This is a genomic window from Furfurilactobacillus siliginis, assembly GCF_001437435.1.
Classification (GTDB): Bacteria; Bacillota; Bacilli; order Lactobacillales; family Lactobacillaceae; genus Furfurilactobacillus; species Furfurilactobacillus siliginis.
Window position 1 is genome coordinate 97,807 of sequence record NZ_JQCB01000001.1, and the last position, 50,960, is coordinate 148,766.

Here is a 50,960-nt window from a genome sequence, read left to right on the forward strand (position 1 = left end):
TCACTCTCTTCGTTTTTTCAAGTTCAAAACGCTAAATTATCGGCGATGCTTCATGTTCTTTTTGAAATTCTTTTGCCCGCCGACATCTTTCAATAGCCGTGTTAGTTTTGTTTGTTCAACTTGACGCCCTGATAGACCTGCATACTGCATTTCTCGTTGCAGCTTCTGATAACTCGCCAACCGTTCAGGCGTTAGTCTGCCGTCTTTCACGGCACGTTTTACTGCACAGCCCGGTTCCGTCTCATGTTGACAATCTGTAAAGCGACATTGTTTTGCTAGCTCCGTAATGTCACTAAAACTTTGTGCTGCTGCCGTCTCACTAGCATCCGCGACGCCAACTTCACGCATTCCAGGGGTGTCAATAATCCGTGCGCCGCCCTGAAGAACGTGCAGCACCCGACTAGTTGTCGTATGCCGCCCTTTATCATCGCTGTCACGGACACGTTCAGTGCGTTCAACGTTTTCTTGCATCAATACGTTCACTAACGTTGATTTGCCGACACCTGATGAGCCAACAAAGGCGATCACTTTGCCATGACTTAAATATGGTGTAAAGACCGTCTGAATTAGTGCCGGATCTGTTTGTTTTGTAGTGATTACGTCAATTCCAAACATGTTATCACGGACTTGTTGAACCCCTTCTGCTAACTGAATGTCACTAGCTAAGTCGGCTTTCGTAAGCACGACCACTGGTGTCGCACCACTATCCCAAACCAGCGTCGCATAACGATCTAAACGCGGCAAACTAAAATTCTGATTTACTGACATGGTGATAAATACGTAATCCAAATTAGCCGCAATCAACTGTGCTTGACCATCTACGCCACCACTTCGTTTCAAAACGCCTTGTCGTGGTAGCAACGTCTTGATCAGAACAAAATCTGCCTGCGCATCACCCATGACATAGTCGCCAACAATCGGCCGCTGCTGTTCATTAAACAATCGCCCAGCTAACTTAGCTGAAAATTCGTGATTGTCTTCGTCAATAACTTTATAGTTATCCTGTGCTTGTAAACTTACCTGATATTTCTTTTCCATTGTGTCCTCCCAGACTTTTTAAATCCTGGAGGCGTCCCACTAGCCTCCTTGGCTAGCGCACAATGTCCTCGCGTTTACACATAAAAATTTCTCCTACCATTTCAAATTGCACTAAAGTGCTTGAACAGTACTCTACCAACATTAGTGTGCAAATTCAACTAGTTTTTTTCACTTTAGCAACACCCTTAAGGACGCTCAAACCCTTATCAATGCGCGATTTAAACAACAAAAAGCAAATAGAGACATATTGTTTGTAAGCGGTACCAATTCGTGCTACTATACTGGTGAGGAAAGGAACTCCCTCCCTCGATCGACGCCTTCTCAATGCAGCCAACTAGGCTGGTTCTGTGAACCATAGTGTGGTTGCCAAAGCTACCCCAGCGGAGTCACGCTGGTAGTCCGCAGGTCACGTAACGTTTTGATGTTGAGAAACATCCCCCGCGCATTGATGACGCAATTAGCCATCCGCGCTAAAGTCGGTGACACAGTAGGTTACGGTAGCAGCTCAGCTTCAGGAATCAAGATTTAAGTATCTAAGTTTCAAGAACCATGTTTCAAAAGCTCCACGAATTTGTACCATTGTTCCCCAAGTATCACTTGATGAGCATGTCGCGATGAAGAACGAATCAAAGCAGGCGATTCCAATGACCAAGTTAGTTTAAGGGACTCCCAGTGAATCAAGGAGTTTCAGCGTTTCCCGTACCAAAACACAATAAGGTTTCACTCTGGGAGGTGTATGACTGATAGCTAGTCATATGTGTGCCACGCGTGATACCTATACCGCCGCTAGCCTGTCGATCAAACGGTGATGAGCGACCAGTGGTAATGTTGATTGCCGCTTCGCCCACATTAGCAGACATTTACAAGTGGACAGGTAGGTCAGGACAAGGGATTACGTAAATTGAATATTGAGGTGTTAGACCATTTCTAATTGTAAAATGATTGTTACGCCGGTTGAGGATCTTTCCTTGATGTAATGGGTTCCGAGTAGAGAAGGCTCGGAGCCTTTTTTGTTTGCCTGCTGTTACATTGATTGGTGCAGATCGTCCGTAAACAGGATAAACACGAACTCGCTACGCTCGTCGGCGAACAACTGTGGCCCTTGCCGTTTCGCCCTGCGGAATTCTTCCGCGGTCTCTACTCCCAGGGCGGCAGTTGTTCGCCATCGTGTTTACCCTGTTTACGGACGAGTGTTGTTTACCTTTGGCAAACAACACAAGCCCACACGCCTCTTTATCCAAGCCTTTCAAACAAGTCTTCACTATACTTAATGCAGCAAAGTCGGCGTATCGATTTCTGACTTCAAAACTCGTTCAGCAGTTACAAGTTCAGCTAGTTTTCCTTGGATTTTAGCTAGTTCTAAAGTCAGCAGGTCTTGACGCCGCGCTAAAATATCGGGCGCTGCGTAATTCAATTTCGCTAAGCGCCTCAAAGTTTCAATGGATACGCCAACATTTCGCAATACTGTGATATTTTTCAACCAGGTTACATCAACATCACTAAACTCTCGCCGACCTCCGCTAGTACGAGGAATTTTACATAAGATTCCTTCATCGTCGTAATACCTAATTGTAGAAATTGGTACATTAGTCAGTTGAGCGACTTTCGATATTTTCAAGTTGTACACCTACCTCAGTAATCGGAATAACACCATTGTAAAGATCAAAACGCTGATTTAGAAGCTCTTTATCTAATACTGCTTGTACCATTACTGCAGCAACATCTGCACGGCTCACTCGATTATCGCCTTGAATAAGGCCAACATGATTAGTACCTGTTTCATTTGTCAAAATAGCAGGTCGTACAACAGTGTAATTCAAACCACTATGAATTAAAGCCTCTTCCGCATAATACTTTGCCAAATAATAAATTGGAATATCAAACACAGACCAGGTGTCCCTCGACTCTGCTCCAGCCGCAGATTCCATAATAAAATGTTTGATTCCTTTTGCCTTAGCAGCAGTCATTAGTTTAACCGCTCCATCTAAATCCAACCATACTGCATCCTGTGGCCGATTTTGTGCCGCACCTGCTGTGAAAATTATTGCTTCAATATTCTCTGGTAGCTTCGCCTTGATATCCTCAACACGATCATTAATTAAGTCAATTACTACAGAAGCTATTCCTCGATCGGAGAATTCTTTTGCAGTCTCCTCACGACGTACACCGGCGATAGGAACTAGCTGTTTCTTCTGCAATTCATCGATGACCATTCTCCCATTTTGACCATTAGCACCCATTACAAAAATCATTTTTCTAACCTCCCATTTGCTATGTTGAAGCTAGTCTACAACCTAAAGCGTGCTTTAGGTCAAGGATAAACCCCTTCTAAATATATTTGTATTCCACTCTCGACCGTCTCAAAATTCGCTACTCATAGCTATTCACTAAAAACAAATCATATTTGAAGTAAAATCACGCTTAAAACTGGTTTCGACGCTGACTACAGGCACGCTAAGGAAAATCGGTTACAGTGTGTGTCGACTGTGCGTTTTGCAACGCAAAACACACTCGTCAGTCCACCAGTCGTTAGCGATGGCAGACAGTTGACGTCCCGTTAGTGAGGGCTGCACAAGAATTGTGCAAAGTCCGAACGACTAGGGACCTCAATTGTCTGCCGACGAGCACAGCGAGTTCGCTAACGGCTGGTGGACTGACGACACTACATAACATTTTTAAGCCACATTACTTTGACACACACAGTAATACGTGATACATTGTTGTCGATCGAAAATAACAATAACCGGGAGGCACAACATGAAACCCGAGATTTCAAAGGATATCATTCGTGGTCACACGACCTCAATTATCCTGAACGTGCTTAGCCAAGGCGACAGCTACGGCTATGAAATTGCTAAAGCCGTGCAACAGCTTAGCAACAATGCGTACGAATTAAGTGAAGCAACCCTCTACACCGCCTTTCGTCGCATGGAGAAAAATGGTGATATTGAAAGCTACTGGGGCGATGAATCGCAAGGCGGTCGACGAAAATATTACCGAGTGACTGAGCAAGGACAACAGTTATTGGCCAAGGATATTGCTGACTGGCGCTTTGCAAAAGACATTATTGATGACTTAATTACAGGAAGGATCGATGAAAATGGACACGATTGATAACATGGTTAATGACCGCTTAACAGATTACTTTGCAGACTATCCTGCTAGTGCTGAAATGACTGAACTACGTGAGGAGTTAACCGCCGATTTAAGTGAAGCCGCTCATGAACGACATGAAAAAGGGGCCACCATGCTTGATGCTGTCAATGACGCCTTTGACCGTTTAGGTGACTTGGATGATCTGGTGGATGAAATTAGTAATGGTGAACAACCTGAATTTTCAGCTGATGACGAGCAAACGCATCAGCATGAAGGCCATTATGAACAGCAAGGCCACCACATTGACATCAATGACGGCCAGGTAACGGTAGATGGTGGAAGCACCTTTACTGCTAATAGCGATGGCGTCTTTATTCATGATGGCAAAACACTGCGGATCGATAATCATGGTGTCGACATTAATAACGGAACGGTCAGCTTTACCGAAGATGGCGTTCGTTTAGGCAAACTTGTGATTGATGAAAACGGCATTCGTACTGAAGAAAAACCAAATCGCACCAGTGCAAGAACTGACAAGTGGCACCATGACGAGCATCAAAACGACGAGACATTTGCCGACTTTGACAAAGGTTTTCACGCAGCTGATGCGGCCGATACTGAAATTCACGTTGAAAGTCTGCCGCTTGCTAACGAAATGGCATATGACGCCAAGGACATTGAACGAATCGACTTCACTTACGACGACGCTAACATCCGCGTACTGGCGAACCCAAACAGTGATCAAATTATCTTTCGCGAATATATGAGCCGCACCAATGCCAGCTACTTAGGGACAAGCACCGTCTCAGATGGCACCCTCACCATTCGCAATGGTAGACATCCCCACCTCTTGCCCCTTCGCATTCGAACACAGTTGCTCATCCCAACTAGTTTCACTGGCGATTTACGGCTAACGAGTCACTCTGGCTCAGTTCGCATGACTAACTTTGGCACGCTCGGCCAGGTACGCGTCAACTTACACAGTGGTAGCCTGCAAATTAACGGTGGCCACGTGCTTGATTTAGATGTTGATAGTCATTCAGGTTCTGTTAAGTTCAATCAATTTATCGCAGACGGTCTATTACGGCTACGTGTTCACAGCGGCATTGTGCGTCTGAATACCGTCAGTGTTAAGGAATTTGATATTCAGGCAAAATCTGGTTCTATTCGCGGCGATCAACTAACAGGGAGTGGTTCTATCAATGCCAGTTCAGGAACGGTCAATTTGGCATTTAGTGCCTTAACTGGCAACCTGGATACGCTCGCCCACTCTGGCACGATTAAATTAGCATTCGCGCCTGATGTTTTCTATAACTTCGATCTTGAAGCTAAGAGTGGCAAGGTTTCCGGACCTGCAGGCGCTATTTATGATCATGATCAAATGTCCTTCAAAGACGGTGCTGTCGGTGAAGACCCGCACATTTACGTGACTGCTGCAGCTGATTCTGGTACCATTACTGTTCGCTAAACTTACTAACAACCTCGTTCATATAGAAAGAAGGTCATGTTCTTGAGCGTCATTAAACCACATCTCAGGCGTTACGCCTGGGGCAGTTTCTGGGCCATTTTATCGGCCGTTATCATTGCTGGCGCCAGCCTTTGGCAACCAAAGTTACTACAGAAGGTTATCAATGCCATTTTGGCTGGTAACAACGACAAAGTCATGTCACTTGGCATTGACCTAGTTATTATCGCCGTCATTGGCTTGATTGCTGGCGTTTTAAATACCATCTTTGCTGCCAAAGTATCTATGGGCATGGCTGCCGATATTCGGGAAGCTGCTTACCGAAAGATTCAAACATTCTCTTTTGGCAACGTTGAACGCTTCTCCGCTGGTAATTTAGTTGTCCGGTTAACTAATGACATTACGCAAATTCAAACCTTGCTGATGAATGTCTTCCAAATGCTCATTCGAGTACCGATTATGTTTGTCGGTGCGTTGATTCTAGCGCTGAACACAATTCCCCAGCTGTGGTGGATCATCGTGATTCAAATTGTGCTGGTGGTTGGTGTGGTCACCGGTACGTTTGGCCGTATGGGTAAGCGTTTCGGACTCATGCAGCACCTCATCGACCGCGTGAACGAACTTGCTAAGGAAAACTTAGCCGGCGTGCGGGTCGTCAAATCTTTTAACCAAGAGACTAACGAACAAAAACGTTTCAATAAAGTCTCTGATGATTTGAACGACCAGAACATTGCCGTTGGTATTATCTTTTCAATTATCATCCCCGCCTTCATGTTGATTGGTAGTCTAGCTGTGGCATCTGCCATTTACTTCACCGGTGATATTGCCAAAACACATCCTGGTGCCGTAGCCGCCATTGCATCTTTTATTAACTACTTGATGCAAATTATGTTTGCCATCATCAATGGTGGCATGATGCTGACATTTTCCGCGCGGGCGATGGTCTCACTCGGTCGGCTAAATGAAATCATGCAAACAACGCCGGACGTGACCTACAAAGCAGACGCTCCAGCAAGTGAACTGACTGGTTCGGTCAACTTTGACCACGTATCCTTCACCTATGAAGGCGATGATCAGCCAACTTTGAAAGACGTATCCTTTAACGTGCAGCCAGGTGAAATGATTGGCATCGTTGGTGCCACTGGCTCTGGTAAGTCCACGCTCGCACAGCTAATCCCCCGCTTGTTTGATCCGCAAAGTGGGACCGTATCTGTTGGTGGCACTGATTTACGTGATGTTAATGAACGCTCCTTACGTAAAGCCGTCGCTTTTGTTTTACAACGGGCCATTCTATTCTCTGGTACAATCGCACAGAATTTACAACAAGGACTCAAGTCGGCTGATGAAAAAGACATGGACCGTGCGAGTCGCATTGCCCAAGCCTCAGAATTTATTGACCGTTTGCCTGAACGCTACGACGCTGCAATTGAAGAACGTTCCAGTAACTTTTCCGGCGGACAAAAGCAGCGTCTCTCCATTACACGTGGCGTAATCGGCCAACCTAAGATCTTGATTCTGGATGATTCCACTTCCGCGCTGGACGCTGAATCTGAAAAGCTCGTCCAAGAGGCCTTAAACGATGAGCTCAAAGGCACCACAACTTTCGTGATTGCTGAAAAGATTTCGTCGGTTGTACACGCTGACCGGATTTTGGTCCTTGATCAAGGACAGTTGGTTGGTGAAGGCACTCATCAAGAACTAGTTAAAAGTAACGCTGTTTATCAAGAAATTTATCACACACAAAAGGGAAAGGAGGAGGCCTAATGTCTGATGTAACGCGCTCAATGCGTTTTTTCTACCACTACTTAAAACGCTACAAAATTAGTTTTTTAATCATTACGATTGGCATCATCATTGGGACCTACTTCCAGGTAAAAGCCCCCATCTTCATGGGTAAAGCAATTACCGCCTTGGCAAAATATGTATTTGGTTTAATGCACGGTGTTGATGACAAGGGCAACTTTGTCCACTTCATCTGGTTACTCGTAATTTATTTCATCTTAGGTGCTGTCGGAACGTTCATTTCAACCATCGTTGTCACCTATGTAACTGGTAATGCGACGAACCGGATGCGGCGCGGCCTCTTTGCCAAACTGCAACGGATGACGATTCGCTTCTTTGATTCCCACCAAGATGGTGACGTGCTGAGTCGCTTCACCAGTGATTTAGATAACATCTCTAACGCATTGAACCAAGCACTCGCCCAAATCATGACGAATGCGGCAATGATGGTTGGGATTCTAATCGTCATGTTCCAGCAAAATGTAAAAATGGCCTGGGTCACCATTGCCTCAGCGCCGGTCGCAATTTTGCTAGCCGCCTTTTTGATTCGACAAACGCGCAAGTATACAGACATCCAGCAAGATGCTGTTGGTAGTTTGAATGGTTACGTCAATGAACAGATTTCCGGTCAAAAGATCATCATTACCAATGGTCTGCAACAAGATTCCATTGATGGTTTTTTACCACACAATAAAGAAGTTAAAGACGCCACAACAACTGCGCAGACTTATTCGGGAATGTTATTTCCACTGATGCAAGGGATGTCTTTGGTCAATACCGCTATCGTTATCTTCTTTGGTAGCTGGCTCGCATTAAACTCCGGCATGGGGCGCGCCGCTGCGTTAGGTTTAGTGGTCGTCTTTGTCCAATACTCACAGCAGTTCTATCAACCAATTACACAAGTTTCTACCCTTTACAGCATGTTCCAGTTAGCAGTTACTGGCGCCCGGCGTTTAAACCAGATGTTTGATGAACCGGAAGAAACGCAGCCTGAACAAGGTCTAACAATTCCTGACAAACTAACTGGCGCAGCCTTGAAGGATGTCCGGTTTAGCTACAACGAAGGTCGCGAAATTCTGCATGGCGTCTCCATTGATGTTGAACCAGGCCACATGGTTGCTTTAGTCGGCCCTACTGGTTCTGGTAAAACGACCGTAATGAATCTTCTGAATCGCTTCTATGATGTCGATTCGGGTGCTGTCACCATTGATGACACCGATGTTCGTGAACTTGGTTTAAAACAGTTGCGTGATCATGTCGGCATCGTCTTACAAGATAGTGTGTTATTCTCAGGTACGATTGGTTTCAACATTAAGTATGGTCGGCCAGAAGCATCTGATGACGAAATGATTGCTGCCGCTAAACAAGCGAATATCCATGATTTCATCATGACATTAGATGACGGCTATGACACCAAAGTGACCGATGAAAATGCGATTTTCTCCACTGGTCAAAAACAACTGATCAGCATCGCGCGCACAATTTTGACAAACCCATCACTATTAATTTTGGATGAAGCCACATCTAACGTTGACACGGTGACCGAATCACGGATTCAAAAAGCCATGGATACTGTCGTGCAAGGTCGGACCAGCTTTGTGATTGCTCATCGATTAAAAACAATCTTGAACGCTGATAAGATTGTCGTGTTGAAAGATGGGAATGTCATTGAGCAAGGCACTCACCAAGAGTTACTGGCCGCACACGGGTTTTATTCCGAGTTGTATCACAATCAGTTTGTGTTTGAATAAACATAAGAGAGTGGGACAAAAGTCGGGAAGTAGCGAGCAAGACCTAGAACGGCCGTATGGGTTGGGCTTCAACCCGGTATCACTCGTAGTCTGCACAGCGACTTGACTTTTGGACCACGTTTCCGCTATTTAAATTCGTAAAATTAAATGGGAGTAAGACAAATAAATTTTGTCTTACTCCCATTTTTTTATGTGCGATTTCGTTGCGGGTTAGAGAACCAAACGTTGTCGGTTATATAGCGAAAACGAGCTCTCCAGCCTTGAATCCTGTGCAGAACCTGGCCGCTGTCCGGAGCTAAAGCTCCTACCACCGTCCCTGTTCTTGCTCGGATTCAGAACAGGCTGGTTCGCTCTCTGGTCTAAAACGAGCTCCCCAGCCCAGCCGCCTGTGCATTGCCTGATCGCTGCTCGTGGGCCAAGTTCGCCCACAATCACCGCTCCTGCAATTGCTCGACGCCTACCGGGCTGGTTCGCTCTCTGGTCTACATAAATCTTGGTTTATCACCATCCGTATTAGGCTTATTTACACCCAATGATGCTCTGATGTGTTCTTCCGGTTTAGCCACGATGGCTGCTACCAAGGAGCCGATACTCTTACGGGAAACTTCTGTACCCTTGAAGGCTTCACCTTTTTCGGTCAATTCATAGTCAACTTCATCTTCATTTTGTAACCATGCGGGGCGAATAATCGTGTAATCCAAGTCGGAACCTTCGATCACCTTCGCAGCTGCTGCATATGTTGGCAGGTATCCATCGTCTAACATTTCATGGTTCCACTTACCATATGCACCAGGCACTTCATCGTAGATACCTAATGTTGAAATCCACACTAAGCGTTTGACACCAGCTTTGTCCATTGCAGCAACAACAGCTTTAGCCTCATCTTCAATATTATGACCTGCTAGATTTGCGTAAACAATGTCTTGACCAGCTATAGCAGCGTCTAACACATCACTGTCCATCACATCACCGGTCACAACAGTTGCCCGCGCCGCTAAAGCGTCGTTCAACTTATTTGGATGACGTAAGAATAGTTTCAACTTTGCATCTGTTTGCTCCAACATAAATGCTTCAGCTAATTGCGCAATATGACCGCCGGCACCTAAGACTAGTACGTTTTTCATCATTAGTTCCTCCTTGATTGATTCATCGAAAATAGTCTAGTAATAAAATGAACTTCTAACTGTAATTATAATAATTACAGTTAGAAGTTCAAGTCAGAACACTTGCAAATAGCTGGCATCTATAATAATTCTTTCAAAACAGCCAGATCAGCGTCGATCAGTGGTCGTTTGCTAGGAAACCGGCGACTATATGAAGGATGAAAAAGTGGCAATATCGGATACACGCGTTTGCTAGGCAAATATTTCTTAGTTGCTAAGTGATATTCCAATACTGGTGACTTAATCAAGTCACCATGAATCTTAGTTATTGTTAACCGGTTACCCAGTAAACGTTGTAGCCCGGTATTCCCTAATGGTACTAATAGCGTATTATCCGGCAACTGGCTAAGCTCAAAATCAAGCAATGGGGCAAAGTCAGCGATTTCTGCGCGGCTCGGTTTACGATCACGTTTTCGACCATTAGTTTCATCAAATGGCCGCGCACGCACCGCACCTGTCATATAGATTTCATCGCGTGTCACACCAAGTAATTCTAGCCAACGATTTAACTCTCTCCCAGCTGGGCCTTGAAAGCCATAACTAAGCTCGGCTTCTTTAGCACCAGGTGCCTCGCTAACTAATACAAATTTCGGCGTTAGCGACCCTTCGCCAGGCACAAAGCCCTCTAACTTTGGGTTTTCATTAATCAGTTGCTTTGCCTGTTCAATCATCAAATCTGTTAAGAACGTTGCCATCAGTCAGCCTCCGTTTGTGCCCAAAAATTATCAATACACTGACTCAATTGATCAGTAGTCTTAACTGCTCGCCAGTCCTGCCAATGTGGCGGAAAAAGGCGGGCGTACCGCGGCTGGCTGAAACGCTGGTCCATCAACACCACTACCCCGACGTCACTGGCACTGCGAATCAAACGACCCGCAGCCTGCAAAACGTTATTTAAACCAGGTAGTTGATAGGCAAATTCAAAGCCACGTCCATTTTGACTATCAAAATAGTCACGAATTAAGTTCGTTTCTGGATTCAGTCCTGGTAGCCCAACACTGACAATCCCTACACCAATCAATCGATCGGCTGCTAAATCAATTCCTTCAGAAAAGATACCACCAAGAACAGCAAACCCTACCAGCGTTTCGGTTGGCGTGCTGGTAAAAGCATCTAAAAATGCCTGCCGCGCAGTTTCATCCATCCCCGTTTCCTGACGTCTTATTGAAACCTCAGGATGCGCAGCAGCAAAGGCATCGGCAACTGTTGCTAAATAGCCGTAGGAAGGAAAGAAAATTAGATAATTCCCCGTTTTGCCTCGACGCAACGCATCAATACTATCCACGATGTGATCAAGGTTTGCTTCGCGCTCGCGATAAGTCGTCTGAATGTAGTTGGTTACCAAAATCGCCTGGTGATGTGCTTCAAAAGGTGACGGTAACTGATAAGTCACGCCGTCCTCATCGATACCCAACACCCGCTGATAATAGTCAGTTGGTGATACGGTAGCTGAAAATAAAACGGCCCCGCGGCCAAAATGCATCGATTGATTTAAAAACGCACTCGGATCTAAACACGTTAATCGCACCACAATGCCCTGGTTCGTTTCTAAGATCCGCGTCCGATAGACGTCACTATAGTTTTCACTCAAACGAATGTAATTCAGACAGGCAAAGTACACCGTGAGCAATTGTTGTAACTCAAGCCCATCCTCTTGGCGTGGCAACCATTCTGCAATATAGTTCGTAAAGTTACTCAGTTCATCGACGACGGCTTCTAACTGTGGTCGAAGGGTTAATTCAGATTTTTGTTCACTGGTTAACAGTTCGCCTAATGATTTAAAAACACTTGCCAAGGCATTCACCCGTCGATGAAAACCGCGGTCGCCTTTAAATAATGGCTTCAGCGCGACCACTGACTGCTCGTCAACGCTGGTAGAATACATTTCCCGCGCACGGCTCAACAGGTTATGAACTTCATCGATCAAGAAAAAATTGTCTTGGTCAGGTTCACTGAAAAAGCGCTGTAAATAAACAAACGGATCAAATAAATAATTATAATCACAAACAATGACATCGCAGAATAAACTAGCATCTAACGAAAACTCAAATGGGTCAACTGAATGTTTACGCGCATAGGTTTCAATGACGTCACGGGTCAACTGATCTTCATGTTCCAGTAAGTCCATCAATGCTGGTTTCAAACGATCATAATAGCCCAGCATAAACGGATTATCACTAGGCGCGACATCTCGTTCTTCGACAAACGTAATGACATCCTTGGCGGTCAACGTAATACTCTTCACGTGCAATCCTTGCGTTGCCATTAACCCAATGGCCTCTTCCGCAACGCGGCGGGTACTTTGCTTAGCCGTTAGGTAAAAGGTTCGCTGTACCAGGCCCTCCCCCATGGCTTTGATGGTAGGAAACAAAGTGGAAATCGTCTTTCCCGTTCCTGTGGGCGCTTCCACTAACAACTGCTTTTTGAGCATGATCGTCTTATACACGACTGCCGCCAATTCATGTTGGCCTGGTCGATAAGCACCATACGGGAAGCCCAGTTCCGTGATACTCGCATCCCGCCGCTGACGTAAATCAGCCCGCAAAATGAGCCAGGACTCATACTCATCCACTAGCGATTGAAAAAAGGCTGTTGCTTCTTCCTTCGTCTGTTCATGCTCGGTGATTGTCACTTTGTCTTCACCGGTTTGATAATAAGTCAGCTGTAACGTGACGTGATCTACCTGCTGATCTTGCATCAACAAGTAACCGTACACTTGCACCTGACCCCAATATAAGGTCATGGTGCTTTCTGGTACATCATTAAAGGCTAAGTCAGAAGTTTTGATTTCTTCAATTTGGTAATGGTCATTTGGTTGAAACACACCATCAGCACGACCATGAATCGAATATTCCTGGCCATTCATGGTAACAGACGTCTTCATCCCCACTTCATGTTCGTACTCGGGATGTTCTTCGAGACGCCGTTTCTGTAGCATGCGGTGAATTCTGGACCCTTCCATCGCCGTATTCATGCTTCGTTCTGTTTGTGGATTCAAATCGCCACTGCGCAGCACAAATTCGACAAGTTCGCGAATCCCTAATTTGATGGTTGCCAAAAAATTCACCGCCTTTCTAAAATATCTTTATCTACTTTAGCACAGGTACTCAAAATGTCGGTGAACATTGGAAATCCCTAACGATTTTCAATTTTTCCCGACATTTTCGAAAAGCAGTTGTATGATGGAAGCCGGTTAATTTATGAGGAAACTAATTATGAAACGAAAACAAACATTATTACTGCTTTTCTTGAGTCTCTGCTTGTGGCTAAGCACACCCCAGATACACGCACAGGCGGCTCCGGCTAACGGTCAGTTTAACGGGCTAACACTGGATGTTGCGCGTCGGTATTATCAAGTCGACACGATCAAACAGTTCATCACGACCGTCAGTGAAAACCACGGGCAGTTTGTACAATTACATCTGAGCGATAAGCAGTCCTTTGCGATTGAAAATGATACTGCCGGACAAACACTGGCCAACGCGACTGAAGTTGACGGCGTGTGGCGTAACAACACCACGCATCAACCTTTCTATAGCAAAGCCCAGATTGCAGACTTGCTTGCTTATGCTAAGCAGCAACATATCACGCTTATCCCAGAAGTTGATACGCCGGCGCACATCGACGGTTTAGCGGCTACTATGAAGGCCAGTGGTCAGCAAGCACTGGTCAAAAAGTTGATCACTAAACAAACCGACTATGGGCCTGAATTTAAATTAAACAAAGCTAGTATCGCCTTTATCAGCCAATTAGATACCGAAGTAGCGCAATCGTTTACTGGTCAGGAAAACGCCCGCTTCCATCTGGGCGGTGATGAATTCACGGATCAAACCACTGCGAACAAACCTTATGTACGTTATCTAAACGCTTTAGCAGCCAATATAAAACAGGCCGGCTTCATTCCCGAAGCATGGAATGATGGTTTTTTAACTACCTCACTCAAGTCGTTCGATCCAGCTATTCAAGTTACCTACTGGAACTGGACTGCTGACGAAAAAGGCTCCGCTGGGAAAGCCCGTAAAAAAAGCTGGGCAACCATGCCGGCGCTTATTCATCACGGCTTTAAAGTACTCAACTATAATGACTACTACTTGTATGTTAATTTAACGAGCAGTGACTTAAAGCCTAAAAACATTCGCTACATGAGTTCTGATATGCGTCAGAATTGGGATCCCACCATCTGGGATAACGATGCTGAATCCAGCCTCAATACACTGCATGGCATCGTCGGCAGCAGTGCCTCAATTTGGGCGGACAAAGGACTCAAAGTTAGCGACCAAACCATTTACACACGTACGAAACCGTTCGTCAAAAACTTTTTGACACTCGCACGTCAGCCAATTTAATCAGTCACGGAGATCACCATGAACCTTGTTAGTTCTTACGTCATTTTATATCCAGTAATTGTTTCAATCATTTGGATCATCAGTTCCATTTTCTTCAGTATTCAGCAACATACCGTACCCTTAATCAACGACCACAAGGGACAACCAGACGAGCTGGTGTCAGTCCTGGTTCCGGCGCATAACGAGGGCCAAACGCTCAGCGGTGTCGTTGAATCAGTCGCCAGTTTGCACTATCAAAATATCGAGTTAATTCTAATCGATGATGGTAGCGATGACGACACGCTGGCTGTTATGCACCAACTTGCCACAGCGCATGCCAATCGATGTGCCATCAAAGTGGTCCCCGTATCTCCTAACCGTGGGAAAGCCAACGCCTTAAACCAAGGTGCTAAGGTTGCAAAAGGTGAAATTCTACTTTGCCTAGACGCCGATTGTTATGTCGATGCAGATGTAATTACACCAATGCTGGCTCGTTTCTATGATGACCCGAAAATCGGTGCTGTGGCTGGCAAACCAATCGTACGAAATCGAACTAGTTTATTAGGACGGTTAGAACTCCTGGAATACATTGGTGTCATTGACATCATCAAACGTGGACAGGCCTTTTTAACTGGCCACATCACTACCGTTTCAGGAGTGGTCGTTGCTTATCGTAAAGCTGCCCTCGCCGATGTTGGCTGGTGGAATCCAGCTGCATTGACTGAAGATATCGACGTAACTTGGCGTTTGTATCAACATCAATGGCAGGTTCGTTATTGCCCAGAGGCTGTTGCCTGGATCCTGGTCCCTGAACACGTAATGGCCTTGATTCGGCAACGACAACGCTGGGCTCGTGGTGGATTCGAAGTTCTTTGGAACAACAAAAGCCTCTTTTTAAAGGGACCCTTAAGTGCACAATGGCTCTTACTAGACATGGTCTTAAGCAACACGTGGGCCTTGGCTTGTGCGTTTGTCTTATTGTTTTACATCTTTACCATTCTCTTCACACAGACATTGATTTTAGATGGGGTCGTCTTATTCTTATTGCTACTGATCAGCTTGATTCAATTTATCATTGGGTTTGCTGATTCACGTCAGTCAGACTTTATTTCCTGGCAGGATTTGTTACTTCTCCCCGTCTACATCATCTTCTACTGGTTCATCAACCTATCCAGCTGCCTCACCGCACTGGCATCATTCTTTCTGGATCCCCATCGTCATGGTACGTGGCAGAGCCCAGACCGGGGGTTATAATGCGACAACAAAATGAACACCCCAACTTAATTATTCGGAAGCGACCAAGCATCTTTGCCATGTTACGACGCGCCATCATCCTTGTGATTCTTTGGTTAGTGACCGGCTTTATCATTTATATCAACGTGTCATTCTTATTGGGTCGGTACTCAGATGCTTTGGTTGCCGATTACCTAGTCTTGAACTTGTCGTTACACCTGTACAAGGTACTCGCTGTTTTAGTAGTCTTAGTAGCCGCTTTGATTACCTTTTTCGGCACGCTGCACATCAATGCTTTGAAACGGAGGGCTAAACAACGTGAACAAGACAACGCGTAAATGACTTTTAGGCGGTTTTTTACTCGTCTTTTGTGGCTTACTAGCCATCACCGTCCATCGCAGCATTACCTTTGAACTCGGTAATCGTCCCAGCTACACCATTTCAGAACGCGACCAACAGCGGCCAAACGGCATCATGGTCTTTTGTTATCACCGGATTTTAGATGATAACCAAGTCGTCAAAGTCGATGAACGGCTGTCTTCCAACAGTCAATTTCACGATTTCAACGTGAATGTCAGTGACTTTAAGAAACAGATGAACTACCTAGCAGCTCATCATATTAAAGTCATCTCCACAGCACAAATGGTTCAAATGGTCGATCAACGGCAAGCGATTCGCGGACACTACGTCGTCTTAACGTTTGATGACATCGATCGGACAACGGTGGATAACGCTGCCCCCATTATGTTGAAACATCATTATCCATTCACCATTTTAGTTATTACTGGTAACACCGGCGAATATCGTGATGGCACAAAATTAGCTACCTGGCCGCAGATTCTGGCGCTTCAGAAACGTGCCGGCGACAAACGTGCATACGCACAACATGCATTACCTCACCGCCAACGGTACCCCCGTCTTCAATGTGCCACATAACCTTGCCCATTTCCGTCATGATTACAGCATTAGCCAAGATGTCATGCAACGAAAATTAGGTAGTGAAACCCCGATCTTCACCTATCCTTATGGAACTGGTACCCCGCAAGTGCAGGCATTTTTGGAACAGCAACCCTTGCAGGTGATTTATACGTTGAACACCGGCATTGTTGGTCGCCATAGTGACCTAAAGAGCACACCGCGGGTCATCATCAATTCCAATAGTTGGCACAGTGTGACTAACTGGCTGTCCGGTCGAAAAGCAACTGAATAATAGCCAGAGAGTGGGACAAAAGTTGGTAAGTCGTGAGCAAGCCCTAGAACTGCCGTACGGGTTGGTCGTAGTCTGCACAGCGACTTGACTTTTAGCCCACGTTTTCACCATTTAAGTTGGTAAATCAAAAGTAGCGAGTTTGGGACAAGATGACTTCTGTCTTAAACTCGCTACTTTTGGCTATTTATGTGTGTGTAAGTACTTCTCTAGGTCAGCTTCGAGCCATTGCATCTCGCGTTTGGCACCTTGTGCATATGCTGGTTCTTTCATTTCTTTAACCATGTTTGTTTTTAACCATTGTCCAAAAAACAAACGTAATCCCGCATTGGGTATCCACAGGATTAATCTCGTGGTTGCCGGTGTCACTGAAATTCCCGTACTTTGAAGTGCATATAAAGTCGTCTTAAGCTTAACGGCCATGGCCTGTGCCTTACGATTATCTGGAATGTGATCATCATACAAAGTGCCTAACATTGCAATGTCAGAAACTGCGTGTGTCATTAAAAGCGCCTGCATGTCGGATTGAATAGCGAGTGGGCGCTTAGCTGCTTCAAATAACGCAGCTAACTCATTGAGCCGGGGCGTCACTGTGCCATCAATTTCACCCACTGTGGTGGACGCTAACACCTTCGGTAAATAACGTGCATTTAACACACCATCATTTAACTGACCACCGACGCCGGGAAAGCCCGGCAATAAACGTGCTCCAACAATTGCCTGCCACTTAGAAAAATCAGTCGCATTACTAATCAAGGTAACGATGTTCGGACTACGATTCTCTTTCAGCGCCGACAACGCTGATGCCGCCTTGTCAGCCCGAACCGTCACAAAGATAAAATCATAAATATCATCGTCTGCAAGTTTATCAATAACCTTCGCCCTGACCGTTACTAATTTTCCTTTTTTTAAATACCGTAAGCCGTCGCGTTTCAATGTGACATACCTGGTAGACCGTGCGAAAAGTGTTACATCAACACCCGCCTCAATAAATTTCACCGCATAAGCACTACCGATTACGCCAGCACCAAAAATTAAGATCCGTTTCTGCTTTTTCATTAGCTTGTCTTGTCCTTTTCTTGAAGTGTATGCTGTTTTGTAGCACCATCATCAAGCTTTAAAGTCTCGCTATCAACCAACAATTTGTGTCTTTCTGTTGGATGGCTCACCGCCAAAAGGAATGACTAATGAACAAACAACCGCAAGTTACTAACCATACAAAACAAGTCTTCATCGATACTTTTTGTACTTTATACAGCCAAAAACCAATCGAAAAAATAAGCGTGCAGACGCTCACCACCATTGCTGGTTTTAATCGCAGCACATTCTATCAACACTTTGAAGATATTTACCAACTTCGGAATGCTGTCGAGGCCAGTGTACTCGCTGAAGTTCATGATGGGCTAGCAAACCAATCCACCCCTAATCAGGAGCTCGCCACAATCGTCAACTGCTTAGATGACGAACGCTACTTTTCAAAGCTGCAGGCGGTCCTTGGTCCGCATGGCAGTGAACACTTTCTCAATCGCTTAAAAGCCGAAATCCCTTTCGAAAAACTGCTCAACTTTTCCGGCAAGAATGACTTATTAACGCCCTATCTCAAGGAAGTCTATGTCGCCACCGCCTTTGCATTGTTTCAAACATGGATTCAACAAGGAAAGAACCTCCCCGCCACAGACTTATCAACCATGGTCGAGACACTTTTTCAACAAGGTGCCGCCAACTACTTAAAAGCATAAAAAAATCTCGTTATAATCTGCCAGTAAAGGCTGATTATAACGAGATTTTTCATTTATTCGTGAACTTCAAGCTGCTCGGGTTGGAATCGAACCAACACACTTTCGATTAACAGTCGAACGCAGTACCATTGTGCCACCGAGCAATGTTGTTTTGTTGATGTTATGTATCTTATCAATTGGAATATGAGAAGTCAATAATAAAATTTATTAAATTGCCATTTTAACTAACAACAGCTTTTTAACAGCCTTAATTCCTGCTCCCACTGTATTATACCATGGGCTGGCAAGCTAAAAACAGTCTGGTTCTTTGTTAGTGAGCGCGTAAACTAGAATGCCGGAGGTGAGCCAATGGAGACAGAAGCACAGCATCTACACACCATTTTCAATACCTTGACAACCGATGTGCACAAATTGACAAAGCGGTTAGCCGCCTTAACGACAGAAGGTCGCTCAGTTAAACAGCAACTTGGTCAAGACGGTCATTTAGACTTAGGATCTATTACTGAGACACTGGACACATTTGCTAACATCGAAGCGAATAACCGCCAAATCGACGCATTAAACGTTCGTTATGATGCCACAAGCATTCGGTTGGCCCACGCTAAATTATTAATACCGCAAGCTTACTTTGCAAAATTAACACTCGACTATGGCGACGATGATCCAGAAGCCGTCTATCTTGGAAAAGTCGGCTATGCGGACGACGACGCGCACGACTTGATTTATGATTGGCGCGCACCGGTCGCCGAAGCTTATTACGCAAATCGGACTGGCGCAACAAGTTATCAAGCAAACAATCGTACGATCGAAGTCACCGTCTTAGGCCGACGACAATTTGTAATTGATCACGATCGCTTAGTGTCTGTTGTTAACACGACCGCTGCACTCACCGATGAACTTCTGCTAGCCGTTCTCGCTGAAAACCGACGCGACGGATTACAAGAGATCACCGCAACGATTCAAGCTGAACAAAATGCGATCATTCGTGAGACGCAGCATCCCGTTGTTCTTGTCGATGGTGTTGCAGGTAGTGGTAAAACATCCGTCTTGTTACAACGCGTCGCCTTTCAATTATATCAGCACCGTGGTGATTGGTCTCCAGATGCCGTCTTGCTCATCACACCCAACAAAGCCTTTCGCCAGTACATTCAGGGTGTCTTGCCCGCACTTGGTGAACAAGAACCACTTAGTGTCACCTACCCAACTTTAATTCACCAATTAGGCACACAATTTGGCTTCGCCGACGTCACACAAGCCAATAATCACATTGTCCAACTTGCCAAACGCATTCAGCAACCTGTTGACTTAACACCCTTGCAACTGCCAGAAAATGCGTTACACCAAACATCTGCCACGATGCCATTCGTTGCCCGTATGCGTGGCGTTTGGCGCTGGCTAGCAGCAGTCCACCAACTGCCCGATGATCCTGCCTCATGGCTCAACTGGCACACAGTCGCACACATGCTTGGTGTCTCATCGCTGACGACTTACGATCAGCTCTATCTGCTATTTGCATTGACAGATTATCATCAAACAAGCACAAAAGCCGTCTTTATCGATGAAGCACAAGATTACGATGACGATACTTGGGCATTGCTAACGACCATCTTTGGGACCGCAGAATTTACCATCGTTGGTGATCATCGACAACGGTTATTTGGTACAGCTCCTTCGATTACTACGTGGTTTACCAATCGGTCTGTTCAACCCTTGAACCTAACCACGAGCTATCGCGCGACTGGAGCCATTACCGCTTTCTTTGCACAATACGCAACCGAGTGGTCACCCTTGATTCAAGCTGTCCAAGCGCCAGGATTAATGCCGACACAACGCAAATTAACGACTTGGTCCGAACTATTAGCAACCAACAAATTAGCAGACGATCAAAGCTTAGGGATCATCACGCCAACACCTGCAGCTGCTAAACGCCTTGCCGACGAAATTCCCGATACAACTCGATTAACACGCCAGGGACAAACCAAAATCAGTGCCGGTATCAACATTTTGGATCTCGTTACCGCAAAAGGTTTAGAGTTCGACCATGTTATTATCGTCGATTGGGACAGTGACTACTACACCGATCCTCAAAATGGCGCCAACCGTCGCTATGTTGCCGCCTCGCGTGGTACTAAAACCCTAACGCTACTCACCTAATAACGATGACCAATAAAAAAAGAGCGTGGGCCAAAAGTCGGGAAGTCGTGAGCAAGACCTAGAACTGTCGTACGGGTTGGTCTTCAACCCGATAGGTAGTTCGTAGTCTGCACAGCGGCTTGACTTTTGGCCCACGTTTTCGCTATTTAAGTTCGTAAATCAAAGAAAGAGTTTGGGACAAATGATTTATGTCCCAAACTCTTTCTTTAGCTGACTGACTAGAACTTGTCCTTGATGCTATCTAAGGCATCGCCGGCAACATCCTTCAACTTGTCTTCGGCTTCATCAACCTTGTCTTCAGGCAACTTGTCCTTAACATCGTTGACAGTATCCATAACCTTATCCTTCAAATCATCGAAATTATCCATGCTAAATACCTCCTTGTTTTTATTAGCTACATTATAAGCATTTCACCTATCATTTGTCATCTGTAATCGGTTTCATTTGTGATAAATGTTGGCTGCTGACGATTCCTGGATTATGCTAAAGTAATTATTAATAATCATTATGGAGCGCATTATGAAATCATTTGCATTAAATCAATATTTTGATCAATTTCGCTGGCGCACACTGGGACCACAATTAATAAATATCGTTGTACAGGTAATTTTATACACAGTGGTTTTCTGGTTAGTTAACCGGTTAGCAATCTTCTTAATTGATCGTAGTTTTGACACTTATATGAAATCAAAGCGGATTAATAAAAAGCGTGCGGACACGCTGCACACACTGATTCGAAACACGACACGCTATGTGGTCGTCTTCTTTGCGATTTATACGATTCTGAGCGTTCTCGGCTTTCCAATTGGGACTTTGATCGCCAGTGCCGGAATTGTTACCGTGATCGTTGGGCTCGGCGCACAAGGGATCATCAGAGATGTCATTGCTGGCTTTCTCATTTTAATGGAACAACAAATGGAAGTTGGCGACAATGTCATCATTAATGATAAAACTACCGGTCGTGTTGTTGCCTTTGGTCTGCGCATCACTACGGTTAAAGACGCTAACGGCGGCCTTAACTACATCACTAACAGCAGTATCACTACCGTTACCAACTTATCGCGCAGTAATCTACGCGTTCAAATTGACGTTCCCTATCAAGAGGCCAGTCAAACGACAATCGTTACTAAAGCCATCAAACAGGTCAATGAACGACTTCTGCCTAAACATCCTGAAATCGTTGGGCGGGCACTTATTCAAGGACCAAGTTTGCTACCAGACACACATGGACTAATGGTGTCGGTTACGTTTTTTGTGAAAAATGGGGATGCCGCAAACGTGAAGGCAACCTTTACGACTGCGTATCTAACCGCCATTGCACAGACCGAAACAACCGACTAACTCGCTGCAGAAAGTAGGCACCGTATCATGGAACAAGCGCACACAACTAACCGACATTTAATCGCTGAAATCTTTGCCATTGGTCTCTTAGGTTTTCTCGGTATCGTCATTGAAACGGCGCTAAACATCGCCTTTCCCTTGTTGTCGGATCTTTTCCACGTCACACCGGCCCAAATTCAATGGCTGACAACCGGCTACATGATCGTCTCGACCATTTTAATTCCACTGTCTGTCTTCTTACGGAAACGATTTAGCGTTATTACGTTATTTCGATTTAGCGTGATCGTCTTCAGCCTGGGTACACTACTTGCCGCAATCAGTTCAAATTATGCCATCTTACTTTGCGCACGGTTGCTTCAAGGTGTTTCTAATGGAATCGCCTTGCCGTTGATGTTCTCGGTCATTTTACAAGATGCACCGCGCAAACAACTTGGACGCATGATTGGGCTGGGCAGCTTAGTCATCGCCTTTGCCCCAGCCATCGGTCCCGTCTTCGGCGGCTTGGTACAAACTTACCTATCTTGGCGGGCTGTCTTTTGGTTAGCACTGCCGCTCATGTTAGTTGCTTGGCTATTAGGCGAATTCAGCATCCCCCGCGCATTTACCCCCACTGCACAAAGCGTTGATTTATTAGGCGCATCGTTATTGGGTGTCTTTTTAGTCACGAGCATGCTTGTCATCGTTAATATCAGTGCCGGACACTTTACGAACAGAAGTAACTTAATCGAAGGTGTGCTTGCGATACTGACATTGATTGCCTTTATCGTCACTACTCGCCGAGCTGCTGCGCCGTTGCTAGATTTACGTCTGTTTCACCGCTCTGCATTCACGTTATGTCTGGTGGCCTTCTTCTTGCTTCAATGTTTGTCACTAAGCATGTCCTACTTGATTCCAAATGTCTTACAGCTATCCTTTCACAGTTCGCCAAATGTTGCCGGGTTACTTGTCCTTCCCGCTGCCTTGATTGATGCAATCATGTCCGCCATTGCCGGCTACGTCTATGATAAAACGCCCGCGCGGTTAACCATCTTAGGCGGCGCCACTTTGATTCTGATTGTCTTCATCGGCAGCTTTTTCTCACCAATCGATCCAATGAGCTTAGCGATTATCTATGCAATTTTCATGCTGGGTCTGGGTGCCTGCTATGCCAACATCATGACGTATAGTTTAGGAAACCTACCACAATCCAAAACAGACGACGGTAACGCCATCTTCATGACCGCACAAGCTTATGCAGGCGCGGTTGGTATTGCACTGGCGGCATCCCTAGTATCCTTTGCACAAACCGCGGTTCCAGGTCGCACATTGGCAACGAGTACACTGGCCGGACTGCGCTTAAATAATTGGTATCTCGTCATCACCGCATTGTTAGTGCTTATCTTATTAATAATCGGTATACGGCCCAAAAATTGGAGATAAATTATGAAAAAAGCCTTACTAGTCGTTGATATGCAAACTGATGTCATCGCTGATGTTGTCAATCGCGATCAACTATTGATCAATATAAATGATCGTATTGAACAATTTCGCCAGCAACACGCGCTAATTATTTTCATTCAACATGAGGATTCTGATTTAGTTCATGGAACCGTCGGCTGGCAGCTTTCGCCTTCGTTATCAGTGACTGATACTGACATCGTGATGCCGAAGACTCATGCTGATTCGTTTTATCACACACCCCTACAAGAATTGCTTACACAACATCAGATTACCGACCTAGAAATCTGTGGTGCACAGACTAACTACTGCCTAGACACCACCATTCGCGTTGCTTTTGATCGTCTTTATAACATTACAGTCGGCGCCGACATGTATTCAACTGTCGACAATGATTTTATGACCGCTGAACAAACAAATGCCTATTACCGTGATATGTGGGATCAGCGCTTCGCCAAAATATACTAAAATCAGTTCAAAAAGGTGTTTGGGACAAGATAACTTTTGCCCCAAACACCTTTGTTTGATTTAAACACTTATTTTAATTCATCGTTTTTAAAACTGTGTCGATCGCGCCCAACTCGTCGGTCGTGAAGTCTGTATGCTTTAACGCTTGCAAGCTATCCGTCAGCTGTGCTGCCCGACTGGCGCCCACCAACACACTTGTCACAGCTGGTTTATTTAATAGCCAGGCTAAAGACATTTCAGCTAATGATTGCCCGCGATTTTGAGCCAATTCTTTTAGCTGCTTCACACCTGCCAAAGTCTGTTCCACTCGATCAACATGCAAAAATGGACTATCTGAGCGTTGTGCCCGTGAATCGGCTGGAATCCCCTTCAAATAGCGATTCGTCAGTAATCCTTGTGCAAGTGAACTAAACGTTACTAGACCTGTTTGATCTTCTGCTAAGCGCTCCAGCAGGCCATTTTCGATGTGCCGATCTAACAGATTATATCGATCTTGGTGAACGACATATGGCGTGTGTAAATCTTTAAAGACGTCTTCAATTGCAGCTGTTTGGGCAGGATTATATTTCGAGATACCTACGTAGAGCGCCTTACCTTGCTTGACGAGTTTATCCAACGCATAAGCAGTTTCTGCCACTGGTACATCAGGATCTGGTCGATGGGAATAGAAGATATCAACATAGTCTAGTTGCATCCGTTGTAGACTTTGATCAGCACTCGCCATAATATTCTTCATCGAGCCACCGTCACCATAAGGACCATCCCACATTCTGTGACCGGCTTTGGTAGCAATGATCATCTCATCACGGTAACGAGCAAAATCACTATGCATAATCTTACCAAAGTTTGTTTCGGCACTACCTGGTTCTGGACCATAGTTATTCGCTAAATCAAAATAGGTAATCCCCGCATCAAACGCGGTGTGCAGAATTTCTTTCTGGGTCGCAAAAACATCAACACTACCAAAGTTATGCCACAAACCTAAGCCAATGGCCGAAAGGGTCAGCCCACTTTTACCAGCGCGGCGATATTGCATGTCTTCATAACGATGTGATTGTGCTTGATACATTTTAGATTACCCACTTTCGTTTAATATCGTTATTATAGCGCTTTCATTCCGCCAACCAAAAATAGTCTGGGACATAAGTATTTATGTTTCCAGACTACTTTTGGTTACTAATCTAAATTGTGAAAACATGGAACCAAAGTCAAGTTGCTGTGCAGACTACAACCTGCCTACCAGGTTAAAGTCCAACCCAGCAGACAGTTCTAGGTCTTACTCACGAATTACCGATCTTTGTCCCACGGTTCAATTTCATGTGCCAAGCTTATATCTAAGACAAACGATTCCTTTTGCATTTCATATAAACCAATCACCGAAACTTAATTTCAAACTGTTCCCGTCCCTCCGGACTCAACACGTTCACCTGTTGTCCATCACGTAATGGATTATCAATCCAGAAACTTGGGTGAAAATGATGATCAAAGTCAAAAGCGTACCGAATACCGGTTTGTTCTAATGCCTCTACAGCTAGTTCACCGCGACTACCATCTGACAATGCGACACTTTGTGCTGCTGTCTTTGGATCAACGTAGATTGTTGTCATCTAACACCTCCAACATGATTATAAATCACATCCATTTTTAGGGCTAGCTAAAACATTTATTTCAATATCCAAATTAAGCCACCTGATTGTATTCGTTTTCATAAAGCGCGTAGAATAAACTCAATTAAACTCTGAAAATGAGGTGGCATGATGTACCTAGGTCTAAAGGAAATGGCACACGAAAAGTTACGCTATGCACTGCTCACTGGGGTTATGTTGCTAATTGCCCTAGTCGTCTTTATTCTCGCTGGCTTGGCCAACGGCTTATCACAAGGTAATCGACTAGCAGTAGACCAATGGCATGCCGATAATGTGTACTTGAATCAGCAGGCAAATAAAAGCATCGCCGGCTCGCAACTCACAACTGATGTAACTAAATCCGTCACAGCTGATAAACTTGCACCCATGAATATTGCCAGTACCGTTTTGCGGCGTACCGGAACAAACAAGAAGATCAACGTTGCGCTGATTGGAACGACCAAAGATGCGTTTTTGATACCAAAATTACTACATGGTCGAAAGCCAACTAAGACGAATGAAATTATCGTCTCACAAGATCTCTGGGATCGTGGCATGAAGCTCGGCGACAAGATCAAACTCGGTCAACTCACACAGACACAAACCGTTGTCGGTAGCTATGGTCATAATATGTACAGCATTACGCCAACCATTTACACAGACTTAGCCACCGTCGCAAAAATACAACAAGGTAATCTCAGACCAAATCAAGCATTGCCAATCGCAGCAGTCGTTACCGCTGGTGATAGCAAGCTTAAAAACAGCAGCAATCTACAGAAATTATCCATGCCTGATTTCATCAATCATCTACCTGGCTACACTGCTGAACAGACCACATTAAACGCGATGATCTACTTCCTGTTTACGATGTCGTTAGCAATTATTGGCATCTTTATGTATGTGCTCGTGTTACAGAAACAAGCACTTTTCGGGGTCCTCAAGGTTGAAGGAATCGGAACCGGATATATCCTCGCAAGTGTCGTCACCCAAGCAATTATCATGAGTACGATCGGTGTCGTCGTTGGTCTTGGGTTGACGACACTCTTTGGAGCGTTTGCGCCAACTAATATGCCGTTTGCGCTCGACTTTCCACGACTGATTATCGACGCGATTCTGCTAGTTCTCGCTGCCACAGTCGGGGCGTTGCTATCCGGTAGAACAATTGCGCGCATCAATCCAGTCGCAGCCATCAATTAAGGAGGGAGAACTCATGGAAAACGTGCTTGAACTTAAAAATGTCAGCAAGCAGTTCGGTAGCGGTCACGTCGCCGTCACTGCATTGCATGACGTCAATTTCAGCATCACGCCCGGTCAGTTTGTGACAATCATCGGCCCTTCTGGCTCTGGAAAGAGTACTTTCTTAACCATTGCTGCGGGCTTGCAGACGCCAACGTCTGGGCAAGTCCTACTGAACGGTCACGATTTATCCGCACAATCAGAAAAGCAACGACTTCGTGATCGTTTCGCTCATGTCGGCTTTATTCTACAGGGTTCCAATCTCATCCCCTACCTCACCGTGGCCGAACAGTTCAAACTTGTTGATCGATTAACTCATCAAAAGTTTCAACGAGAAGAAATGCGTCACCTACTGGATCGTCTAGATCTTAGCAAGTTAGAGAATAACTACCCCAACGAATTATCCGGTGGTGAACGTCAACGGGTCGCGATTGCAAAAGCGCTGTTTCATGATCCGGACATTGTTCTGGCTGATGAACCGACAGCTAGCCTAGATTCAGCCCGGTCATTTGATGTTGTTAAACGCTTAATCAGCGAGGCTCACGACCTCAATAAAGCCATTATCATGGTTACGCATGACGAACGGCTGACCAAAGATAGTGATGCTGTGTATCGGATTGAAGACGGTCAAATGACAGAATTTTAAACAGTTATAAGTATTATTTTATTAAAAATTCAGTTGTCTGAGACACCACTAAGAAATCGTCTTAATCAGAACCTTATACGTCTCAGTATCACTTTGTCCTTGCTATACTAAAGTCCTGTTTGGCACTCGACCCATCGTAAATAAGCGATAAGGGAGGTGTCATATGTTCTCTGATTTTGTTTTACCCCTGCTTGTGGGCATTTTAGTATGCCTTTTTGATTATTGGCTAAATCATCGCAAGCGCAAATGAGTGCTAGGCACAGCCACATCCGTCCGTTAAATATGGTCGTAAAAAAACGCCTTACCAGTCGCAAGCTGGTAAGGCGTTTGGTGCTATATGTTCCATGATTTTGTATAGGCATATTTTATCATACATAGTCTGTAATGCAAAAATGTATACTTACAACTTCGTCTACAACAAAATCGGTAAAATTTGATCAAGTGTCTGCACTTCATGCGTCGGTTGGACACCGCTCACCTGTCGAGCTTGTCAGTTGACCAAAATCGACTTCCAACCTAATTCATCGGCTGGAATGATGTCACTGCCGTAGCCTTGCGCAATGTGCCATAACATCTGAACGAAACCGAGTGCAAACACTGAAACACCAATATTATTGATGCCCGCTGCTTGTAAGTCTAAAGCTGTATTTTCGCTTAGCCCAACAGCTGCATATTTACCTGTGTGATAGGCTGGCATTTCCGCACCAAGCTATGACATGATGAGGTCCCGATATGGTGGTTGGATACCTAATTCTTCAAGATCAGTTAGGGACAAACCGTAGCGAATTGATTTTTCATCGTTCGCTTCTACTTTTTGAACCCACTTTGGTTCACGAATACTTTCACGACCTATCGCGACAAAATCTAATCCTTTATCGATTACGTTTTCTGCTTCTGCAGGTGTTTCGACGCCACCCACACCGATCACTGGTAAATCACCAATTCTTTGCTTAATTTTCTCATTCAACGGTGTTTGATCTTTTTTATTGTTTAATGATGATCTGAATACGTTTCCCATTGAAACATGTAAATAATCCAATGGACGTTTCTTTAGCTCATCAATTAATGCTAATGTATCAGCGAAACGAATCCCTGGTTCCTCAATTTCCTCAGGTGAAATTCGATACCCAAGCAAAAACGGCTTGTCTGCATACTTTTTAATCGTTTCGACAACTTCATCAACAATAGCCAAAGGTAAACGCATCCGTTTTTCTAAACTACCGCCCCATTTATCAGTTCTTCTGTTTGAGTGTGGTGAGAAAAACTGTTGGATGAGATACGTGTTGGCTCCATGAATTTCAATCCCGTCAAACCCAGCTTGGATTGCACGCCTTGTTGCATCGCCAAAGTCTTTAACTAGTTGGTCAACTTCTGAGCTTGCTAACGCCCGAGGTGTTTCTGCACCAGGACGAGCGGCTGGAATTTTGCTAGCGCTGACTGGTTGCTTCCCACGCAAAATAGCAGTTGTACTCATCCGACCTGCACTAAAAATTTGAAGAATTGATTTAGTACCATCTTGTTTAATCGCATTTGATAACCGGGTTAGCCCAGGAATGAATTTATCATCAAAAGCACCTAACTCACCTTCAAATCCTTTGCCTTCCTCATTGACGCTCGCACATCCAGTAATAAACATCCCAGCACCGCCAGTATGAATGCTGAAATAATTGCATTCATCAGATGTAACAGAACCATCTTCAAAACTCATACGTTCCGTCATTGGCGGAATAACAACTCGGTTTTTAACTTTGATGCCACTTTTAAATGTATATGGCTGCAAAAAATTGTAATCAGACATTTTCACGCAATCCTTTTCCTTTGTGAAGAATTATTTAAGATCTATAATAAATTTAGCACACAAAGAAAACACTTACATCATGCATGACGCAAAGCATTGTTAGTATGATGCTGTGCATTATGCACACCAGCATAGGAGTCACACCCATGAAATTAAATATAATTTTAAATGCCATTTCTGCAAATTATCAATGTAAGATTATTAACCCCAAACAGATTAACTCTGAGATAACTGGCGTAGAGATCCTTAATCCACAAAAAAAGCCGACAATTTATAATCCGGACTTTATCTATATTGATTCAGCCGGCGTATCCTACAGCCTTCCGCCACTGCTCCTTACCGACTCACAACCAGCAGACATCCACGATTTCACAACGATTATCGTTACTAAATCTGATAGTCTCATCGATGTCCAAAATCTCATTATGAATTTACTTGCCCAAGAAAATCAGCAAACACTAAAACTATCTGACCTTTCTCTGATGGCGATAAAATCACCATCGCTTCAAGAAATCGTTAATGCAGCCTCTGAAGTCTTCCAGGATCCGTTAATTATTGTTGATAACACTTATAAAGTTATTTCAAGTTCAACCAATTACGACGTTGCCGATCCATTGTGGAAAAGAATAATTTCGGATGGGTATGCACCTTATTCGTTAGTAGTTGAAATGAATAAAATCGTAACCGATTCTAATCCTCATGATCAGCTAGCACCATTTTATGTAAAACGCGATCTTTCACCCGTTCATGAACTCGCCATCAAGTTGACATTTGATCAACGCGATATCGGCTACATCGTTGTGTTTAGTAAGCCAACAAAAATCGGTCCTCAACATTTGTCTACACTACCAAAGGTCGCTAAAATTATTGCCGAAGTTGTTATCAAAACACCTAACTTTCAGAAAATGTATGGGGACATGCGAAATCGAATTTTAGAAAGCATGCTGGACAATAATGATCGACAAAGAATCACCACACTCATGCAATCTGCTAATATTAAAATTCCGCTTCAGTGTACAGCTATCGTCATTAAGCTGAATCCCGCGATTACTGAGCAAGAAATTCGCTATTATGCTGAACAGGTGAAGTCTGCTTATCCACGAAGCTACTACAATCATCAGAAAAAAATGATCTACCTAATTCTGCCAATCTCCAATACCCCTGAGAAATTAACAGCAATCAAAGAATTGGCCACAAGTTTGCATCTAATCGTAATGGTGTCAGAAACATACTCAGACTTCTTTGACAGTCCTAAATTTATAGATTTATGTCGCCAAGCCCTAGATGTGGCCCACACCACTAACAATGAACAAGCATTTGCATACTCTTCTAAATACGTTGACTATTTGGTTTTATCTAATGTTAAAAACACTAATTTACTTAAGTTTATAGAAGATTCTTACATTGCTTCTTTAGCGCAATATGATTTAAAAAATCGGACTGAATTACTTCGTACGCTGACAAGCTATTTCACCAACAATCGTAGCCTAAAAGATACCGCCCAAGATCTTTTCATTCATAGAAATACCCTGACAAATCGAATGGCGAAGATTTCCGAAGTCGGTAACATCGACTTCAATAATGCAACTGAGTTGTTTAACTTAGAACTTAGTCTAAAAATCAACAAGCTTTTAACCAATGCCCCGATCTGAGCTCCAAATATATGCAATCGCTATAAAAGTATAGTTCCCAAAGGCATTTTACTGCCTTTAGGGACTTTCCTACTACTTTTTAAAATGTCTTCAATGAATCCATAATCAACTTAATAAATACTTCCCGGTCAATTCCAAGCATAACTTCTGTGTTCTTTGGCTTTCCAGTCAATTCATAGTAGTCACAGACTGTTTCACCGCGGACAAGTTCACCCTCAGTTTCAACATCAACGTTCATCAATTCCGTTTCAAACATATCTGGATCGATTAACCATGCGATGGTACAAGGGTCGTGCAACGGTGCGCCCTTAAAGCCCCATTTTGGTGTTTCATGGTAGATTTCAAAGAAGTTAAGCAAACCTTCAAAGGCATGGGCAACTGGATTATCAATCTTACCAATTTCAGTGATCTCATCCTTCAAGATTTGCGCTTTGTGAGTCACGTTTAATGGTGCCATAACAAGTGGAATGCCTGCATTCATCACGATTTTGGCAGCTTCTGGATCCACATAAATGTTAAATTCAACTGACGGTGTCCAGTTACCCAAACCCATCGCACCACCCATGTAGACGATCCGTTCAATTCGATCAGTTAGCTCCGGATAAACGCGTAAGAAAAGTGCCGCGTTGGTCATTGGTCCTGTCACAACTAAAGTGATTTTTTCAGCACTTTCACGCACTGTCTTGGCCATCAATTCAATTGCCGTCATCGCTTGTGGTTTAAAGTCTGGATCTGGCAAATCGGCACCGTCTAAACCACTTTTACCATGAACGCTACCTGCTGTCGCTAACTTCTTAACTAGCGGTGTTTTGTTTCCACCTGCGACCGGAATTTCCTGCCGCTGCATCAGGGTTAACATCCGCATCGCATTATTCAATGTCTTTTCCGGTGTTTGATTACCTGCGGAAGTCGTCACCGCGGCCAATTCAATTTTTGGTGAGGCGACGGCCATCATCATGGCTAACGCATCGTCATGTCCAGGGTCACAGTCTAAAATAATTTTTGTCATCATCGTTACTCCTTCATTTTTATGGTAAAAGCGGTAAGACTTCATCAAGTTGATGTACTTCATAGGTCGGTCGTACAGCCCCGCTGTGTTGATGGTCACGGTTCACCCATACTGACCGCCAGCCCAACTGATCCGTTGCCATAATGTCGCTGGTATACCCTTGGGCAATATGAATATGGTTCGTCGCCGTAAACGGATACGCCGCTGCCACCGCGTTAAAGAACGCTAAATCAGGTTTGTACGCCTTTACATCCTCAGCCGTCCAGATATCAAATGGTACTTTGAGTACCGCTGCATTAAACGGAATGATGTCCCACGAAGAATTCGACATCATGATCAAGTGATACCCGCGCTCATGCAGCGTGGTCAATGTCGCTAGCACCTCCGGAAATGGTACTAACTGACGATGGGCCAACAATACTTCTGGGAAGTAACGCTCAAATTGATGCGTTAGTCCAAACAGCTCATCCAAATGTTGTAAATTGTTACGCGTCAGTAAATCATAATCTAAATACGGGATCACATTCGCCCGATCATCTTGATATTCGATAAACGCTTGGCGCGCCTGGGCGCCATCCACGCCAATTGCTTTGGCAAGCTGCGCCACTTCATCATAGGTCGCCGCTTCATTTAGCAGCGTGCCATAACAATCAAACGTAATGTACTTGGCCATTTCATTCCTCCTCACAATCTAAAACCATCTTATCACATCACAAGAAATCGATTACAACCTACTGTTTTCCTGAAATAGTAGGCGCTACTGACAAACTGCATTAAAATAAAATCAATCAGCAATTATTTTCCATTGCCAAACTCACTTAATAGACATATGATATAAACGTCATATGAAAGGAATATCATATATGACTGAACAAAATAATCAGCGTTCACGTTCGAACTTTATCGATGACCAACATCTAGCCGAGGCACACACCGTGTTCATGCTCCTCAGTAACCCAATTCGCATGCAGTTACTGTATCTATTAGAACAGCAGGAACTCAACGTATCCCAAATTGGTGAGATCATGCAGTTGGAGCAATCAGCCGTTTCCCATCAGCTGGCACTCCTTCGGCAACATCAATTGGTCAGCGCTCACCGTGACGGAAAAGCTAACTTTTATCGGTTAGACGATCCGCACATTTTAGATGTCCTTGATGAAGCCCTCGCCCACGTGGACCACGTCATTAAGGGGAAGCGACATGGAGAGCAGTAGCACCACGCGGTATCTCAAACAAAGTTTACAAACCGAGTATTTTTCAACAGCCTGGATGGCATTTGAATTTGTTATCGGCTTTTACTCCGGTCTAAAAGCCGGTTCGATTTTACTAATTGCCTTCGGGTTAGACAGCTTCTTAGAAATTATTGCTGGCGGCACCCTGATTTGGCGACTACGTAAAGAAAGTAACGGCGCTCCGACAGCCGAAATTGAACGTGCCGAACAACGCTCCACCAGAATCGTCGGTTCAATCTTATTATTATTGGCAGTGTACGTGACCGCCACATCATTATTCAACCTCTTCACGCACCAAGCGGCCGACACCAGTGTCTCTGGGATCGCAATCGCAATTGCATCAGTTATCTTGATGCCATTTTTAACGATGCGTAAACGTCGACTAGGCAAGGCGATTCATTCCGATGCCTTGATTGAAGACGGAATGTGCAACATCACCTGCGCCTACATGGCGGGCACCGTTTTGATTGGCGCCTTAGTCACCGCCCTATTCGGCTGGTGGTGGGTTGATTCCGTTGCCGCATTGGTACTGGTTTACTTCATTGCTAGCGAAGGATTAGAAGCTGTTCGCGGCGACTAGTGAGTATCTCCTGAAAAACAGGATAACAACGAGATCACTATGTTCGCAAGCAAGGGCAGCAGTGCGCTTTATCGTTGTGAGCGTCGTAGAACCAGTAACCACCTAAGTAAAAGTACACACCAAAAAGACCGTGAATGTTCCAGCCTACGCAATGTAGCCTGAAATATTCACGGTCTTTTTTGATACATACCTGGCTGCGCAAATCCGTTTACCTTAACGTTAACTGGCGGATAAAGCTATTGCCCTAAACGTTTTAGATCATTGATCATCTGTTGCTGAATTTTGCTGGCAACAAAACCTTTGCGATAGGCCAGTGAAACGTTCACATGTAAATCGAGCGCGTCGCTGATGACTAATGGCACAACGTCATCATGATCCGTAATCGCATCTTCCACCAACAATCCAACGGCCAGCTCGTTAGCCACCAATTCCTTGATCAAATTAATATCTGGCGAACGATAAATAACTTTCGGTGTGAACCCAGCAGCATCCGCATACGCCTTCAAGGCCGTTGGGTGAATAAAGTCGTCGGTCAGTGTCACAAACTTTTCAGTTGCTAACGTGGCAAACGAGATTTGTTTGGCTGTGGCCAACGGATGCCGCTTACTGACAATGATTCGAAACGCCTGCTGAGTCAGTTCAATCGACGTTAATGTGTTATTTTGCAAAGGTCGTAACGATCCTAACAACGCCACATCAATTTCACCAGCTTCTAACTCCTTCAATAGTTGCCCGGAGCCAGCCTCACGTGTTTGTAACCGATCCAATAAGTGATCTTGCAGCAAACGCCCTGCTAACTTAGGAAAATAGACGGTGCCGATCACTGGTGGCAAGCCAAAGCGAATCGTTTCTGTACGTGCCTGGACGATTTCCTTTTCAGCTAATGACAGGTTTTGCAAGATAATGTCAGCACGTGCGGCTAAGATTTCGCCAGCACGGGTTAGCTTAGCCAAAGCATGCGTTCGATCACGTTGAACCAATTCATCCCCAAAAGTGGTTTCCAAGCGTTTGATTGCCACGGTAATGGTCGGCTGACTCACATGAAACTGTGTCGCGACCGCCGAAAAATTCTGTCGTTTGGCAACGGCCACAAAGTATTCTAAATCACGTGTGTTCATTTTGATTCTCCATATACATTTAATTAATATCAGGAAGATCGTTTGACTATAATTATAGCAAGGATATAGCCTAAACATATTAATAAAATTAGCGGAGGAAACTAATCAATGCAAACACCAACTGAAATCTTAGCAAATCCATTTTTAAACAAAGGTACCGCGTTCACTCAAGCTGAACGCGAACAGTATCATCTAGTCGGCCTACTGCCACCACGAGTGCAGACAATCACCAACCAATTGGATCGTGTTTACGCCCAGTACCAAGCCAAAGCGACCATGCTAGACAAACGGTTGTATCTGATGAACCTTTTCAACGAAAACCGTGTCCTCTTCTATAAACTTTTTAGTGAACACGTCGTTGAATTCATGCCGGTCGTCTATGATCCAACGATTGCAGACACGATCGAAAACTACAGTGAACTTTTCTTAAGTTCACAAAACGCCGCATTTTTATCAATCGATGATCCTGACAGCATGGCAGAAACACTCAAACGCGCTGCTGGGCAGCGTGATATCAAATTAGTTGTCGTCACAGATGGCGAAGGAATCCTCGGAATCGGTGACTGGGGTGTGCAAGGCGTCGATATTTCGGTCGGGAAATTAATGGTGTACACTGCCGCAGCTGGCATTGACCCGCACCAAGTTTTGCCGGTTGTGCTCGACGTCGGAACCAACAATCAGTCACTACTTGATGATCCACTGTATCTTGGGAATCAGCATGCGCGGATTACCGGTCACCGTTACGATGACTTCATCGACCAATTTGTCACAACCGTTGAGCAGCAATTCCCTAACGTCTATCTACATTTTGAAGATTTCGGTCGCAACAATGCCGCCGATATTTTGCATCGCTATCAGGATAAGTACGTCACTTTTAACGATGACATTCAAGGGACCGGCATCATCACATTAGCCGCCGTCCTCGGTGCTTTAAACATCTCCAAACAACAACTGACTGATCAAACCTACTTGACGTTTGGCGCTGGTTCCGCTGGTGCTGGTATCGCCAACCGGATCTTCTCGGAAATGGTCGCACAAGGTCTAACGCCTGAAGAGGCCCGCCAACATTTCTACATGGTCGACAAGCAAGGTTTGCTGTTCGACGATATGCCCGACTTAACGCCAGAACAACGACCATTTGCCCGTTACCGCGAAGAATTCAGCAACGCGAACGAACTGACTAACCTAGCCGCTGTGGTCCACACGATTCATCCCACGATCTTAGTCGGCACCTCTACGCAACCTGGCACATTTACAGAAGCAATCATTCGCGACATGGCAGCGCACACGCAACGACCAATCATCTTTCCGTTGTCCAATCCAACCAAGCTTGCCGAAGCCACTGCAACTGACCTAATCGCTTGGACTGACGGCCGTGGCTTGATTGCAACTGGCATTCCGACCGCTGCTGTCGCTTACAATGGTGTGACCTACAACATTGGCCAAGCCAATAACGCATTAGTCTACCCTGGCCTCGGACTTGGCACGATTGCGGCGACCGCAACAGTGTTAAACGACGCGATGATCAGTAAAGCTGCCCACTCCCTTGGTGGATTAGTAGATCCCAGCCAACCCGGTGCCGCGGTGTTACCACCCGTCGAAAAATTGAGCCTTTTCTCCCAGACAGTCGCCGAAGCCGTTGCGCAAAGCGCTGTTGATCAAGGCTTAACCCGTGACCCTATCAATGATGTTCATCAAGCAGTGCTGCAGGCGAAATGGACGCCGGCATATGAACCGCTAAATTTACAATAGAATTTTTCATTTCTCCTAAGTATCGATTGACATGCCTCCTCAAGCGCTTACAATGACAGTAAGAAATCGAGGCGAGCATGATGGATAAAGATAAGCTCTACCGTAGTTTATGGTACATTGCAGGCACAATTTTCGGCATTGGGATGCTAGATGTCGTGGCGCACGGCATCGGAATCATGCTCTACGCCGGCCTGAACATGTAATTTGAGGAAGCGTCGGGAAGTAGGCTGCACAGCTGCGTGGCTTTTGACGCACATTCTCATCATTGAAACTTAGAAAACAACGAGTTTGGGACATAGTTATCTTGTCCCAAACTCGTTTTTTGATTTACGAACTTAAATAGCGAAAACGTGCGATTCAGCCCATGACCCTGCGCATTGCACTCTTATTTAAAACGTGGGACAAAAGTCAAGTCGCTGTGCAGAGGACGAAAAACCTACCGGATTGAAGACCAATCCGTACGGCAGTTCGAGGTCTTGCTCACGACTTCCCGACTTTTGTCCCACTCTGTACTCTATTCAAATAAAAATTTAGCAACGCGCCAGGTCACTTCTGGATTAGTTCGTAATGCGGAATGCTGCACCGTTAACGGACTACCCCACAGAATGTGTTCCTCAAAATGGGCAATGTGTGGTGTCACAATGGGACGCAATGCCTGTACCCCTTTCACGGACACTTCTGTATCAGTCCCCGTGCTCCAAACATTGCCACCAACTGTCATAATCTTCAGATCTGCTGGTAACTGATCAGCGCGTGATAGCATCCGATTATACGTTTTAACGAACGCTTCTGGTCGGTTCAGTCGTTCAAATGGACTAGCGATGGCGACCCACTTATTGACCTGTGGCTGCGTTTGCTGTTGATTGTTAACCAGATAACTGTACGCGACGCCGCCACCCATCGAATGCGTCACCAAATTAATGTGTGTCACATGTTGGTGAACTAAAAGCCAGTGCATGACCTTCGGAAAGGCTTTGATCTGCACCCGTGGATCTTTATTATCAGCAAATGCGACCTGCACGATGGGATTGTCCTGCCACGTTTGTTGACCGGTCACATGCATGCCACCATTATGATCGACTTGAATCACTGCGGCACGTTTCGCAATCCCGGCAGCCTCCCACTGCATCGACATCCGATCAAAAGCGTGTGGTGTTGAGCCGTAGCCACCCACAAAGACGGTCGCCGTGGGATTATGTTGCGGTGTGACTGCCTGCAATCGTTGTCGATTGATCAACTCATGACTCGCACCCCAGATAAATAAAATGGCTGCAATACTGCCGACCAGCCACCACATAACTCGTTTCATACAACTTTGCCTCGTTTATTTAAATTGGCGCAATTATAGCACCAATTTAAATAAACAAAAATGATTATTCACTTATCAAAAATAATGCTATACTGTTCGCCGTTTATAAATCTCATATTTATGTAAAGAAGGCGATTCTATGCATCCCGATTGTCCATTTTGTACCAAACCTGACGACCAACTCATTCTCAGTAATGACCTTGCTAAGGCATTCTTCGATATTCACCCAATGGCACCCGGTCACGCTCTCATCGTACCAAAGGCACATCGCACGACGTTCTTTGATGCGACCCCCGCTGAGCAACACGCAATGACTGATTTACTCGACCAAGTGAAGACCATCCTCGATGATCAATTTCATCCCCGTGGCTACCAAATCTTCAGCCATGTCGGCACGGTCGCCGGGCAAAAAGTCGCCCATGCACACATTCATTTAGTTCCCGTTCAATAATTGAAAGGCCATTATGGTTAACCACACAGATTCCATTGCACAGCTTGCCACACTGATTAAAAATCATCAGCACATCGTCGCATTAACTGGTGCCGGGATTTCTGCCGCAGCCGGCATTCCCACGTTAGAACAAATTAATCGGGACAGCTCAATCGCAGCGAATTTCTCTGAAGAAGCCCTGGAAGCAGAGCCAGTGTCATTTTACGCGCACTTTCATCAGGCATTCATTGATCCAATTTTTAACAACGGTCCAACCATTGCCCACAATGTTCTAGCTCAATTGGAGCACCGTCACCTATTAGACGGTGTGGTTACCACTAATGTCGACTACTTGCACGAACAAGCGGGTAGTCAACAGGTCGCGCCAATCTGGAGCAGCCTCAACATTAACCATTGTCTAGACTGTGGTCGTATTTATCCGCTCAGTATTTTGCAGGCGTCAGTGCCGCACTGTCCAACTTGTGGCGGCTTGATTTCACCTGATCCTTTATTCCGCCACATCGCAACGCTGCCGGCTGAACGTGCGAAAGCTGATGACTGTATGGCAAGCGCCGACCTTGTGCTAGTTATCGGCTCAAATGGTTATTACGATAATGTTGGCCGGACCGCTACCGTCGTCGATATCAATCCCAAGCCAACGATGTTTGATCGTCAAGCCACACTAACTATTCATCAAGACGCCAATGCAGTCTTTACTAAATTAGCTACTAACCTTCATTTACCGACGACAAGCATCACCAAATAGCCCTTTCTTTCAGTTGCCAAATGCGTGGAACACCGGCACAATAAACGTAACGACAACAAGGAGTGACCACCATGCAAGAAGCACGCACACTATTCTTCAACTGGGGCTGGCTAGTACCCGTTATTTTTAGCTTAATCTTTATTATTTCCTGGCGGATCGACAAACGCCGCCTGATCAATGGCATCTGGTTCAACATTGCCTTCTTTTCATTTCTGACCGTTTTGGCAGGTTGGATCCTGGTGACAAATAATGTCGCATTGATCATGACGTTCGGGATTCCGTTCGTCCTTATCGTCTTATTCTTGTTTCTATTATTCTTCATGCAAAGCATTTTGCTCATTTGGAACGCTGTGATCGTCTGGCGACGTGAAAGTCATTCATTGGGAAACATGCTGACACTGGTGCTGGGTGTCGCTTTACTGCTAGTACCATTCATCAACAGCCTCGCCGGGGACGTACTGCCGCAAGTGTGGTACACGTTCTTCGTGATTACCACAGACTTTGTGGTCGGCTACCTACTGTTCTGGTTCTATAACTATCTCACCGTGCTCGTCTTGTACCAATTCAATCGGCCAAAGCTAAATCAACAGTACGTGGTTGTCTTGGGTAGCGGTTTAATCAACGGCGGCCAGGTGCCACCATTACTCGCGCAACGTGTTGATCGTGGGATTACCTTTTATCAAAAGCAATTGCAGAAAAAAGGTGTCGCACCAAAGCTAATTCTGTCAGGTGGCCAAGGTGGTAATGAAACACGTCCAGAAGGTGTCGCCATGCGTGAATACGCGATTGAACAAGGTGTACCAGCTGAAAACACGATTGCCGAAGATCAGTCTATTAATACGTTGCAGAACATGCTGTTCTCTAAACGATTGATGGTGACAGATGATGGCACTGAACCACGGGCCATCTTTGTCACTAGTAACTACCACACGTTACGTGCTGGCTTAATTGCTCGCCGTGCTGGGCTGAAAGCCGACGGGATTGGTTCGCGGACCGCTAAGTTCTTCTTGCCGAATGCTGTTATCCGGGAATATATCGCTGTGTTCGTGAGGAATAAGTGGACGCATGCGGTAGTTCTGGGTGTCGGGATTCTTGGGATTGGGGCGTTGGTTCTGGTTTCGAATTTGTTTGTTAAGTAAATAGTTTCTATATTAACCCCAAAAGGCGGTATGATCAATTTCTAACAGGTCATACCGCCTTTTGTTACTAGCGTCCTTAAAAAGGACATATCACAATCTAATCGTTTTGCTACTGAACCAACTTTTTATAAACATCAACTATATTTACATCAACATATTTTATTGAATCAACTGTTTTTTTTATTTTAGCTGGATCAATCTCTGGAATATCTGTCCCAGAAAACAAGTCTATTTCTTCGTTAACAGTTTCTGGATAACTATCGACTGGTCCACTTTTATCAAGTATAGAGTTTAGTGTGTACTCTAAACGACGGACTTTTTTAACACCATGGCTTATTGGTAACATTTTCCATTCGCTAAATAATAATTCTTCACCGTCATTATTTAACCTTGTTAACGTATTACCCTGCACCATGTTCGCTTGTATAATAACCTTTGCACTATCAAGGACATGCTGATTCTTGCCCACTTTATACTTAGTCACTACATTGATATATTCTGCAAAGTACTCACCAAACATATTCATCACTAAACGCTCAACATTATCTTCCAGCAACTCGATTCCATAAAGCGAAGATAAAGCTACTAACGAATTTTCATTATATTCATCTATTGACGAACTTAAACTATTGGCTAGGTGTAGCTTCTGCTTAAGAATTTCTACAAGAAATGCCCCTTCACCAGCTGAAGGCTCTAAGAAAGTTGATTCTAGTGAATTTAGATTATCCTGTATCTCAGGTTGCCTGATCATGAGCTTGACCACCTTAGATGGGGTAAACACTTCCCCATGATCCTTCACTCTCTGGTTTGATTTAATTATACGTTCCTCAGGCATTAATTCATCTCCTGAACCTTTGTTTCGATAAACCTGATTTCAGCATCAGATAGCTTGTACTTTCTATAAAGCTGTGCATCAACATTATCTGTACTTTCACTCCAGTCAATATCTGAAGAAATAGAAAAGTCTTGTAATGGCACTTTTATCCACTTATCAGGGTTATTATCCTGAGTAACTTTTAAAATTCCAAGCATCGTTCTGGCAAATTTCGATTTAATATACTTTAAGGCATTATTTGCTTCAAGTTCATTGCTAAAAGAACCAATTCCTAAAAAGGTTCTTGTATAGCCGACGAGCGGCGTGCCGACGAGCGGCGTGCTAACTACTTCTCCCAAAGCTCCACTTCCGTTACTCTTTGGGAGAAGTACTTTAAAGTCATATAAGTTAGCATGAGTTAAATCAATGTACTTCTTATTGATAAAGCGATACGTTCGCTTGTTATCTATTAGCCCAAGAATTTTTATATCATCTTCATTAACTTTAAAATCATGAAAAGCTTCAAGCTTAACAAAAATATTACTCTCAAGTCTTCTATCCCGACCATTACTACTTATCGAGTCTTTAGCCTGAGGATAATCTGAAAACAGTTCTTCCAAATTTAATTTGTTTTGTGAAAAAATTATATCTGTTAAATTTCCATCTTTACGTAGAAATGGATTCACTTTTGAAAGAATGGAATTCAATTCCGGATATGCCGTAAAAGTACCTATAGCACCAAAATTTTCATTTACGTCCCTGACGGTAATTGCAATTCCACCTTTTATGTCAGTTCGTGGAAAAATTTTATTTCCGTTTTGCTCATACATCACGACTTTAAGGTGAGTATCATTTAACATTTTCTCATTCCAAGCAGACGGAGTGGCTCCTGCTCTAAATAAAAATCTACCAGGAGTTATCAAAACTGACTTATCCGCTAGTTCGTAAGCCATTTCCATAAATAAGTGATAAATCGGCTTATCACTAGAACTCGATCCCCCAGCTTCTTCCTGGTATGGTGGATTACCAATAACTACATCAAATTTCATAATTCCAAATGCCGCCTTAATTTTCTTAACACCATCATCCGGACTAATTCTAGCCGCATCAACAATTCCATCAATAAATTCAATATTCATATCTACATGCCGATAACCTGCAAGGGTCCTTTCAGCAATGGTTTTTGCCATGGGCGTTTTTGCAACAACAAAAATATTGGCCTTTAAAATATTTTCCCATAAGCGCCACTCATCTTCAGCTGTAAATTTACCACCCATTATTTCATTCAATTTATTAATAGCTCTCTGATAAAGAGACGTTGCCGCATACAAGGGATACAAACCTGTCTTTGAGTTTATTTCCAGAATTTTTGTATTATTCTTAAAAATTGTATCCGTAGATTTATTTTGTACCCAATGTAATGCGCTCTTAGCTTCAACTGTCGAAACTTCATATTTATCATCAAAGTAAGATAGTCCACCGATGGTCATTCCAAGTTGCATATTAACTACTCGCCAAGGGGTAAGCACCGTTTCCTTATCAGGATTTTTGAAAGTTCCAAAAATCGCAGCAATTTCTTCTGTTCTTTCAATTGGATCCAATTTATCAAGGGCTTTAACCCTCTTACGAATTATTCGCCCAGCCTCTATAAAAATTTGTGGGTCGTAATATTTAATAAATTTAGAAAACTCGCCCTTTGTAACACCCTTAGGCATAAACTCATTCCATGATTTTTCGTCTACCAAATTCAAAAAATCATTAATACTAACATCTTCTTCAATATCAATATCCATTCCGTAAATCATCATTGGAATACGTATTGAGATAGAACGTAAAATTGAAATCATTGTCCGTTTTTGCTTTTTTAATGCGTTCTTTTTATCGATTACAGCTTGTTCTTCTGGGATACGATCTTTCTTTGGCTTTGCTTCACCTCTATTAGCACGATCATACTCCTCATCTGTGAGTCCCTGATTATTGACATCAACTTTAGTTGGCTTTCTATCAGCCTTAGTTGTTCCAACAATTGCTTTCAACCCATTAAAATCCACTAAATCTTCAGTATTTATCTTTAACAATTCATCACTGTATAGTGAATCATCATCAAATCCACTCCGCACGGCCTTTTCTGCATAAACCTTTTTTAACGTAGTAAGTAATTTATCAATATTGTATTCTTGCATCCCTTGCTTTGTTTCACCGATAATGGGAAGAAAATTCAGTAGTTGGGCCATACTGTCTTTTTGTTCCTTATTGACAAGTTTACCCGCTCCTGAATTAAAGCTATTCGATTCTGCCATTACAGAAAGCGCTCTATCTGGTGCAAAATCAAATATATAGCACCTTTTTTTCATTCCCATTTTCTCATCCGAAAACGGTGTCTGTGCACGAAATGCAGCCTGCAAGTACTGCATAGCACTTGTCATATTTGATAAAAAGACAATTCCAGTCCACTCCTTAACATTTACTCCAGTAGTTAATTTACGAACTGTTAAGGTAATTGTTTTCGTTTTTGATGGCTCGTTGGTAATTGCCTTACGAACTCTTTCAAGATCACTGTCACCAGCGTCTACTGCCAGATCTGAATCGCCATCAGCTACAACATTAATCACTTTATACTCGGTACCAAAAACCGGATGCTCCTCCATTAATTCTTTAAGTGCTTTCGCTTCCTTAACACCCGGAAGCAACCAAAGCGTATGTCTGAGCGCATTTCTAAATTTTAAAGTGGAGAACGGATAATTTGTTTTACCATTTTGATGCGTTATATTATCCAGAAATTGTTTTACATTTTTCTCGTATACAAATTTTCCTGTTGCATCATCAACTCTAAAGAACTCTTTAAAGTTAAATGACTTACTTTCATCGGAGAATTCTTTACGATTTTGCATTTCAAAAGTATACATTGAAACACTTGGCAAAGTCTCGTAAGGATTCGCCTCATTTGGATGATCTATTGGCCACCTTTGCTTAGCCTTTTGTTCCATCACATAATCCCATGTATATACTTGATCTTCATTCTTATACTGGTCAAGCAAGTTGAACGGCGTTCCGGACAGCTCAAGCAATCGCGTTTTATCCTTCTTAATACCACTAAGTACATTGTGTGCTAAGTCAGTTTGTGTTCCTTCATGTGCCTCGTCGATAATTATCAAGTCCCAATCAATATCGGCAATTAACTCATTTTTATCTGCAACTTTGCCACCAAATCGCTTTGATCCACGTAAATCCTGAATACTAGCAAAATAAATATACGGGAATTCACTAGCATTCAGTTCATCAATAGTTTCCCCTTTATTTTTTGAGCCAAATCGATATCCTTCTTTTGACATTTTCATTTTGTGATAATCTGAAAACCAACTATCTGACACAACCGGCCGATGGGTCATAATTAGCACTTTTTTATATTTTTCCTCTTTAATAAGTTGTAACGCAGACAAAGTTTTCCCAAACCGCATCTTCGCATTCCAAAGCATATCTTTTTCTTTTTGGAACACACGTCTGGTTTGTTCCACCGCTTTTATTTGTTCTGGACGTAGGACAATTTCATGTGGCACAGCCTTTTCTGTTATATCCAGCGATGATCGGCCTTCCTTAACAGCCCTAATTGCATCTTTTGCTGTTTTCACATCCACCTTAAACCACTCAGTGCCATCCAAATGTTCTGACCGTTTTACTCCGGAGCGTTCTAAGACCTCGTGAACATCGTGGTCACGAAACCACTTATCTTCAATCTTGCTGTAGGCCAGTTCGGCCCACTCAAGCAAATACGGAGTTCCTCCTGTTCTCATGTATTGCTTAATACGTCTATCCGCAAATCCACGTAGATCATCACTATTAGGTTTGCCATCAATCTCAAAGTTATCAACTGACGCATCCCCAACCTTTTCGGCCCCAACATATGCAGGCCACATGCCATTACTGTTATCACCAGTTTGAATATAAATAAGCTTCTTCTCATTGGGATCATATGGTGGATCATTCTGTGGCTCCATAAAACCACTTTGTGAAATTTTCTGTTCCATATATGAATTAGAAAACCAAACCAATAAATAATACATTTCTTTTAGTTTAGTTAATGCCTGTTCACGAGAAAATTCATCTAAGGTATGGGCTGCATCATTTCCATATCTTTTTAAATCATAAAAAATATCAATTAACTTTTTATCGTCAATCAATTTTTCCTCTTTTAACATCTTTAAACAGTTATTGAAACTACAATGATCTGGTACTTCTATAAAATTAAAATCCAGCACACTTCTTGCTACATTTTCAGCTATTTTGCGAATTGTTATTAACTCCGCAGCATACTGCTCGCTGGCATATAATTTCTCAGCAGATTTAGCCTGATTATACATAATCTGTGTGTCGTCATCTAACATTAAAAAGCCAAAGTTTGATTCCACGATTTTCTCCTACCCATGGTAAATGTCATGAATTTCATATGTAATATTGTCTTATGTTAACACTTTAAAAAATGATTTATATCATATCAAAACATAAGACTAATTTTATATTATTTTTGATGATTTCCAACTTCTCGCCAAGCCACAACACTTCCAAAACTAACCACCCAGCTAACCAAATACGTCACGCCCACGCGTAGCCCTAGCAGTCCCTGCCAGCCAAGCCGGCTTTCAATCCACCAGAGTAAGGCAACCCAGAAAACATGTCCCAAAAACGCCTGGTAGGCATACACAGCTAGTCGATGAATCACACGCATTACGCGTGGCGTCTTTAATAACAGCCAACCGCCTAACGCACAGAGTAGACCAATCACGCTCACCGAATACATCAACATTGATGGCTTCAAATATGGAGCGTTCTCAAATGACACAGTTGCGCCAAAACTATGTAATTCCGTATTAGCACACAGCCATCCCCAGAGAGCCGGGATAAGCAACACCCACCAGCGTTTCATCAACACACTCAGTACGCGCTCATAATTCAACCATGTCAATATTCCCAATAGTCCGTAAATAAAGAAACTCGGCAACAGTCGATCCATCAAGTACCAACGATTCGCGGCTGGGCCATTGAAGACAAACATCGTGTACAGCGCGATCCACCAGACATAGCCGACAGCACTCACCGTCAGAACAACGCCCTGCCGTCTTGGAGATCCTGTTAACCACCGTGTTAACCACACGAAGACTGGCATCAACACAATAAACTGCAACATCATCGTGCTGTACCATAAATGTGGCGCACCATTACCGGTGACAAACTGCCAGTTAAAGCTAGTCAGATTATGATATGGATGATGGCTTTGCAAGCTCGGCATCAGAATTAAATACACGGCCGACCATAGAGCCGTCGGCAAAAACAATAGCGACCACTGTTTCTGCAGATACGGCAAATAATTAACGCCTAGCGGACCACTTGATGTCGTTCGCATCGTGCTAAATAAAATCGCAAAGATAAACGCCGGCGCACTGAATTTCATTAGGTCGTACCAAGCGATAACCCACGCCTGTTGCCCCACGCTCAGGGACGTGTGCACGGCAAAGCCCAGAATTGTTTGTAAAATGACCGCCGAGCACGCCGCTACTTTTAATAGATCACCTAAGTCAGGCACGTTCGTCTCACCTTGTTTCATCGACTGCCTCCTTTCATAAAGATATTTATCTATCATCTTACCCGTTGTGGAACAGCGGTGGCAAAACAAAAACGATAAGTTGCGAAATCAATCGTCAACTTATCGTTTTACTTTGCGCTAATTCAAGTCGTCCTCACCTAATTGTCGCTCAAGGTCACGGATTTGCTGCTGCACCTCATCCATTTCATCTTGCACCTCCGCCAGGGTCGCCCCTGACGAGCTGTAACCCTTATAGTAGGCTGTCATGTAATCGTTATCCGTCAGTTGTTGCTCACGGTCACGCAACTGTCCGAGCTGTGCAATCAATGCATCATCATTATCAAACATCTGCACCCTCCATTAAGCCCGTGCTTCTGGTGCCTTTAATTGTGGTCCTTTGCCCTGGCGTGCCAAAACCCAGTCGTCATAGTTCCACTCTTCCGTCGCACGCCGAGAAGCAAAGTAGTCCCAGTAAGATTCACGTTCCATTTCGATGACCTGCCCGTTCACCCCGACAGAGACCCAGTTGTAGGACACTTCACCAACCGCATGGGCAAATTTGACCCATGCAATCGGAATGTCAACGCGTTCGCCATCACTGTTGATAAAGTAGCGGGTATAGTGATCGACACGCATGAACTGCAACCCACTGGCATAGTCTGGATCGAGTTGTTCAAAGTTATTCCACGCGATGTCTACGGCTTGCGATTCAGTTGGTACTTGTCCATCTTCATCGACCGCAAAGTTGTTGTAACTGATCAGTCGCCCATCATCGCCCCACACGACGGTGACATGCGCGTTGTTCGGTGTTACTTTCAAATCCTTTTGATATCGCTCAACTTGGACCGTTTCTCCATTCCGTTCCCGTGATTTTGTTTCAACGAGCTGAAAACCATCAGGTAAGGAAAGGTTTGTGTCTGCGCCATTAACTTCAACTGAATTCATCATGATAATGCCCCCTAGATTAGGTTCGTGCCAACGGTTGTGAGTAATTGCATTAATTGTTCCTGTTGTCCGGTAGCCAAGTTTGCAAAGATCGTGTGGTTAACGTCTTCGATTGCCGCCTTCAGGGGGCCGATGCGCTCCCGACCAGTAGGCGTTAGGTCTACCTTCCACACACGTCCATCATCTGCTGAACGACTTTTTGTAATCAACCCTAATTGTTCCAAACGAAGTAACCGCCGTGTGATGTTACTCTGATCCAAGTAAATCTGGCGATAAAGTTGATCCTGGGTCGTTCCGGTTACCGGATCAATTTTAAGTAAGAAATAGTAGTTACTGGCGTTCAACTCCAATGGTTTCAGTGCCCGGTCCAATTCAACTTGCACCTTACGCGCCACAATACTGATTTGCGTTAGATCAAAATCAATTTCCTGCATGTTGTTTAACGACACCTGTATGCACCTCCCTTAACGACCAAATGGCAATCAAGCCACCAATCAAAATGATCAATCCCACCGCATAAGCGACCGTCTGGCCTGTCAACAAATCATCCGTCGGGATATGAAACGCCGTGGTTACCGAATGGCCGACTTCATGCGCAATGGCACGATAGTACAGCGTCGACGCCAACGTCGTACCGAGTGCTAGACCGACTTCCCGCATCAACGAGTTCGTTGCACCAGCCATCCCCCGCTGCTTTGCAGTCACACTTTGCATAATAATTGTGTTGTTCGCTGTCCCAAACAACGCCGTTCCAAGTGATAACACCACCGAGATGATCACAAACGGCCATGGCTCACCAGTGCCGTGATTAATTATCAACAACCCTTGTGCCACGATTAGGGTGATCATTCCCGCCGTCATGATTTTTGTCTTGTCGAACCGATCGACCAACGTGCCGGCGACTGGGTTAGCGATCAACGCAATAATTGGTGAGATCATCAATAGTTCGCCGGTTAACCGACCAGCATAATTTAGGACCAGCTGTAAGTAGATTGGGGCCAATAACGTAAAGAAGTAACTCACGATAAAACTCGTCAATGCCGCAATCAAACTATTTCTGAAGCGACGATTACTGAACAGCTGAAGGTCTAGTAATGGATGTTGATATCTGCGTTCATGTCTTACGAAAAAGACAAAGATAACCGCAAAGACCGCTACCAGTACAATCGTGATGATTGGTTGACGTAGCGCCGTACTTGTCGCGCCATAGAACACAAGTGCCATCAAGATCATCCATGCAGCGCCGCCGTAATCTAACGGTTGATGGTCGTGTGCCTTAACATGCCGTGGAAAAATTAGCCATTCAATGAAAATACAGATAATTCCCAATGGCACATTGATCAAGAAGATGTCGTGCCAAGATAAGTAGCTAATAATGAGTCCACCTAATCCGGGACCAGCCAGCGCACCGAGTGAGATAAAGATACTTTCGATGCCCAACGCGCGCCCAAGTTCATTTGCCGGAAAGACATCAGTAACAATCGCATAGCTGTTGGCCATTGTCATACTGGCTCCGATTGCCTGCACGATCCGCCCACCAATCAAGGTACCAAAGCTGAGACCCCATCCGGAAAGTAGCGAACCTAGCGTAAAAATCACCGTTCCCCACATGAACAAGCGCATTCGACTGGTACTGTCACCCAGCTGACCAAACATCAGCAACAATGCACTGATACCGATTAAATACACCGAAATCACCAAGTTAGCCGAGCTCGTACTGACCGAAAGTCCTCGCGCAATCGCCGGAATCGCAATGCTGACAATCGTCCCATCAATAATCACCATGAAAAAGAATGTGCCTAAAGTTCCTAACGTTAACCATCGTTTAATTGGTGACATGTGCCCACCTCCTTGAAGTGTGACATCAGTATATTCGGATTTATTTGCTTGCGCAAGCATTTAGTTTCAACTTTTTTCTGCATGCTTATTTTAAATAGTTGGCTGTGTCTCCGCTCCCTAACCCATTAGCAAGTTCGCTTCGCTCATCGTCGTGCGTCTGTGGCGCCTTACCATTTCGGGCTTTGCAAATTCTTTGCAGCCCTTCACTCACGGCGCAACATCCGCCCTCTGTTGCTAATGGGTCAGGGAGCGGAGAGTGCGTTGCCCGCGGGCATCGACACAAGGGCACACGTTCACACCCAAAAAAATAGCTTAAGTACTGCACCATCAAACTAAATAGATCGCAGCAGACTTAATTCATTAATCCGAGTCTGCTGCGATCTATTTATTTACTTAGTGTATTCATAAATGATTTTAGTTAAGGCGCTGGCAGCATGTGCGCCCGCTCGATCATCGTAATAACTTGCGAATCGCGAATCATTCGCATATAAATCACCTAATCCACGATGAGCAGTTGCTGAATACTTAGGCCACGTGATTTTTAACCAGTCACGGTGCGTTTCAAAAATCCGTTGTGCCAGCTTGGTGTCTGTTTCACCGTCAGCTACATACGTCCGTAAATCGGTAAATAATTGTTGCTCCAACGTCTGCATCTGATCGTATTGATCCTTCGTTAGTCCTTGCCACTGTTCATTTGCTGATTCAACAGCTTCATTGCCATAACGTTGACGGATTTCATCCCCGTATGCTTGTTCATTTTCTGTTACTTGTGCCCGCTTGAAACTAGCAAATTTTTCGTCATTGCTCATTTTGTCTTCCCCCTTTTTGGTGCTAATCGTGTGCTCGATAGTTTCGATTAAACCAGTCAGTCGCTGTTGCTTAGCGACGAGTTGTTGGCGCTGCTGTTCCAGAATCTGTAATGGATCTTGATGATCATCTAACAATGCCTGAATTTCCTTAAGTGGTAATTCCAATTCTCTGTAAAAGAGAATCAACTGCAGCCGATCTAGTTCCTTATCTGTATACTGACGGTAACCTGCCGCCGTCACTTCATTTGGTGCCAGTAAACCAATTTCATCGTAGTACCGTAATGTCCGAATACTGACGCCGGATACATCAGCAACTTGTTTGATTGAATACATGTGTTACCCTCCTTTCAAAAAGAATGATACGGGGTGACGTTGCGTGAGGGTCAAGGGGGAAATTCATTTTTTTCTATTATCTCGCTAAAAACAAGAGAGTGGGCCAAAAGTCGGGAAGTCGTGAGCAAGACCTAGAACTGCCGTACGGGTT

The 50,960-nt window shown here is 44.3% G+C and carries 49 protein-coding genes and 1 tRNA gene; 25 read left to right on the top strand and 25 right to left on the bottom strand.

Features of this window, described 5'->3' with window-relative positions:
• Positions 1–36: 36 nt before the first annotated feature.
• From rsgA to IV55_RS00410, 3 genes are all read right to left on the bottom strand, one after another.
• Positions 37–1,038: a ribosome small subunit-dependent GTPase A gene (gene rsgA, locus IV55_RS00400; protein ID WP_057808431.1), complete on the bottom strand. Its 1,002-nt coding sequence runs from the start codon at positions 1,036–1,038 to the stop codon at positions 37–39.
• Positions 1,039–2,305: 1,267 nt separating this feature from the next.
• Complete coding sequence (locus IV55_RS10125) at positions 2,306–2,656, bottom strand: MerR family transcriptional regulator (RefSeq protein WP_162260722.1); 351 nt, start codon at positions 2,654–2,656, stop codon at positions 2,306–2,308.
• On the bottom strand, positions 2,625–3,290 hold the full coding sequence (locus IV55_RS00410) for an SDR family oxidoreductase (RefSeq protein ID WP_057808433.1): 666 nt from the start codon (positions 3,288–3,290) through the stop codon (positions 2,625–2,627). The genes IV55_RS10125 and IV55_RS00410 overlap by 32 nt, the downstream gene beginning before the upstream one ends.
• Positions 3,291–3,795: 505 nt before the next feature.
• Here IV55_RS00410 and IV55_RS00415 point away from each other — a divergent pair.
• From IV55_RS00415 to IV55_RS00430, 4 genes are read left to right on the top strand one after another with little or no spacing between them, the layout of a single operon-like run.
• Positions 3,796–4,152, top strand: coding sequence for a PadR family transcriptional regulator (locus IV55_RS00415; RefSeq protein WP_057808434.1), 357 nt, complete (start codon positions 3,796–3,798; stop codon positions 4,150–4,152).
• Positions 4,133–5,602 (top strand): DUF4097 family beta strand repeat-containing protein, encoded by a 1,470-nt coding sequence (locus IV55_RS00420; RefSeq protein WP_057808435.1) that lies wholly within the window; start codon positions 4,133–4,135, stop codon positions 5,600–5,602. The genes IV55_RS00415 and IV55_RS00420 overlap by 20 nt, the downstream gene beginning before the upstream one ends.
• Before the next feature lie 42 nt (positions 5,603–5,644).
• On the top strand, positions 5,645–7,363 hold the full coding sequence (locus tag IV55_RS00425) for an ABC transporter ATP-binding protein (RefSeq protein ID WP_057808608.1): 1,719 nt from the start codon (positions 5,645–5,647) through the stop codon (positions 7,361–7,363).
• Entirely contained in the window at positions 7,363–9,132 is a 1,770-nt protein-coding gene (locus IV55_RS00430) for an ABC transporter ATP-binding protein (RefSeq protein ID WP_057808436.1), read from the top strand. Before IV55_RS00425 ends, IV55_RS00430 begins: the two co-directional genes overlap by 1 nt.
• Before the next feature lie 482 nt (positions 9,133–9,614).
• Here the strand turns inward: IV55_RS00430 and IV55_RS00440 are convergent, their stop codons facing one another.
• From IV55_RS00440 to IV55_RS00450, 3 genes are all read right to left on the bottom strand, one after another.
• A complete protein-coding gene (locus IV55_RS00440; RefSeq protein WP_057808438.1) occupies positions 9,615–10,256 on the bottom strand; it encodes an SDR family oxidoreductase in 642 nt (213 codons plus the stop codon).
• A gap of 119 nt (positions 10,257–10,375) precedes the next feature.
• Positions 10,376–10,990 (bottom strand): uracil-DNA glycosylase, encoded by a 615-nt coding sequence (locus tag IV55_RS00445; RefSeq protein ID WP_057808439.1) that lies wholly within the window; start codon positions 10,988–10,990, stop codon positions 10,376–10,378.
• On the bottom strand, positions 10,990–13,353 hold the full coding sequence (locus IV55_RS00450) for an ATP-dependent DNA helicase (RefSeq protein WP_057808440.1): 2,364 nt from the start codon (positions 13,351–13,353) through the stop codon (positions 10,990–10,992). The genes IV55_RS00445 and IV55_RS00450 overlap by 1 nt, the downstream gene beginning before the upstream one ends.
• A gap of 157 nt (positions 13,354–13,510) precedes the next feature.
• Here IV55_RS00450 and IV55_RS00455 point away from each other — a divergent pair, with 157 nt between their 5' ends.
• The 5 genes from IV55_RS00455 (at position 13,511) to IV55_RS10650 (ending at position 17,063) form a co-directional block, all read left to right on the top strand.
• A complete protein-coding gene (locus IV55_RS00455) occupies positions 13,511–14,641 on the top strand; it encodes a family 20 glycosylhydrolase (RefSeq protein WP_057808441.1) in 1,131 nt (376 codons plus the stop codon).
• An 18-nt stretch (positions 14,642–14,659) separates the two neighbouring features.
• The gene (locus tag IV55_RS00460; RefSeq protein ID WP_057808442.1) at positions 14,660–15,874 is read left to right on the top strand and encodes a glycosyltransferase family 2 protein; all 1,215 of its coding nucleotides are present in this window, start codon (positions 14,660–14,662) and stop codon (positions 15,872–15,874) included.
• The gene (locus IV55_RS00465; RefSeq protein ID WP_057808443.1) at positions 15,874–16,191 is read left to right on the top strand and encodes a hypothetical protein; all 318 of its coding nucleotides are present in this window, start codon (positions 15,874–15,876) and stop codon (positions 16,189–16,191) included. Before IV55_RS00460 ends, IV55_RS00465 begins: the two co-directional genes overlap by 1 nt.
• Positions 16,192–16,327: 136 nt before the next feature.
• Positions 16,328–16,789 carry a polysaccharide deacetylase family protein gene (locus IV55_RS10640; protein ID WP_307725031.1) on the top strand — a complete coding sequence of 154 codons (462 nt, stop codon included), beginning with the start codon at positions 16,328–16,330 and terminating at the stop codon, positions 16,787–16,789.
• Positions 16,790–16,832: 43 nt separating this feature from the next.
• On the top strand, positions 16,833–17,063 hold the full coding sequence (locus IV55_RS10650) for a polysaccharide deacetylase family protein (protein WP_307725032.1): 231 nt from the start codon (positions 16,833–16,835) through the stop codon (positions 17,061–17,063).
• 180 nt (positions 17,064–17,243) lie between these two features.
• On the opposite strand, the gene IV55_RS00475 is transcribed toward IV55_RS10650, so the two are convergent.
• Entirely contained in the window at positions 17,244–18,119 is an 876-nt protein-coding gene (locus IV55_RS00475; RefSeq protein ID WP_057808444.1) for a ketopantoate reductase family protein, read from the bottom strand.
• A 128-nt stretch (positions 18,120–18,247) separates the two neighbouring features.
• On the opposite strand from IV55_RS00475, the gene IV55_RS00480 reads away from it, so the two are divergent.
• Entirely contained in the window at positions 18,248–18,799 is a 552-nt protein-coding gene (locus IV55_RS00480; RefSeq protein ID WP_057808445.1) for a TetR/AcrR family transcriptional regulator, read from the top strand.
• A 71-nt stretch (positions 18,800–18,870) separates the two neighbouring features.
• On the opposite strand, the gene IV55_RS00485 is transcribed toward IV55_RS00480, so the two are convergent.
• A tRNA-Asn gene (locus tag IV55_RS00485) sits at positions 18,871–18,942 on the bottom strand.
• Between the two features lie 205 nt (positions 18,943–19,147).
• Here IV55_RS00485 and IV55_RS00490 point away from each other — a divergent pair.
• Complete coding sequence (locus tag IV55_RS00490) at positions 19,148–20,953, top strand: AAA family ATPase (protein ID WP_057808446.1); 1,806 nt, start codon at positions 19,148–19,150, stop codon at positions 20,951–20,953.
• Between the two features lie 218 nt (positions 20,954–21,171).
• On the opposite strand, the gene IV55_RS10495 is transcribed toward IV55_RS00490, so the two are convergent.
• Positions 21,172–21,321 (bottom strand): hypothetical protein, encoded by a 150-nt coding sequence (locus IV55_RS10495; protein WP_169790610.1) that lies wholly within the window; start codon positions 21,319–21,321, stop codon positions 21,172–21,174.
• A 151-nt stretch (positions 21,322–21,472) separates the two neighbouring features.
• On the opposite strand from IV55_RS10495, the gene IV55_RS00495 reads away from it, so the two are divergent.
• Genes IV55_RS00495 through IV55_RS00505 form a run of 3 tightly spaced genes read left to right on the top strand, consistent with a single transcriptional unit; the run spans position 21,473 to position 24,199 of the window.
• Positions 21,473–22,294: a mechanosensitive ion channel family protein gene (locus tag IV55_RS00495; RefSeq protein WP_225425840.1), complete on the top strand. Its 822-nt coding sequence runs from the start codon at positions 21,473–21,475 to the stop codon at positions 22,292–22,294.
• Between the two features lie 27 nt (positions 22,295–22,321).
• The gene (locus IV55_RS00500) at positions 22,322–23,713 is read left to right on the top strand and encodes a DHA2 family efflux MFS transporter permease subunit (RefSeq protein ID WP_083483872.1); all 1,392 of its coding nucleotides are present in this window, start codon (positions 22,322–22,324) and stop codon (positions 23,711–23,713) included.
• A gap of 3 nt (positions 23,714–23,716) precedes the next feature.
• The gene (locus IV55_RS00505) at positions 23,717–24,199 is read left to right on the top strand and encodes a cysteine hydrolase family protein (protein WP_057808449.1); all 483 of its coding nucleotides are present in this window, start codon (positions 23,717–23,719) and stop codon (positions 24,197–24,199) included.
• 73 nt (positions 24,200–24,272) lie between these two features.
• Here the strand turns inward: IV55_RS00505 and IV55_RS00510 are convergent, their stop codons facing one another.
• Positions 24,273–25,268: an aldo/keto reductase gene (locus IV55_RS00510; protein WP_057808450.1), complete on the bottom strand. Its 996-nt coding sequence runs from the start codon at positions 25,266–25,268 to the stop codon at positions 24,273–24,275.
• A 304-nt stretch (positions 25,269–25,572) separates the two neighbouring features.
• Complete coding sequence (locus tag IV55_RS00515; RefSeq protein WP_057808451.1) at positions 25,573–25,806, bottom strand: hypothetical protein; 234 nt, start codon at positions 25,804–25,806, stop codon at positions 25,573–25,575.
• A 147-nt stretch (positions 25,807–25,953) separates the two neighbouring features.
• Between IV55_RS00515 and IV55_RS00520 the strand changes: the two genes are divergently transcribed.
• From IV55_RS00520 to IV55_RS10245, 3 genes are all read left to right on the top strand, one after another.
• Positions 25,954–27,021, top strand: coding sequence for an ABC transporter permease (locus IV55_RS00520; protein WP_225425841.1), 1,068 nt, complete (start codon positions 25,954–25,956; stop codon positions 27,019–27,021).
• 13 nt (positions 27,022–27,034) lie between these two features.
• Positions 27,035–27,706 carry an ABC transporter ATP-binding protein gene (locus IV55_RS00525; protein WP_057808453.1) on the top strand — a complete coding sequence of 224 codons (672 nt, stop codon included), beginning with the start codon at positions 27,035–27,037 and terminating at the stop codon, positions 27,704–27,706.
• A 163-nt stretch (positions 27,707–27,869) separates the two neighbouring features.
• Complete coding sequence (locus tag IV55_RS10245) at positions 27,870–27,956, top strand: type I toxin-antitoxin system Fst family toxin (protein ID WP_146993621.1); 87 nt, start codon at positions 27,870–27,872, stop codon at positions 27,954–27,956.
• A gap of 240 nt (positions 27,957–28,196) precedes the next feature.
• On the opposite strand, the gene IV55_RS00530 is transcribed toward IV55_RS10245, so the two are convergent.
• The gene (locus tag IV55_RS00530; protein WP_057808454.1) at positions 28,197–28,403 is read right to left on the bottom strand and encodes a hypothetical protein; all 207 of its coding nucleotides are present in this window, start codon (positions 28,401–28,403) and stop codon (positions 28,197–28,199) included.
• Between the two features lie 12 nt (positions 28,404–28,415).
• A complete protein-coding gene (locus IV55_RS00535; RefSeq protein ID WP_057808455.1) occupies positions 28,416–29,504 on the bottom strand; it encodes an NADH-dependent flavin oxidoreductase in 1,089 nt (362 codons plus the stop codon).
• A gap of 146 nt (positions 29,505–29,650) precedes the next feature.
• On the opposite strand from IV55_RS00535, the gene IV55_RS00540 reads away from it, so the two are divergent.
• A complete protein-coding gene (locus tag IV55_RS00540) occupies positions 29,651–31,156 on the top strand; it encodes a PucR family transcriptional regulator (protein ID WP_057808456.1) in 1,506 nt (501 codons plus the stop codon).
• Between the two features lie 79 nt (positions 31,157–31,235).
• On the opposite strand, the gene rihA is transcribed toward IV55_RS00540, so the two are convergent.
• Both rihA and IV55_RS00550 read right to left on the bottom strand, forming a co-directional pair.
• The gene (gene rihA, locus IV55_RS00545; RefSeq protein WP_083483874.1) at positions 31,236–32,168 is read right to left on the bottom strand and encodes a pyrimidine-specific ribonucleoside hydrolase RihA; all 933 of its coding nucleotides are present in this window, start codon (positions 32,166–32,168) and stop codon (positions 31,236–31,238) included.
• A gap of 16 nt (positions 32,169–32,184) precedes the next feature.
• Positions 32,185–32,838: an HAD family hydrolase gene (locus tag IV55_RS00550; protein ID WP_057808458.1), complete on the bottom strand. Its 654-nt coding sequence runs from the start codon at positions 32,836–32,838 to the stop codon at positions 32,185–32,187.
• A gap of 190 nt (positions 32,839–33,028) precedes the next feature.
• Between IV55_RS00550 and IV55_RS00555 the strand changes: the two genes are divergently transcribed.
• Together IV55_RS00555 and IV55_RS00560 are read left to right on the top strand one after the other, a co-directional pair.
• Positions 33,029–33,379: an ArsR/SmtB family transcription factor gene (locus tag IV55_RS00555; protein WP_057808459.1), complete on the top strand. Its 351-nt coding sequence runs from the start codon at positions 33,029–33,031 to the stop codon at positions 33,377–33,379.
• Positions 33,366–33,977: a cation efflux transmembrane domain-containing protein gene (locus IV55_RS00560; protein WP_057808460.1), complete on the top strand. Its 612-nt coding sequence runs from the start codon at positions 33,366–33,368 to the stop codon at positions 33,975–33,977. Before IV55_RS00555 ends, IV55_RS00560 begins: the two co-directional genes overlap by 14 nt.
• Before the next feature lie 236 nt (positions 33,978–34,213).
• Here the strand turns inward: IV55_RS00560 and IV55_RS00565 are convergent, their stop codons facing one another.
• Positions 34,214–35,095, bottom strand: coding sequence for a LysR family transcriptional regulator (locus tag IV55_RS00565; protein ID WP_057808461.1), 882 nt, complete (start codon positions 35,093–35,095; stop codon positions 34,214–34,216).
• 108 nt (positions 35,096–35,203) lie between these two features.
• Between IV55_RS00565 and IV55_RS00570 the strand changes: the two genes are divergently transcribed.
• Both IV55_RS00570 and IV55_RS10615 read left to right on the top strand, forming a co-directional pair.
• Positions 35,204–36,847, top strand: a complete 1,644-nt coding sequence (locus IV55_RS00570) for a malolactic enzyme (RefSeq protein WP_057808462.1) — start codon at positions 35,204–35,206, stop codon at positions 36,845–36,847.
• A gap of 77 nt (positions 36,848–36,924) precedes the next feature.
• The gene (locus tag IV55_RS10615) at positions 36,925–37,050 is read left to right on the top strand and encodes a hypothetical protein (RefSeq protein WP_263862171.1); all 126 of its coding nucleotides are present in this window, start codon (positions 36,925–36,927) and stop codon (positions 37,048–37,050) included.
• A gap of 311 nt (positions 37,051–37,361) precedes the next feature.
• Here the strand turns inward: IV55_RS10615 and IV55_RS00575 are convergent, their stop codons facing one another.
• Positions 37,362–38,156 (bottom strand): alpha/beta hydrolase, encoded by a 795-nt coding sequence (locus IV55_RS00575; RefSeq protein ID WP_057808463.1) that lies wholly within the window; start codon positions 38,154–38,156, stop codon positions 37,362–37,364.
• Between the two features lie 139 nt (positions 38,157–38,295).
• Here IV55_RS00575 and IV55_RS00580 point away from each other — a divergent pair, with 139 nt between their 5' ends.
• The 3 genes from IV55_RS00580 to IV55_RS00590 all read left to right on the top strand — a co-directional run bounded on the left by IV55_RS00580 (position 38,296) and on the right by IV55_RS00590 (position 40,491).
• Complete coding sequence (locus IV55_RS00580) at positions 38,296–38,607, top strand: HIT family protein (protein ID WP_057808464.1); 312 nt, start codon at positions 38,296–38,298, stop codon at positions 38,605–38,607.
• 13 nt (positions 38,608–38,620) lie between these two features.
• Positions 38,621–39,352 carry an SIR2 family NAD-dependent protein deacylase gene (locus IV55_RS00585; RefSeq protein ID WP_057808465.1) on the top strand — a complete coding sequence of 244 codons (732 nt, stop codon included), beginning with the start codon at positions 38,621–38,623 and terminating at the stop codon, positions 39,350–39,352.
• A gap of 71 nt (positions 39,353–39,423) precedes the next feature.
• Positions 39,424–40,491, top strand: a complete 1,068-nt coding sequence (locus IV55_RS00590) for a YdcF family protein (RefSeq protein ID WP_057808466.1) — start codon at positions 39,424–39,426, stop codon at positions 40,489–40,491.
• Between the two features lie 109 nt (positions 40,492–40,600).
• On the opposite strand, the gene IV55_RS00595 is transcribed toward IV55_RS00590, so the two are convergent.
• From IV55_RS00595 to IV55_RS00630, 8 genes are all read right to left on the bottom strand, one after another.
• Positions 40,601–41,326 (bottom strand): N-6 DNA methylase, encoded by a 726-nt coding sequence (locus IV55_RS00595; RefSeq protein WP_057808467.1) that lies wholly within the window; start codon positions 41,324–41,326, stop codon positions 40,601–40,603.
• Positions 41,326–45,711, bottom strand: a complete 4,386-nt coding sequence (locus tag IV55_RS00600) for an Eco57I restriction-modification methylase domain-containing protein (protein ID WP_057808468.1) — start codon at positions 45,709–45,711, stop codon at positions 41,326–41,328. Before IV55_RS00600 ends, IV55_RS00595 begins: the two co-directional genes overlap by 1 nt.
• A gap of 110 nt (positions 45,712–45,821) precedes the next feature.
• Positions 45,822–46,904 carry an acyltransferase gene (locus IV55_RS00605; protein WP_057808469.1) on the bottom strand — a complete coding sequence of 361 codons (1,083 nt, stop codon included), beginning with the start codon at positions 46,902–46,904 and terminating at the stop codon, positions 45,822–45,824.
• Between the two features lie 117 nt (positions 46,905–47,021).
• Positions 47,022–47,231: a hypothetical protein gene (locus tag IV55_RS00610; RefSeq protein ID WP_057808470.1), complete on the bottom strand. Its 210-nt coding sequence runs from the start codon at positions 47,229–47,231 to the stop codon at positions 47,022–47,024.
• A gap of 12 nt (positions 47,232–47,243) precedes the next feature.
• Positions 47,244–47,831, bottom strand: coding sequence for a hypothetical protein (locus IV55_RS00615; RefSeq protein ID WP_057808471.1), 588 nt, complete (start codon positions 47,829–47,831; stop codon positions 47,244–47,246).
• A gap of 11 nt (positions 47,832–47,842) precedes the next feature.
• The gene (locus tag IV55_RS00620; protein WP_057808609.1) at positions 47,843–48,262 is read right to left on the bottom strand and encodes a MarR family winged helix-turn-helix transcriptional regulator; all 420 of its coding nucleotides are present in this window, start codon (positions 48,260–48,262) and stop codon (positions 47,843–47,845) included.
• A complete protein-coding gene (locus IV55_RS00625) occupies positions 48,249–49,667 on the bottom strand; it encodes an MFS transporter (RefSeq protein WP_057808472.1) in 1,419 nt (472 codons plus the stop codon). Before IV55_RS00625 ends, IV55_RS00620 begins: the two co-directional genes overlap by 14 nt.
• A gap of 389 nt (positions 49,668–50,056) precedes the next feature.
• Positions 50,057–50,809 carry a MerR family transcriptional regulator gene (locus IV55_RS00630; RefSeq protein WP_057808473.1) on the bottom strand — a complete coding sequence of 251 codons (753 nt, stop codon included), beginning with the start codon at positions 50,807–50,809 and terminating at the stop codon, positions 50,057–50,059.
• Positions 50,810–50,960: the final 151 nt, after the last annotated feature.

Excerpts from the sequence above, each read along its gene's own strand:
- IV55_RS00570 (WP_057808462.1), top strand. The coding sequence starts at position 35,204 with ATGCAAACACCAACTGAAATCTTAGCAAATCCATTTTTAAACAAAGGT.
- IV55_RS00480 (WP_057808445.1), top strand. The coding sequence starts at position 18,248 with ATGAACAAACAACCGCAAGTTACTAACCATACAAAACAAGTCTTCATC.
- IV55_RS10495 (WP_169790610.1), bottom strand. The coding sequence starts at position 21,321 with ATGGATAATTTCGATGATTTGAAGGATAAGGTTATGGATACTGTCAAC.
- IV55_RS00530 (WP_057808454.1), bottom strand. The coding sequence starts at position 28,403 with ATGCCAGCCTATCACACAGGTAAATATGCAGCTGTTGGGCTAAGCGAA.
- IV55_RS00555 (WP_057808459.1), top strand. The coding sequence starts at position 33,029 with ATGACTGAACAAAATAATCAGCGTTCACGTTCGAACTTTATCGATGAC.
- IV55_RS00535 (WP_057808455.1), bottom strand. The coding sequence starts at position 29,504 with ATGTCTGATTACAATTTTTTGCAGCCATATACATTTAAAAGTGGCATC.
- IV55_RS00620 (WP_057808609.1), bottom strand. The coding sequence starts at position 48,262 with ATGCAGGAAATTGATTTTGATCTAACGCAAATCAGTATTGTGGCGCGT.
- rsgA (WP_057808431.1), bottom strand. The coding sequence starts at position 1,038 with ATGGAAAAGAAATATCAGGTAAGTTTACAAGCACAGGATAACTATAAA.
- IV55_RS00490 (WP_057808446.1), top strand. The coding sequence starts at position 19,148 with ATGGAGACAGAAGCACAGCATCTACACACCATTTTCAATACCTTGACA.
- IV55_RS00520 (WP_225425841.1), top strand. The coding sequence starts at position 25,954 with ATGATGTACCTAGGTCTAAAGGAAATGGCACACGAAAAGTTACGCTAT.
- IV55_RS00445 (WP_057808439.1), bottom strand. The coding sequence starts at position 10,990 with ATGGCAACGTTCTTAACAGATTTGATGATTGAACAGGCAAAGCAACTG.
- IV55_RS00540 (WP_057808456.1), top strand. The coding sequence starts at position 29,651 with ATGAAATTAAATATAATTTTAAATGCCATTTCTGCAAATTATCAATGT.
- rihA (WP_083483874.1), bottom strand. The coding sequence starts at position 32,168 with ATGATGACAAAAATTATTTTAGACTGTGACCCTGGACATGACGATGCG.
- IV55_RS00575 (WP_057808463.1), bottom strand. The coding sequence starts at position 38,156 with ATGAAACGAGTTATGTGGTGGCTGGTCGGCAGTATTGCAGCCATTTTA.
- IV55_RS00565 (WP_057808461.1), bottom strand. The coding sequence starts at position 35,095 with ATGAACACACGTGATTTAGAATACTTTGTGGCCGTTGCCAAACGACAG.
- IV55_RS00590 (WP_057808466.1), top strand. The coding sequence starts at position 39,424 with ATGCAAGAAGCACGCACACTATTCTTCAACTGGGGCTGGCTAGTACCC.
- IV55_RS00415 (WP_057808434.1), top strand. The coding sequence starts at position 3,796 with ATGAAACCCGAGATTTCAAAGGATATCATTCGTGGTCACACGACCTCA.
- IV55_RS00460 (WP_057808442.1), top strand. The coding sequence starts at position 14,660 with ATGAACCTTGTTAGTTCTTACGTCATTTTATATCCAGTAATTGTTTCA.
- IV55_RS00580 (WP_057808464.1), top strand. The coding sequence starts at position 38,296 with ATGCATCCCGATTGTCCATTTTGTACCAAACCTGACGACCAACTCATT.
- IV55_RS00420 (WP_057808435.1), top strand. The coding sequence starts at position 4,133 with ATGAAAATGGACACGATTGATAACATGGTTAATGACCGCTTAACAGAT.
- IV55_RS00440 (WP_057808438.1), bottom strand. The coding sequence starts at position 10,256 with ATGAAAAACGTACTAGTCTTAGGTGCCGGCGGTCATATTGCGCAATTA.
- IV55_RS00630 (WP_057808473.1), bottom strand. The coding sequence starts at position 50,809 with ATGTATTCAATCAAACAAGTTGCTGATGTATCCGGCGTCAGTATTCGG.
- IV55_RS00410 (WP_057808433.1), bottom strand. The coding sequence starts at position 3,290 with ATGATTTTTGTAATGGGTGCTAATGGTCAAAATGGGAGAATGGTCATC.
- IV55_RS00585 (WP_057808465.1), top strand. The coding sequence starts at position 38,621 with ATGGTTAACCACACAGATTCCATTGCACAGCTTGCCACACTGATTAAA.
- IV55_RS00430 (WP_057808436.1), top strand. The coding sequence starts at position 7,363 with ATGTCTGATGTAACGCGCTCAATGCGTTTTTTCTACCACTACTTAAAA.
- IV55_RS10245 (WP_146993621.1), top strand. The coding sequence starts at position 27,870 with ATGTTCTCTGATTTTGTTTTACCCCTGCTTGTGGGCATTTTAGTATGC.
- IV55_RS00515 (WP_057808451.1), bottom strand. The coding sequence starts at position 25,806 with ATGACAACAATCTACGTTGATCCAAAGACAGCAGCACAAAGTGTCGCA.
- IV55_RS10640 (WP_307725031.1), top strand. The coding sequence starts at position 16,328 with ATGGTCTTTTGTTATCACCGGATTTTAGATGATAACCAAGTCGTCAAA.
- IV55_RS00625 (WP_057808472.1), bottom strand. The coding sequence starts at position 49,667 with ATGTCACCAATTAAACGATGGTTAACGTTAGGAACTTTAGGCACATTC.
- IV55_RS00475 (WP_057808444.1), bottom strand. The coding sequence starts at position 18,119 with ATGAAAAAGCAGAAACGGATCTTAATTTTTGGTGCTGGCGTAATCGGT.
- IV55_RS00525 (WP_057808453.1), top strand. The coding sequence starts at position 27,035 with ATGGAAAACGTGCTTGAACTTAAAAATGTCAGCAAGCAGTTCGGTAGC.
- IV55_RS00500 (WP_083483872.1), top strand. The coding sequence starts at position 22,322 with ATGGAACAAGCGCACACAACTAACCGACATTTAATCGCTGAAATCTTT.
- IV55_RS00595 (WP_057808467.1), bottom strand. The coding sequence starts at position 41,326 with ATGCCTGAGGAACGTATAATTAAATCAAACCAGAGAGTGAAGGATCAT.
- IV55_RS00550 (WP_057808458.1), bottom strand. The coding sequence starts at position 32,838 with ATGGCCAAGTACATTACGTTTGATTGTTATGGCACGCTGCTAAATGAA.
- IV55_RS10615 (WP_263862171.1), top strand. The coding sequence starts at position 36,925 with ATGATGGATAAAGATAAGCTCTACCGTAGTTTATGGTACATTGCAGGC.
- IV55_RS00455 (WP_057808441.1), top strand. The coding sequence starts at position 13,511 with ATGAAACGAAAACAAACATTATTACTGCTTTTCTTGAGTCTCTGCTTG.
- IV55_RS00560 (WP_057808460.1), top strand. The coding sequence starts at position 33,366 with ATGGAGAGCAGTAGCACCACGCGGTATCTCAAACAAAGTTTACAAACC.
- IV55_RS00610 (WP_057808470.1), bottom strand. The coding sequence starts at position 47,231 with ATGTTTGATAATGATGATGCATTGATTGCACAGCTCGGACAGTTGCGT.
- IV55_RS10650 (WP_307725032.1), top strand. The coding sequence starts at position 16,833 with ATGCAACGAAAATTAGGTAGTGAAACCCCGATCTTCACCTATCCTTAT.
- IV55_RS00605 (WP_057808469.1), bottom strand. The coding sequence starts at position 46,904 with ATGAAACAAGGTGAGACGAACGTGCCTGACTTAGGTGATCTATTAAAA.
- IV55_RS00495 (WP_225425840.1), top strand. The coding sequence starts at position 21,473 with ATGAAATCATTTGCATTAAATCAATATTTTGATCAATTTCGCTGGCGC.
- IV55_RS00615 (WP_057808471.1), bottom strand. The coding sequence starts at position 47,831 with ATGATGAATTCAGTTGAAGTTAATGGCGCAGACACAAACCTTTCCTTA.
- IV55_RS00510 (WP_057808450.1), bottom strand. The coding sequence starts at position 25,268 with ATGTATCAAGCACAATCACATCGTTATGAAGACATGCAATATCGCCGC.
- IV55_RS00505 (WP_057808449.1), top strand. The coding sequence starts at position 23,717 with ATGAAAAAAGCCTTACTAGTCGTTGATATGCAAACTGATGTCATCGCT.
- IV55_RS00465 (WP_057808443.1), top strand. The coding sequence starts at position 15,874 with ATGCGACAACAAAATGAACACCCCAACTTAATTATTCGGAAGCGACCA.